Source organism: Streptomyces echinoruber (genome assembly GCF_014651135.1).
GTDB lineage: Bacteria > Actinomycetota > Actinomycetes > Streptomycetales > Streptomycetaceae > Streptomyces > Streptomyces echinoruber.
Genome location: NZ_BMWH01000013.1, coordinates 91,837 through 148,067, shown reverse-complemented (window position 1 = coordinate 148,067; position 56,231 = coordinate 91,837). Strand labels below are relative to the sequence as shown.

At 74.5% G+C, this 56,231-nt stretch carries 53 protein-coding genes (2 of these 53 only partly in view); 12 read left to right on the top strand and 41 right to left on the bottom strand.

The window, feature by feature from the left end; genetic code table 11:
* Nucleotides 1-328, bottom strand: partial view of a GNAT family N-acetyltransferase gene (locus IE225_RS17080; protein ID WP_190058387.1) — the 5' portion only. Its footprint begins 134 nt before the window's first position; 328 of the gene's 462 nt are visible here — the first part of the coding sequence; its start codon is at nt 326-328; its stop codon lies off the left edge, out of view.
* 18 nt (nt 329-346) lie between these two features.
* Nucleotides 347-1,861 (bottom strand): aminotransferase-like domain-containing protein, encoded by a 1,515-nt coding sequence (locus tag IE225_RS17075; protein ID WP_190058386.1) that lies wholly within the window; start codon nt 1,859-1,861, stop codon nt 347-349.
* Between IE225_RS17075 and IE225_RS17070 the strand changes: the two genes are divergently transcribed.
* Both IE225_RS17070 and IE225_RS17065 read left to right on the top strand, forming a co-directional pair.
* The gene (locus tag IE225_RS17070; protein ID WP_190058385.1) at nt 1,860-2,804 is read left to right on the top strand and encodes a DMT family transporter; all 945 of its coding nucleotides are present in this window, start codon (nt 1,860-1,862) and stop codon (nt 2,802-2,804) included. The genes IE225_RS17075 and IE225_RS17070 overlap by 2 nt on opposite strands.
* Before the next feature lie 109 nt (nt 2,805-2,913).
* On the top strand, nt 2,914-3,117 hold the full coding sequence (locus tag IE225_RS17065; RefSeq protein ID WP_190058384.1) for a DUF1918 domain-containing protein: 204 nt from the start codon (nt 2,914-2,916) through the stop codon (nt 3,115-3,117).
* A 13-nt stretch (nt 3,118-3,130) separates the two neighbouring features.
* Here IE225_RS17065 and IE225_RS17060 read toward each other — a convergent pair whose 3' ends face one another.
* Nucleotides 3,131-4,423 (bottom strand): glycoside hydrolase family 10-like protein, encoded by a 1,293-nt coding sequence (locus IE225_RS17060; protein WP_190058383.1) that lies wholly within the window; start codon nt 4,421-4,423, stop codon nt 3,131-3,133.
* A 255-nt stretch (nt 4,424-4,678) separates the two neighbouring features.
* Here IE225_RS17060 and IE225_RS17055 point away from each other — a divergent pair, with 255 nt between their 5' ends.
* Together IE225_RS17055 and IE225_RS17050 are read left to right on the top strand one after the other, a co-directional pair.
* Nucleotides 4,679-5,551 carry a 3-hydroxybutyryl-CoA dehydrogenase gene (locus tag IE225_RS17055; RefSeq protein ID WP_190058382.1) on the top strand — a complete coding sequence of 291 codons (873 nt, stop codon included), beginning with the start codon at nt 4,679-4,681 and terminating at the stop codon, nt 5,549-5,551.
* Nucleotides 5,552-5,808: 257 nt separating this feature from the next.
* Complete coding sequence (locus IE225_RS17050) at nt 5,809-6,066, top strand: hypothetical protein (protein WP_190058381.1); 258 nt, start codon at nt 5,809-5,811, stop codon at nt 6,064-6,066.
* 134 nt (nt 6,067-6,200) lie between these two features.
* On the opposite strand, the gene IE225_RS17045 is transcribed toward IE225_RS17050, so the two are convergent.
* The 10 genes from IE225_RS17045 to infC form a co-directional block, all read right to left on the bottom strand.
* The gene (locus IE225_RS17045; protein WP_190058380.1) at nt 6,201-6,746 is read right to left on the bottom strand and encodes an NUDIX hydrolase; all 546 of its coding nucleotides are present in this window, start codon (nt 6,744-6,746) and stop codon (nt 6,201-6,203) included.
* A gap of 283 nt (nt 6,747-7,029) precedes the next feature.
* The gene (locus IE225_RS17040; RefSeq protein WP_190058379.1) at nt 7,030-8,370 is read right to left on the bottom strand and encodes an NsdA family TPR-like regulatory protein; all 1,341 of its coding nucleotides are present in this window, start codon (nt 8,368-8,370) and stop codon (nt 7,030-7,032) included.
* A gap of 271 nt (nt 8,371-8,641) precedes the next feature.
* Nucleotides 8,642-9,802: a PP2C family protein-serine/threonine phosphatase gene (locus IE225_RS17035; protein ID WP_190058378.1), complete on the bottom strand. Its 1,161-nt coding sequence runs from the start codon at nt 9,800-9,802 to the stop codon at nt 8,642-8,644.
* 184 nt (nt 9,803-9,986) lie between these two features.
* The gene (gene pheT, locus IE225_RS17030; protein ID WP_190058377.1) at nt 9,987-12,494 is read right to left on the bottom strand and encodes a phenylalanine--tRNA ligase subunit beta; all 2,508 of its coding nucleotides are present in this window, start codon (nt 12,492-12,494) and stop codon (nt 9,987-9,989) included.
* Nucleotides 12,494-13,615, bottom strand: a complete 1,122-nt coding sequence (gene pheS / locus IE225_RS17025; RefSeq protein ID WP_190058376.1) for a phenylalanine--tRNA ligase subunit alpha — start codon at nt 13,613-13,615, stop codon at nt 12,494-12,496. The genes pheT and pheS overlap by 1 nt, the downstream gene beginning before the upstream one ends.
* A gap of 162 nt (nt 13,616-13,777) precedes the next feature.
* Nucleotides 13,778-14,974: a sensor histidine kinase gene (locus IE225_RS17020; protein ID WP_190058375.1), complete on the bottom strand. Its 1,197-nt coding sequence runs from the start codon at nt 14,972-14,974 to the stop codon at nt 13,778-13,780.
* A gap of 54 nt (nt 14,975-15,028) precedes the next feature.
* Complete coding sequence (locus IE225_RS17015; protein WP_190058374.1) at nt 15,029-15,892, bottom strand: TrmH family RNA methyltransferase; 864 nt, start codon at nt 15,890-15,892, stop codon at nt 15,029-15,031.
* Between the two features lie 142 nt (nt 15,893-16,034).
* Nucleotides 16,035-16,418, bottom strand: coding sequence for a 50S ribosomal protein L20 (rplT, locus tag IE225_RS17010; RefSeq protein WP_190058373.1), 384 nt, complete (start codon nt 16,416-16,418; stop codon nt 16,035-16,037).
* A gap of 101 nt (nt 16,419-16,519) precedes the next feature.
* Nucleotides 16,520-16,714: a 50S ribosomal protein L35 gene (gene rpmI / locus IE225_RS17005; RefSeq protein ID WP_190058372.1), complete on the bottom strand. Its 195-nt coding sequence runs from the start codon at nt 16,712-16,714 to the stop codon at nt 16,520-16,522.
* Nucleotides 16,715-16,844: 130 nt separating this feature from the next.
* A complete protein-coding gene (gene infC, locus IE225_RS17000) occupies nt 16,845-17,471 on the bottom strand; it encodes a translation initiation factor IF-3 (RefSeq protein WP_229879630.1) in 627 nt (208 codons plus the stop codon).
* Between the two features lie 525 nt (nt 17,472-17,996).
* On the opposite strand from infC, the gene IE225_RS16995 reads away from it, so the two are divergent.
* The gene (locus tag IE225_RS16995; protein WP_190058370.1) at nt 17,997-18,365 is read left to right on the top strand and encodes a DUF1844 domain-containing protein; all 369 of its coding nucleotides are present in this window, start codon (nt 17,997-17,999) and stop codon (nt 18,363-18,365) included.
* 76 nt (nt 18,366-18,441) lie between these two features.
* Here the strand turns inward: IE225_RS16995 and IE225_RS16990 are convergent, their stop codons facing one another.
* The 3 genes from IE225_RS16990 to IE225_RS16980 form a co-directional block, all read right to left on the bottom strand.
* Nucleotides 18,442-19,221 carry an SseB family protein gene (locus IE225_RS16990; protein ID WP_190058369.1) on the bottom strand — a complete coding sequence of 260 codons (780 nt, stop codon included), beginning with the start codon at nt 19,219-19,221 and terminating at the stop codon, nt 18,442-18,444.
* A gap of 455 nt (nt 19,222-19,676) precedes the next feature.
* The gene (mycP, locus tag IE225_RS16985) at nt 19,677-20,957 is read right to left on the bottom strand and encodes a type VII secretion-associated serine protease mycosin (RefSeq protein WP_373303208.1); all 1,281 of its coding nucleotides are present in this window, start codon (nt 20,955-20,957) and stop codon (nt 19,677-19,679) included.
* Complete coding sequence (locus tag IE225_RS16980) at nt 20,954-21,769, bottom strand: hypothetical protein (protein WP_229879625.1); 816 nt, start codon at nt 21,767-21,769, stop codon at nt 20,954-20,956. Before IE225_RS16980 ends, mycP begins: the two co-directional genes overlap by 4 nt.
* Nucleotides 21,770-22,922: 1,153 nt before the next feature.
* Between IE225_RS16980 and IE225_RS16975 the strand changes: the two genes are divergently transcribed.
* Complete coding sequence (locus tag IE225_RS16975) at nt 22,923-24,125, top strand: amino acid deaminase/aldolase (protein WP_190058368.1); 1,203 nt, start codon at nt 22,923-22,925, stop codon at nt 24,123-24,125.
* Nucleotides 24,126-24,200: 75 nt separating this feature from the next.
* Here IE225_RS16975 and IE225_RS16970 read toward each other — a convergent pair whose 3' ends face one another.
* The 4 genes from IE225_RS16970 to IE225_RS16955 form a co-directional block, all read right to left on the bottom strand.
* The gene (locus IE225_RS16970; protein WP_190058418.1) at nt 24,201-25,124 is read right to left on the bottom strand and encodes a DUF2510 domain-containing protein; all 924 of its coding nucleotides are present in this window, start codon (nt 25,122-25,124) and stop codon (nt 24,201-24,203) included.
* Nucleotides 25,125-25,196: 72 nt separating this feature from the next.
* Complete coding sequence (locus tag IE225_RS16965; RefSeq protein WP_229879624.1) at nt 25,197-26,039, bottom strand: 3-oxoacyl-ACP reductase; 843 nt, start codon at nt 26,037-26,039, stop codon at nt 25,197-25,199.
* A 7-nt stretch (nt 26,040-26,046) separates the two neighbouring features.
* Nucleotides 26,047-27,399 (bottom strand): aldehyde dehydrogenase family protein, encoded by a 1,353-nt coding sequence (locus IE225_RS16960; RefSeq protein WP_190058416.1) that lies wholly within the window; start codon nt 27,397-27,399, stop codon nt 26,047-26,049.
* A gap of 112 nt (nt 27,400-27,511) precedes the next feature.
* Nucleotides 27,512-28,876 (bottom strand): glutamine synthetase family protein, encoded by a 1,365-nt coding sequence (locus tag IE225_RS16955; RefSeq protein ID WP_190058367.1) that lies wholly within the window; start codon nt 28,874-28,876, stop codon nt 27,512-27,514.
* A gap of 85 nt (nt 28,877-28,961) precedes the next feature.
* Between IE225_RS16955 and IE225_RS16950 the strand changes: the two genes are divergently transcribed.
* Nucleotides 28,962-29,699: a FadR/GntR family transcriptional regulator gene (locus tag IE225_RS16950; RefSeq protein ID WP_190058366.1), complete on the top strand. Its 738-nt coding sequence runs from the start codon at nt 28,962-28,964 to the stop codon at nt 29,697-29,699.
* 130 nt (nt 29,700-29,829) lie between these two features.
* Nucleotides 29,830-30,576, top strand: a complete 747-nt coding sequence (locus IE225_RS16945; RefSeq protein ID WP_190058365.1) for a gamma-glutamyl-gamma-aminobutyrate hydrolase family protein — start codon at nt 29,830-29,832, stop codon at nt 30,574-30,576.
* Between the two features lie 155 nt (nt 30,577-30,731).
* On the opposite strand, the gene IE225_RS16940 is transcribed toward IE225_RS16945, so the two are convergent.
* From IE225_RS16940 to IE225_RS16930, 3 genes are read right to left on the bottom strand one after another with little or no spacing between them, the layout of a single operon-like run.
* A complete protein-coding gene (locus IE225_RS16940) occupies nt 30,732-31,709 on the bottom strand; it encodes a LysR family transcriptional regulator (protein ID WP_190058364.1) in 978 nt (325 codons plus the stop codon).
* Between the two features lie 9 nt (nt 31,710-31,718).
* Nucleotides 31,719-32,468 (bottom strand): helical backbone metal receptor, encoded by a 750-nt coding sequence (locus tag IE225_RS16935; RefSeq protein WP_190058363.1) that lies wholly within the window; start codon nt 32,466-32,468, stop codon nt 31,719-31,721.
* On the bottom strand, nt 32,468-33,034 hold the full coding sequence (locus IE225_RS16930; RefSeq protein WP_190058362.1) for a helix-turn-helix domain-containing protein: 567 nt from the start codon (nt 33,032-33,034) through the stop codon (nt 32,468-32,470). Before IE225_RS16930 ends, IE225_RS16935 begins: the two co-directional genes overlap by 1 nt.
* A 381-nt stretch (nt 33,035-33,415) precedes the next feature.
* Between IE225_RS16930 and IE225_RS16925 the strand changes: the two genes are divergently transcribed.
* From IE225_RS16925 to IE225_RS16915, 3 genes are all read left to right on the top strand, one after another.
* Entirely contained in the window at nt 33,416-34,348 is a 933-nt protein-coding gene (locus IE225_RS16925; protein ID WP_190058415.1) for a 5'-3' exonuclease, read from the top strand.
* Between the two features lie 208 nt (nt 34,349-34,556).
* Nucleotides 34,557-35,399, top strand: a complete 843-nt coding sequence (locus IE225_RS16920) for a siderophore-interacting protein (RefSeq protein WP_190058361.1) — start codon at nt 34,557-34,559, stop codon at nt 35,397-35,399.
* 411 nt (nt 35,400-35,810) lie between these two features.
* Nucleotides 35,811-36,758, top strand: coding sequence for an RluA family pseudouridine synthase (locus IE225_RS16915; protein ID WP_190058360.1), 948 nt, complete (start codon nt 35,811-35,813; stop codon nt 36,756-36,758).
* A 272-nt stretch (nt 36,759-37,030) separates the two neighbouring features.
* Here the strand turns inward: IE225_RS16915 and IE225_RS16910 are convergent, their stop codons facing one another.
* From IE225_RS16910 to IE225_RS16835, 16 genes are all read right to left on the bottom strand, one after another.
* A complete protein-coding gene (locus IE225_RS16910; protein WP_190058359.1) occupies nt 37,031-38,584 on the bottom strand; it encodes a cytochrome P450 in 1,554 nt (517 codons plus the stop codon).
* Nucleotides 38,585-38,662: 78 nt separating this feature from the next.
* Nucleotides 38,663-39,283, bottom strand: coding sequence for a GTP-binding protein (locus IE225_RS16905; RefSeq protein ID WP_190058358.1), 621 nt, complete (start codon nt 39,281-39,283; stop codon nt 38,663-38,665).
* Nucleotides 39,264-39,689, bottom strand: a complete 426-nt coding sequence (locus tag IE225_RS16900) for a DUF742 domain-containing protein (protein WP_190058357.1) — start codon at nt 39,687-39,689, stop codon at nt 39,264-39,266. Before IE225_RS16900 ends, IE225_RS16905 begins: the two co-directional genes overlap by 20 nt.
* Complete coding sequence (locus IE225_RS16895; protein WP_190058356.1) at nt 39,686-40,093, bottom strand: roadblock/LC7 domain-containing protein; 408 nt, start codon at nt 40,091-40,093, stop codon at nt 39,686-39,688. The genes IE225_RS16900 and IE225_RS16895 overlap by 4 nt, the downstream gene beginning before the upstream one ends.
* Nucleotides 40,090-41,718 carry a sensor histidine kinase gene (locus tag IE225_RS16890; protein ID WP_190058355.1) on the bottom strand — a complete coding sequence of 543 codons (1,629 nt, stop codon included), beginning with the start codon at nt 41,716-41,718 and terminating at the stop codon, nt 40,090-40,092. The genes IE225_RS16895 and IE225_RS16890 overlap by 4 nt, the downstream gene beginning before the upstream one ends.
* 415 nt (nt 41,719-42,133) lie before the next feature.
* Entirely contained in the window at nt 42,134-44,986 is a 2,853-nt protein-coding gene (locus IE225_RS16885) for a DEAD/DEAH box helicase (protein WP_190058354.1), read from the bottom strand.
* Nucleotides 44,987-45,056: 70 nt separating this feature from the next.
* Nucleotides 45,057-46,001, bottom strand: a complete 945-nt coding sequence (tatC, locus tag IE225_RS16880; protein ID WP_190058353.1) for a twin-arginine translocase subunit TatC — start codon at nt 45,999-46,001, stop codon at nt 45,057-45,059.
* A 58-nt stretch (nt 46,002-46,059) separates the two neighbouring features.
* Nucleotides 46,060-46,338 (bottom strand): Sec-independent protein translocase subunit TatA, encoded by a 279-nt coding sequence (gene tatA, locus IE225_RS16875; RefSeq protein ID WP_190058352.1) that lies wholly within the window; start codon nt 46,336-46,338, stop codon nt 46,060-46,062.
* 278 nt (nt 46,339-46,616) lie between these two features.
* Nucleotides 46,617-46,811 carry a hypothetical protein gene (locus IE225_RS16870; protein WP_190058351.1) on the bottom strand — a complete coding sequence of 65 codons (195 nt, stop codon included), beginning with the start codon at nt 46,809-46,811 and terminating at the stop codon, nt 46,617-46,619.
* Nucleotides 46,812-46,934: 123 nt separating this feature from the next.
* Nucleotides 46,935-47,228 (bottom strand): hypothetical protein, encoded by a 294-nt coding sequence (locus IE225_RS16865; RefSeq protein WP_190058350.1) that lies wholly within the window; start codon nt 47,226-47,228, stop codon nt 46,935-46,937.
* Complete coding sequence (locus IE225_RS16860) at nt 47,225-48,331, bottom strand: helix-turn-helix transcriptional regulator (protein WP_190058349.1); 1,107 nt, start codon at nt 48,329-48,331, stop codon at nt 47,225-47,227. Before IE225_RS16860 ends, IE225_RS16865 begins: the two co-directional genes overlap by 4 nt.
* A 19-nt stretch (nt 48,332-48,350) precedes the next feature.
* Nucleotides 48,351-49,349, bottom strand: a complete 999-nt coding sequence (locus tag IE225_RS16855) for a helix-turn-helix transcriptional regulator (protein WP_190058348.1) — start codon at nt 49,347-49,349, stop codon at nt 48,351-48,353.
* Between the two features lie 150 nt (nt 49,350-49,499).
* Entirely contained in the window at nt 49,500-49,871 is a 372-nt protein-coding gene (locus tag IE225_RS16850; protein ID WP_190058347.1) for an FKBP-type peptidyl-prolyl cis-trans isomerase, read from the bottom strand.
* Between the two features lie 111 nt (nt 49,872-49,982).
* Nucleotides 49,983-50,993 carry an FKBP-type peptidyl-prolyl cis-trans isomerase gene (locus tag IE225_RS16845; RefSeq protein WP_190058414.1) on the bottom strand — a complete coding sequence of 337 codons (1,011 nt, stop codon included), beginning with the start codon at nt 50,991-50,993 and terminating at the stop codon, nt 49,983-49,985.
* A gap of 160 nt (nt 50,994-51,153) precedes the next feature.
* Nucleotides 51,154-52,515, bottom strand: a complete 1,362-nt coding sequence (gene pafA / locus IE225_RS16840) for a Pup--protein ligase (RefSeq protein WP_190058346.1) — start codon at nt 52,513-52,515, stop codon at nt 51,154-51,156.
* Between the two features lie 9 nt (nt 52,516-52,524).
* Nucleotides 52,525-53,784, bottom strand: coding sequence for an MFS transporter (locus IE225_RS16835; RefSeq protein WP_190058345.1), 1,260 nt, complete (start codon nt 53,782-53,784; stop codon nt 52,525-52,527).
* Nucleotides 53,785-53,895: 111 nt separating this feature from the next.
* Between IE225_RS16835 and IE225_RS16830 the strand changes: the two genes are divergently transcribed.
* Nucleotides 53,896-54,924 (top strand): LacI family DNA-binding transcriptional regulator, encoded by a 1,029-nt coding sequence (locus tag IE225_RS16830; RefSeq protein ID WP_190058344.1) that lies wholly within the window; start codon nt 53,896-53,898, stop codon nt 54,922-54,924.
* A 103-nt stretch (nt 54,925-55,027) separates the two neighbouring features.
* Here the strand turns inward: IE225_RS16830 and prcA are convergent, their stop codons facing one another.
* Entirely contained in the window at nt 55,028-55,774 is a 747-nt protein-coding gene (gene prcA / locus IE225_RS16825; protein ID WP_190058343.1) for a proteasome subunit alpha, read from the bottom strand.
* Between the two features lie 77 nt (nt 55,775-55,851).
* On the bottom strand, nt 55,852-56,231 hold the 3' end of the coding sequence (gene prcB / locus IE225_RS16820; protein WP_190058342.1) for a proteasome subunit beta. The gene runs 466 nt beyond the window's last position; 380 of the gene's 846 nt are visible here — the last part of the coding sequence; its start codon lies beyond the right edge, outside the window; the stop codon is at nt 55,852-55,854.

Sequence of the window (56,231 nt, the reverse complement as noted above, 5' to 3'; positions counted from 1 at the left end):
CGTACGGCCGCAGGTGCTCGCGCACGGCCGCGACGAGGGCGGTGCCGAGGCCCTTGCCGCGCACCGACGGATCGACGTACACGTCGCACAGCCAGGCGAAGGTCGCCCGGTCGGTGACCACCCGCGCGTAGGCCACCTGCTCCCCCGTCACCGCCTCGTACACCCCGTAGTTGAGCGACCCGGCGATCGCCCGGTCCTGCTTCTCCCGCGGCCGCCCCAGCGCCCAGTAGGCGTCGGTGGACAGCCACCGGTGCACGCGGGCGGCGTCGATCCGGTCGGCGTCGGCGGAGAACTCGTAGCCGTCGGGGAGCGGCGGGGTGTCGGTCATGACGCGCATCCTCACAGCTCAACGGCGGGCTGTCGAACGGGTTTCGGCGATCGCGGCGGCCGGGCGCACCTCCTGCCACGCCGCCCGCAGCCGCCGTACCCCCTCCTCGATCTCCCCCTCCCCCGCGACCGCCGCGAAGCTCAGCCGGATGTGGGGGGCGGGGGGTTCGGCGCTGAAGTAGGGGCGGCCGGGGGTGACGGCGACGCCCGCGCGCAGGGCGGCGGCGGTCAGGGCGGATTCTCCCCCAGGGCCGAAAGCCTGGGAGGTGCCCCCAGTACCGTCGGGCAGGCGCAGCCAGAGGTGGTAGCCGCCGCGGGGGACGAACGGCAGCCCGGCCTCGGGCAGTTCCCGGCGCAGGGCGGCCGTCGTCACCTCCCGGCGCGCCGTCAGCGCGGCCGAGACGGCCCGCAGGTGGCGGGGCCAGGCGGGGGAGCCGACGAGTTCCAGCGTGGCCTCCTGCAGCGGGCGCGGCACGAAGAAGGTGTCGACGACCTGGATGGCGCGCAGCCGCTCCAGGACGGGGCCGCGGGCGGCCAGGGCGCCGACCCGGAAGCTCGGGGAGGTGGCCTTGGTGAGGGAGCAGACGTGCACGACGACGCCGTCGGGGTCCTCGGCGGCCAGCGGCGGCGGCAGCGGGCCCGCGTCCGCGTGCGCGAGCCGCCGCACGAAGTCGTCCTCGACGACGAAGGCGCCGGCCCCGCGGGCGATCCGCAGCACCTCGCCGCGCCGGTCGGGCGCGAGGACGGCGCCGGTCGGGTTCTGGAACAGCGGCTGGCAGACGAAGACGCGGGCCCCGGTGGCGCGGAAGGCGTCGGCGAGCAGTTCCGGCCGCACCCCGTCGGCGTCGACCGGCACCGGCACCGGCCTCAGGCCCGCGGCCCGCGCGATCGCCAGCATGCCCGGGTAGGTGGGCGACTCCACCAGCACCGGGGCGCCGGGCGGGGCCAGCGCGCGCAGGGCGGTGGTCAGCGCCGCCTGCCCGCCCGCGGTGATCAGCACCTCGGCGGCGGTGACCGTGCCGCCGGGGCCGCCGATGCCGCGCGCGAACCACTCCCGCAGCTCCGGCAGGCCCTCCATGGGCGGCCGCCCCCAGGCGCCGGGCCGGCGGCCCGCGCGGGCCAGCGCCGCGGACATCGCCCGCTCGGGCTGGAGCGAGGGGTGCAGGTAGCCGCCGTTGAACTCGATGACGCCCGGCGGCGGGGCGGCGAGCGAGACCAGGACGCCGGAGGCGTCCACCGTGCGCGGCACGAGGTCGGCGCCGCCGTCCGCGCTGAGCGCGACCGCCTGCCAGGAGGTGTCCCCCGCGGCGGCGGTGGCGGCGCGCGGGCGGGCCCGGAAGGCGCCGGCGCCGGGCCGGGTGACCACCAGGCCCTCCGCGGCCAGTTGCGCCAGTGCGCGCGAGACGGTCACCGGGCTCACCCGGAACCGCTCCACGAGCGCCCGGCTCGACGGCAGCTTCTCACCAGGAGAGTAGCGGTCGAGGTCCCGTCGCAGCCGTTCCGTCAACTCGCCCACGCTGTTACGCTGGTGCATGACAGCACAGAGTAGCGCTACTGCCGATGCCCGGATAGCGGTCGCTCCGGCCGGCCCCGCCCGGCCCCCGCACCCCCCGCGTGCCGCGGCCGCCCTCGGCACCCTCCAGGCCGCCCTCGGCGTCGTCGCCTTCTCCCTCACCTTCCCGGCCACCGCGTGGGGCCTGGAGAGCTTCGGCCCCTGGTCGCTGGTGGCCGTGCGCAGCGTGCTGGCCGCCCTGGTCGCGGGCGGCTGCCTGTTGGCGCTGCGCGTCCCGGTGCCCGAGCGCCGGCACTGGCCGGGCCTGGCCGTGGTGGCCGCCGGTGTCGTCGTCGGCTTCCCGCTGCTCACCACGCTCGCGCTGGAGACGTCGACCACCGCGCACGCCGCGGTCGTCGTCGGCCTGCTGCCCCTGACCACGGCCGCCTGCTCCGCCCTGCGCACCGGCAGCCGCCCCTCGCGCACCTTCTGGGCGGCCGCCCTGGCCGGGGCCGCGGCGGTGGGCGCCTTCACGGTGCGGCAGAGCGGCGGCACCCTGAACACCGCCGACGGCTTCCTCGTCGCCGCGCTGCTGGTGTGCGCCGCCGGGTACACGGAGGGCGGCCGGCTGGCCCGGGTCCTGCCGGGCTGGCAGGTCATCGGCTGGGCGCTGGTGCTGTGCCTGCCGCTGACGGTGCCCGCCGCGGCCGTCGCGCTGTCGTACGAACCCGTGCACCTCGGCGCGCACGGCGTCGCCGGGCTGCTGTGGGTCGCGCTCGGCTCGCAGTTCCTCGGGCTGGTGGTGTGGTACCGGGGCATGGCGGCCGTGGGCATCCCGCGGGCCAGTCAGTTGCAGCTCGCCCAGCCCCTGCTCACACTGGTGTGGTCGGTACTGCTGCTGCACGAGCACCTGACGGCGGCCGCCCCCCTGACGGCCGTGGCCGTGCTCGTCTGCATCGCCGTCACCCAGCGGGCGCGCGGCTGACCGAGACGGCCGCGGGACACGCACACCCGGTCCCCCCTCCGCCCCGACCGCCGTAGGCTTGGGGCGAGGGAAGACCGCAGACCTGCTTGCGCACGTAAGGAGGCCGATCATGCGGGCCACCGTGGGCGACCAGCTTGTCCAGCACGGCAGGGTGGTCGGACAGCACGACCGGGTCGGTCGGATCGTCGAAGTGATGGGCGAGGAGGGCAACCCGCCGTTCCGCGTCCGGTTCGAGGACGGGCACGAGGCCGTGTGCTCGCCCGGCCCCGACACCGAGATCCGGCACCGCGAGAGCACCTCGCCGCCGCAGTGACCGGACGGGTGCGTCAGCGCGGGGCCGGCGCCGGCTGCCGGTAGTGGTCGGCGACCACCCGCGCCATCGCCCCGATCCGGTCCGCCGCCACGTCCCGGGCGGCGAAGAAGACGTGCCCGCGCACCTGCGGGTAGTCCTCGGCGAGGGTGAGGTGCCGGGACAGCTCGGCCGGGTCCTGCCAGGCCGCGCCCTGCGCCGGGTCACCCGCCTTGTACAGCGCCTCACCCGCGTACAGCTGCGTCCGGCTGCCCCGCGCCACCTCCGCCCACCAGGCCAGCAGCGTGGCGTAGTCCGCCGGGGCATAGCCGATGTTCCAGTACAGCTGCGGCACGACGTAGTCGATCCAGCCTTCCCGCACCCAGGTGCGGGTGTCGGCGTACAGGTCGTCGTAGGTCTGCACGCCCGCCCGCGTGTCCGAGCCGCGCGCGTCGGTGGCGGCGTTGCGCCACACCCCGAAGGGGCTGATGCCGAACCGGGTGGTGGGCCGGATCTTCCCGATCCCGGCCGCGGTCTCCCGCACCAGCCGGTCGATGTTGTCGCGCCGCCACGCCGCCCTGCTCGGAAAGCCGCCGCCGTGGCGGGCGTAGGCGGCGTCGTCGTCGAAGGACCGGCCCGCCACCGGGTACGGGTAGAAGTAGTCGTCGAAGTGGACCGCGTCGACCGGGTAGCGGCGCACCGCGTCGAGCATCGCCTCCTCGACGAAGGCGCGCACCTCCGGCAGCCCCGGGTTGTAGTAGAGCTTCCCGCCGTACGCCACCACCCAGTCCGGGTGCCTGCGGGCCGGGTGGGAGGGGGCGAGCCGGGAGGGGTCGGTGTGCGTGGCGACGCGGTAGGGGTTGAACCAGGCGTGCAGCCGCAGGCCGCGCGCGTGCGCCTCGGCGACCGCGGTGCCCAGCGGGTCCCAGCCGGGGTCCTTGCCCTGGGTCCCGGTGAGGTACTGCGACCACGGCTCGTACGGCGAGGGCCACAGCGCGTCGGCCGTGGGCCGCACCTGGAAGATCACCGTGTTGAGGCGCCGGTCCACCGCCGTGTCCAGGTGGGCGAGCAGTTCGGCGCGCTGCTCGGCCGCGCTCAGGCCCGGCCGGGAGGGCCAGTCCCGGTTGGCCACCGTCGCCAGCCACACCCCGCGCATCCGCGTGGCCGCGCGCCGGCGGCCCGCCACGGCGCCCGGTGCGCCGGTCCGCGTCCCGCCGTCCGGTGCGCCGGTGCGCGTTCCGCCGCCCGGTGCGGCGGCCGCCGCTCCGTCGCCCGTCGCCAGCGCCGCCAGTGCCGCGACCGCGAACGCCCGCCGTGACAACCGCCCCACACCGCACCTCCGTACGCCCTTGCGCCCGTGCGCCCTTGTGCCCGTGCGCCCTTGTGCCCGTGCGCCCTCGCCCCGCACATCCGCGCACTCACCGAATCCTTACCATTACGGACCGTCATCCGCATCGGCATGATGCCAGACCCGCTCGATCGATCATCGATATCCGGGAGTAACGTGCACGATCGGAGCAGGCACCAACCACGGCAGCCCTGCGACGGCAGGATCAACCAGGATCAGCGCAGCGAAGGGGACGAAGTGACCGGCTTCTCTGGAGACATCGCACGGGTCGGAGTCGTGGGCTGCGGCCAGATGGGTTCGGGCATCGCCGAGGTGTGCGCCCGCGCCGGCCTGGACGTACGGGTGGCCGAGACCACCGGCGAGGCCCTGGAGATCGGCCGCACCCGGCTGTTCAACTCCCTCGGCAAGGCGGTCGAACGCGGCAAGATCTCCGAGCAGGAACGGGAGGCGACGCAGGACCGGCTGAGCTTCACCACCGACCTCGGCGAGTTCGCCGACCGGGACCTGGTGATCGAGGCCGTCGTGGAGAACGAGCAGGTCAAGACGGAGATCTTCCAGGTCCTCGACCAGGTCGTGACCCGTCCCGACGCGATCCTGGCGTCCAACACCTCCTCCATTCCGCTGGTCCGTCTGGCGGTGGCCACCTCCCGCCCGGACCAGGTCATCGGCATCCACTTCTTCAACCCGGCCCCGGTACAGAAGCTGGTCGAGCTGATTCCGGCCCTGACCACTTCCGAGGACACGATCGGCCGGGCCCAGCTCTTCGCGGAGAAGACCCTCGGCAAGCATGCGATCCGCGCCCAGGACCGCTCGGGCTTCGTCGTCAACGCCCTCCTCATCCCCTACCTGCTCTCCGCCATCCGGATGTTCGAGACCGGCATCGCCAGCCGGGAGGACATCGACAACGGCATGGAGCTGGGCTGCGCCCACCCGATGGGCCCGCTGAAGCTGGCCGACCTGATCGGCCTGGACACGGTCGCCTCGGTCGCCCAGTCGATGTACCAGGAGTACAAGGAGCCGCTGTACGCCGCTCCGCCGCTGCTGCAGCGGATGGTCGACGCCGGCCGGCTGGGCCGCAAGACCGGCTCGGGCTTCTACACCTACTCCTGAACGCCTACTCCTGAACACCTGCTCCTGAGCGCGACCGGCGGTCGCTCCCGAACGGGACCGGCGGCCGGTCACGTGCGGCGAGGCTCCGGCGTACGCGGACCCGGCCCCCACAAGGGCGCCGGGTCCGCGCCGTTCACACGCCGTGTGCGCGCCGGACCCGCATATGCCGCCCGCACACTCTCCCGCCGCGCCCGCCGGACGGGTTCACTCGTCATGCGCATGTAAGGGATGCGCATGACCCGGAAAGGAGCGAACCGGTGCCCACCGATGCCGAGCACCCCGTCGTCCATGGAGAACTCGCGGAGTTACGCCGCCGCCTCGACGTGGCGCACGCACGCGTCGAGGGCGGACTCGCCCTGCTCAACCACCGCACCGAGGAGACCGCCAAGGAGGTCGAGGAGCTGAGCAGCCGGGTGGTGACCCTGGAGCACGCCCGCTGGCCCCTGCCCTCGGTCGCGGCCCTCACCGCGGTGGGGGCGCTGGTGGTGGCGGTCTGGCAGGCCCTGGGCCGCTGAGGGCCGCTCTCCTGCCCGCCCCGGGCGACGCGGGGCCCGCGCGGACGGCCACGGCATCGCCGTCCCTTCCGAGTCTTCCGCCTCGCAGCCGCGCGCACCGGACCCCGCCCGGCGGGGACGCCGCCACGGGGGGTTCAGAGCACGGCGTCCATACCGAGCCTGAGGTGGTGCAGGAGGAGTAACGCGGCCGCCATGCCGGCGGCCGGGACCTCGCCGCGGGCGACCAGGTCGGGCACCAGCTTGAGCGGGACCCACTCCCGGCGGTCCGACTCGAAGTCGTCCACGGGGTGCCCGACGTACTCGCCCTCGTCCGACCAGTAGATGTGGTGCCGGGCGTCGGTGAGCCCATTGGAGGGCTCCACGCTCATCAGGTGGTGCAGCGGTCCCGGCCGCCAGCCGGTCTCCTCCTCCAGCTCCCGCGCGGCCGCGCGGGCGACATCCTCGCCGTCCTCGACGACGCCCGCCGCGAGCTCCCAGCCCCAGCTGTCGGTGATGAAGCGGTGCCGCCACAGCAGCAGGACCTCGTTGGCCTCGTTGACGACCGTGGCCGCCGCGACCGGCCGCAGCCGGATCAGGAAGTGGTCGAGATGCCTGCCGTCCGGCAGTTCGACATCCGCCAGGTTGACGTGGAACCAGCGGTTTGCATACACGGTTTGCTCGTTCTGTTTCGTCCACTGCACGGTTCTGCCACCTTTCGCCGGGTAAGTGGTGGCAATATCGCAGCCCGAACGGCTCGGCAGCAGGTCGCACGACGCCCCGCCCGGGGCACGGCGACAGGCGCCGGTCCGGTGACCTGTGCCTGCGGCACGGTGGACGGGCCCGGTGCGGTGCGAAAAACGGCCCCCGGTACGGCTCTTGGTGCGGCGTACGTAGGAGGCGGTCCCGGCGCGGACGACGGAGGGGGTCGAGGTACCGGGCCCACGGCGACGACGGACGGAGTCCGGGTACCGGGCCTGTGGCCCGTCACAAGGGGACGCGCAGCGCCCTGTCGATCAGTTCGGCGGCCTCGGCGGTGCCCGAACCGCCGCTGCGCACCAGGTGTTCGCGCACCTCGCGCAGCCGGTCGCGCAGCCGCCGGGACTCCATGCCGCGGACCTGCTCGGCCATCTGCACGGCCGCCGCGACCGCCTTGTCGGCGTTGCCCTGGCGCAGTTCGATCGTGCTGAGCATGGCCAGCCGGTGCACCCGGCCCCGGTCGTGGGCCGGGCTGTCCACGGCCGCCGCCGCGTGCTCCCCGGCCGCCTGCAGGTCGCCGAGGCTGAGCAGCGCCTCGGCCACCTGCACGTTGACCAGGCCCGGTTGGACATAGCCGGTCTCGTCGGGCTCGTAGCCGCGTCGGATGCGCCCGGCGGCCGTCTCGGCCCGCCGGATGCAGGACAGGGCGCTCGTGCCGTCGCCGAGGTGGGCGTACGCCTTGGCCTGCATCGCGTACAGGTCGGAGGCGAGCGCGGGGGTGATGTGCCGGCCCGCGGTGCGCAGCGCGGCCTCGGCGAAGGCCACGGCCTGCCGGTACTCCTTCATGAACAGCGACTGGTTGACCAGCAGCGCTATCACGTACGCCCCCAGGCCCCGGTCGCCGCTGGCCTTCGCCAGCCGCAGCGCCTGGTGGAAGTAGCGCTGGGCGAGTCCGTGCGCGTCGGAGTCGTAGGCGCAGATCCCGGCGATCGCCACCAGTCCGCCGGTGGCGCGGTGGAGTTGGCGGCCGGTGGCGTCGGTGTAGCTGCCGCGCAGCAGCGGCGCGGCCTCGGCGTTGAGGAAGCCGACGATGCGGGCGCGGGTCGCCACCCCGCCGGCCTTGCGGTACATCTGCTCGTAGTGGCCGCGGGCGGCGCGCAGCATCTCGATGTCGTTCTGGGTGACCCGCACCCGGCCGCCGCGGGAGACGTCCACGTCCTCCGGCGGGTTCTCCCACTCCCACACCGGCATCACGGCGGGCGTGCCGGTCAGCGCGGGCGCGCCGAGGAGATGGGGCCGCTGCTGCTCGTCGGAGCGCCACAGGGCGGTGGCGCGCTCCACGAACCCGGACAGGGTCGTGCCCTGCGGGGCGGCCGGCTCGCCGGGGACGCCGAGGCCGATGTCGTCGAGGGTGACGGGCCGGCGCAGCCGGGCGGAGAGCACCTCGCAGATCAGGTCGGGTACCTGGCCGCGGGGCCGCTGCCCCTTCAGCCACCGCGCCACCGCGGTGTGTTCGTACCGGAGCGCCAGACCGCGCGCCCGGCCCGCCTGGTTGACGTGCGCGGCCAGGCCCGCGTGCGAGATCCCGGCCTCGTCGAGGATCGCGTCGAGCAGAGTGTTGGGCTGCATCCCATGCCCCCCGAAGGCTCCGTGCGGACAGCGTAGTGGGTCTCGCTGCACACGGGGTGTGAACGGAGTGCGCGAATCCGGGCCGTGCGCGCGCTGTCGCGGAGCGTCTCCGCCCGGTTGACTGAAACACCTCGCAAGAGGCCGGTCGGGCCGCCGGCTCCCCCTCGTACAGTGCGGCGGCCCTGCCGGGCTGTTGGTGTGTTTACGGGCCGTTCCGGGGCCACTGCGGGCTTCCGGAGCCGCTGCGGGCCGTTCCGGGGCCGCTGCGGGCCTACGGCTGGGAACTCGGGACCACGGGCGGCCGGCCGGAGGCGGGCCGCCCGTGACCGGGCGCGCGGTCCTGTGCGCCCCCGGTGGGCGTGGAGCACCCGGCACGGGCCGTGTGGTGCAGGACCAGGAGCGCGACGTCGTCCTGCGGGCTTCCCCCGATGTGGCGCAGCAGACCGGCCAGCACCGTGTCCCGCACCGTCCGCGCGGTCGCCGGGCCGTCGTGGGCCACCGCCGCCAGGGTCGCCGCGAGCGGGAAGAACCGGCCACGGGGGTCCCGGGCGTCCTCCACCCCGTCCGTGTACAGCACCAGCGTCTCGCCCGGCGGCATCCGACCGCACCCGACCGCCGGGAGGTCCGCCGGCAGGGGGAAGGGGCCGAGGGGCGGGAGCGGGTCGGCCCGGGCGAGGGGCTCCACCCGGTGGCCGGTGACGCGGTACGGCCACGGATGGCCGCAGTTGAGGGCCCGCACCTCGCCCGCGTCGATCTCCAGCAGCAGGACGGTGACGAACTCCTCGGCGACCGGGTGGCCGAACTCGCCGCCGCCGGAGGGGTGTTCAGCACGGGCTCGGTCGCGCAGGTGGCGGGCGAGGGCGCGGTCCAGGCGGCGCAGGAGGCCGCCGAGGTCCGGTTCGTCGTGGGCGGCCTCCCGGAAGCTGCCGAGGAGGGCGGCGGCCGTGCCGAGGGCGGCGACGCCGTGCCCGCGGGCGTCGCCCATGACGACGCGCACGCCGTGCTCGGTGGCGACCACCTCGTACAGGTCGCCGCCGACGGTGGCGCCGCGGTCGGCGGACAGCCGGGCGGCCGCGGTGGCCAGGCCGGCGACGCACGGGGGCGGCGGACGCAGCAGGACGTCCTGCGCGGCGCCGGCGACCTTCCGGGCCTGCCGCAGCTCGCGCAGCGGGGACCGGCGGACGTGGACGACCAGGCCGGTGCCGACGGCGAAGAAGACGACGCCGGTGAGCAGGCGGGTGCCGACGCCGCCGTCCTGGGCGTGCGGGCAGGCCAGTTTGTACGCGAGCGCCGCGGCGCCCCACAGCGTGGGCAGCCCGAACGCGAGCGAGGGGCGCGGCGGCCGGCGGCGGGCGCCGCGGCGGCCGGCGCGTGCCGGGAGGGGCGGGCGCGGCCACGTCCGGCGGGGAGCCCCAGCCCTGGTGCGGATCATGCCGATGGCCCCCCATTCAGGCCGTCACAGCGCCGACGGAGCGGCCCCGAAAGGCCGCTCCGATTCTTTCGGCCGCGCGCCGGGAACGGGCCGGATCGCGCCGCGGCACCACCCGAACGAGTGAGAAGAGCCCCGCGTCCCGAGGGGGACGCGGGGCTGCTCCGGGTGCCTTCGGCGCCTTGTCTCACGCCCCCCGCAGGACGGCCCCGGTGCGCTCGGCGGCCAGCGCGACGGCCGCGTCGCGGGCCGCGGAGGCCTCCTCGACGGTCAGCGTGCGGTCGGCGGCGCGGAAGCGCAGCGCGTACGCCAGCGACTTCTTGCCGTCGCCGAGCTGCTCGGCGTTCTCGTAGACGTCGAACAGCCGGATGTCCTCCAGCAGTTCACCGGCGCCCTCGCGCAGCGCGGCCTCGACCTCGGCCTGCGGGACGGGCTTGTCGACGACGAGGGCGACGTCCTGCGTGGCGACCGGGAAGGTCGAGATCCGCGGCGCCGGGACGATGCCGCCGCCGGCCCGCTCCAGCAGGTCGAGCTCCATCTCCATGGCGCAGGTCCGCTCCGGCAGCCCCATCGCCTTGACCACCCGCGGGTGGAGTTCACCGGCGTGGCCGACGAGCGTCTCGGTGCCGTCGACCACCGCGTACAGCGCGGCGCAGCGGCCGGGGTGCCACGGCGCGTGCTGGCCGGCGCGGACGGTGAGGCGGACGCCGGCCTCGCGGGCGACGGTGCGGGCGGCCTCGACGGCGTCCGCCCAGTCGCCGGGGCGGCCCTTGCCCCACCAGCCGGACCGCTCGCGGGCGCCGGCGAGGACGACGGCGACGTGGCGCGGCTGGTGGGGCAGCGCGGCGTTGAGCGCGGCGAGGTCCTCCTCGCTGGGCCGGCGGTCGACGGGCAGCCGGGCCGGGACGCGCTCGGCGCCGGTGGGCCGGAAGACCAGGCCGGTCTCGAACAGGGCGAGGTCGTGGCTGCCGCGCCCGTCGTTGCGGCGCAGCGCGCCGAGCAGCCCCGGCAGCAGCGTCGTACGGAGCGCGGGCTCCTCGTCGGAGAGCGGGTTGAGCAGGGTGACGACCTGGCGGCGCGCGTCGTCGGCCTCGATGCCGAGCTGGTCGAGGACGGCCTGGCCGATGAACGGGTAGTTCGGCGCCTCGACGTAGCCGGCGCCGGCCAGGGCGCGGCCGACGCGGCGGTGCAGCCGCTGCCGGTCGGTCAGGCCGCGGCCCGCGGGGGGCCTGGGCAGCGTGGAGGGCAGGTTCTCGTAGCCCTCCAGGCGGATGACCTCCTCGGCGAGGTCGTTGGCCTCGCGCAGGTCGGGCCGCCAGGACGGGACGGTGACGATGAGCTCGTCCTGCCCGTAGACGTCGCAGCCGATCTCCTGCAGGCGGCGCACCACGGTCTCGCGGCCGTAGGCGACGCCCGCCACCTTGTCGGGGTGGTCGGCGGGGAGGGTGAGGGTGTGCGGCGCGGACGGCGCGATCACCTCGGTGACGCCCGCGTCGGCGGTGCCGCCGGCGAGCAGCACGAGCAGGTCGACTGTGCGCTGGGCCGCGGCGGACGCGGCCTGCGGGTCGACGCCCCGCTCGAAGCGGCGGGAGGCCTCCGAGGACAGCTTGTGGCGGCGGGCGGTGCGGGCGATGGAGACCGGGTCGAAGTGCGCGGCCTCGATGACGACCTCGGTGGTGGTGCCCCGGGTGTCGTCGATCTCCGTGTCGGCGCCGCCCATGACGCCCGCCAGGCCGATCGGGCCCCGGTCGTCGGTGATGACCAGGTCCTCCGGGTCCAGGGTGCGGGTCACGCCGTCGAGGGTGGTGAGCTTCTCCCCCGGCTGCGCCCGGCGCACGCCGATCGCGCCCTGGACGCGGCCGCGGTCGTAGGCGTGCAGGGGCTGGCCGAGCTCCAGCATCACGTAGTTGGTGACGTCGACGGCGAGCGAGATCGGGCGCATGCCCGCCTTCTGCAGCCGGCGCTGCAGCCAGATCGGGGAGCGCGCCTCGGGGTCGAGGCCGGAGACGGTGCGGGCGGTGAAGCGGTCGCAGCCGAGCGGCTCGGAGATCTTCACCGGGTAGCCGAAGGCGTTCGGCGCCGGTACGTCGAGCAGGGCCGGGTCGCGCAGCGGCAGGCCGTAGGCGATGGCGGCCTCGCGGGCGACGCCGCGCATCGACAGGCAGTAGCCGCGGTCCGGGGTGACGGCGATGTCGAGCACCTCGTCGACCAGCTCCAGCAGCTCGATCGCGTCGGCGCCGACCTCGGACTCCGGCGGCAGCACGACGATGCCCTTGGTGCCGTCGTCGCCCATGCCCAGCTCCTCGCTGGAGCAGATCATGCCGTGCGAGACCTTGCCGTAGGTCTTGCGCGCGGAGATCTCGAAGCCGCCGGGCAGCACACCGCCCGGCAGGACGACGACGACCTTGTCGCCGACCTCGAAGTTGCGGGCGCCGCAGACGATCTCCTGGGGCTCGCCGGTGCCGTTGGCCTGCCCGACGTCGACGGTGCAGAACCGGATCGGCTTCTTGAAGCCCTCCAGCTCCTCGATGGTGAGCACCTGGCCGACGACGATCGGCCCCTTGAGGTCGGCGCCGAGGCGCTCGACGGTCTCCACCTCGAGACCGACCGAAATCAGCTTCTCCTGGACGTCGCGCCCGGTTTCAGTCGCCGGCAGGTCGACGTACTCCCGCAGCCAAGAAAGCGGGACCCGCATCAGATCTCCATCCCGAACGGCCGGGTGAACCGGACGTCACCCTCGACCATGTCTCGCATGTCCTCGACGTGGTGGCGGAACATCAGCATCCGCTCGATGCCGAACCCGAAGGCGAAGCCGCTGTACTTCTCCGGGTCGACGCCGCAGGCGGTCAGCACCCGCGGGTTGACCATGCCGCAGCCGCCCAGCTCGATCCAGCCCTCGGACGAGCAGGTGCGGCAGGGCCGGTCGGGGTTGCCGACGGACTCGCCGCGGCAGACGTAGCAGACCATGTCCATCTCGGCGCTCGGCTCGGTGAACGGGAAGAAGTTCGGCCGCAGCCGGGTCTTCATGCCCTCGCCGAACAGCGACTGGACCATGTGGTCCAGGGTGCCCTTGAGGTCGGCCATGGTCAGGCCCTCGTCGACGGCCAGCAGCTCGACCTGGTGGAAGACGGGGGTGTGGGTGGCGTCCAGCTCGTCGGTGCGGTAGACGCGGCCGGGGCAGATCACGTAGACCGGCAGCTCCCGCTGGAGCAGGGAGCGGATCTGCACGGGCGAGGTGTGGGTGCGCAGCACGACGCCCGACTGCGCGCCGCCGTCGGCGCCCTGCACGAAGAAGGTGTCGTGCTCGGTGCGCGCGGGGTGGTCGGGGCCGATGTTGAGGGCGTCGAAGTTGAACCACTCGGCCTCGGCCTCGGGGCCCTCGGCGACCTCGTAGCCCATGGCGACGAAGACGTCCTCGATGCGCTCCGAGAGCGTGGTCAGCGGGTGCCGGGCGCCGGCCGGGACGCGGTCGTAGGGCAGCGTGACGTCCACGGCCTCCTCGACCAGCACGCGCGCGTCGCGCTCGGCCTCCAGCTCGGCCTGGCGGGCGGCGAGCGCCTTGTTCACGGCGCCGCGGGCCTGGCCGACGCGCTTGCCGGCCTCGGCCTTGGCGTGCGGGGGCAGGGCGCCGATCTCGCGGTTGGCGAGGGCCAGCGGGGAGGTGGGGCCGGTGTGGGCGACCTTGGCCTCGTGGAGCGCGTCGAGGGAATCCGCGGCGGCGAAGGCGGCGAGCGCCTCGTTTCGCATGCGCTCGATCTCTTCCGGTTTCAGCGCCTCGACCTCGACAGGGTCGTACGACTTGTTGGGTGCCGACATCTCTTCCCGTGCTTCCGATTTGGCTGGCTGACGGTCCCCGTCACCGACTCGCGGACGCGTTCGTCTCGAATCGCCCGGCGTTTTTGGGACGCAAGGGTGCCAAGGGCCGAGTCTAACGGTGCGGGGGGAGCGAAAGGCGCCCGCGGGTCCCTCGGCGGATGTCTACAGCAGGTGCGCCGGGGTGCCCACGGGCAGGGTAAATCGGAACTCCGCGCCGCCGCCGGGGGCGCGGCCGACGGTGATCGTGCCGCCGTGGGCCTCGACGATGCCCTTGACGATGTACAGCCCGAGTCCGGTGCCGCCGCGTTTGCTGCCCCGCCAGAAGCGGGTGAAGACGCGGTTCATGGACTCCTCCGGGATGCCGGGCCCCTCGTCGCTGACCGTGACCGACGTGGCGCTGTGGTCGCCGTGCTCGCCCTCCGCGCGCTCGCGCGGCAGGACGGTGGGCGTGATGTCAATGGTGACAGTTCCCCCGCCGTGCCGCACGGCGTTTTCGATGAGGTTGCCGAGCACCTGGTCGATCTTGTCGGGGTCGGCCCACAGGTCGGGCAGCGGCTGCTCGATGCGCAGCAGGAACCGGTCGGCGGGCTGGCCGGCGGCGACGTAGGCCTGGATGTGGCGGCCGACGGCGGCACCGATGTCGATCTTCTGGCGGCGCAGTTCGAGGCGGCCGGAGTCGATGCGGGAGATGTCGAGCAGTTCGGCGATGAGCCGGGTGACGCGGTCGGCGTCCGCGTCCACCGTCTCCAGCATCAGCCGTTTCTGGTCGTCGGTGAACCTCTCCCACTTGACCAGCAGGGTCGCGGTGAAGCCCTTGACGGAGGTGAGCGGGGAGCGCAGTTCGTGGGCGACGGTGGCGATCAGCTCGGCGTGGCTGCGCTCGGTGCGGCGGCGGGCCTCGGTGTCGCGCAGGCAGACCACGACACGGTGGACGGGCCCGGCGGGGCGGGTGCGGACGTAGCGGGCGGAGACGAGGACCTCGCGTCCGCCGGGCAGCAGCAGGTTGCGCTCCGGCTGGCCGCGGCGGATGGCGAGCCCCCCGTAGGGGTCGGTGAGCTGCCACCAGCGGCGGCCCTCCAGGTCCTCTAACGGCAGGGCCTTCTCCAGCCGCTGCCCGAGGGCCTCCTCGGCGGGCAGGGCGGTGATGCGGGCGGCCGCCGCGTTGAAGCAGACGACGCGGCCGTGCTCGTCGGCGACGACGAGGCCGTCGGGCAGGTCGTCGGGGTCGACGCCGAGGCCGGCGGGGTCGACGCCGAGGCCGGCGGGGCCGACGCCGGGGCCGGCGGCGCCGCCGTGCCGGGGCGCGGGCAGGCGGTGGGCGTCCCGGTCACCGGGTGCGCTGCTGGTGCCGACGCTCATCGCCGCAACCCCACCTCTCTCGCGGTGCAGTGGGCCCCTGAGCTGGTCACCCTACTAGTTTCCGGGGACGCGGCGGCACCCTCCGGGGGCGCGCTGCGCACGGGCCGACGCGTAGAGACATACGGCCGCGGCGGTCGCGAGGTTCAGGCTCTCCGCCCGGCCGTGCAGGGGCACCCGGACCACGGCGTCGGCCAGCGCCCGGGTCTCCTCCGGCAGGCCCCACGCCTCGTTGCCGAACACCCAGGCGGTGGGGCCGCCCATGGTGCCCTTGTCGAGCTCCTCGTCGAGGTCGTGCGGCCCGGCGCCGTCGGCGGCCAGGACGCGCACGCCGCTCTCCCGCAGCCCGGTCACGGCCCGCTCGACGGGGACGCCGACGGCGACGGGCAGGTGGAAGTGGGAGCCGACGGAGGCACGGACCGCCTTGGGGTTGTACAGGTCGACGGAGGCGTCGGTGAGGACGACGGCGTCGGCGCCGGCCGCGTCGGCGCAGCGCAGCACCGTGCCGGCGTTGCCGGGGTCGCGGACGTGGGCGAGGACGGCGACGAGGCGGGGGCGGGCGGCGAGGATCGCGTCGAACGGCGTGTCCACGAACCGGCAGATGCCGACCAGGCCCTGCGGGGTGACCGTGGTGGAGATCGCGGCGATGACGTCGTCGCAGGCCAGGTGGAGGCGCGCGCCGGCGGCCCGGGCCGCGGCCAGGATGTCGGTGTGACGCTCGGCGGCCTCCGGGGTCGCGAACAGCTCCACCAGCGTGCCCCGGCCGTCCGCCGCGCGGTGTCCCGCCGCCTCCCGCACCGCCTGCGGCCCCTCCGCGAGGAACAGCCGCTCCTTGCTCCGGAAGTTCCGCTTGGCCAGCCGCCGGGCGGCGGTGACGCGGGGGGAGCGGGGGGAGATCGGCTCGGGGGCGGCGGGGGGCATGGGGTTACTTTCCGCTAGGTCTTTTCCGGCAGGTCTTTTCCGGGCTGTGGCGACGGCGGGGTACGGCACCCGGACACGACCGGACCCGCAGGCCGTAACGGCCTGCGGGTCCGGTGCGTCACGTCGGCTCGGCCGGCGCGGCTCAGGCCGCCTTCGGCGCGTTCACGTCGCTCGGCAGGGCCTTCTGCGCGACCTCGACGAGCGCGGCGAACGCCGGGGCGTCGTTGACGGCGAGCTCGGCGAGGATCTTGCGGTCCACCTCGACGTTGGCGGCCTTCAGACCCTGGATGAAGCGGTTGTAGGTGAGGCCGTTGGCGCGGGCCGCGGCGTTGATGCGCTGGATCCACAGCTGACGGAAGTCGCCCTTGCGCTTCTTGCGGTGGTCGTAGTTGTAGACCAGCGAGTGGGTGACCTGCTCCTTGGCCTTGCGGTAGAGGCGAGAACGCTGACCGCGGTAGCCGGAGGCCTGCTCGAGGATCGCCCGGCGCTTCTTGTGGGCGTTGACTGCCCGCTTGACGCGTGCCACTTCTTAACTCCTTGTAGCGGGGCCGTGGGGTCCTCACACGGCCCGGAAACGACTAGGTCCCGGTGTCTGACGTACGGCTGCGGCGCGGGGGCGCCGAGGCGTCACTTGCCCAGAAGCTTCTTGATCTTCTTGGTGTCGCCCGGGGCCATCTCGGCGTTGCCGGTGAGGCGACGCGTCACGCGGGACGACTTGTGCTCGAGCAGGTGGCGCTTGCCGGAGCGCTCACGGAGCACCTTGCCGGAGCCGGTGATCTTGAAGCGCTTACTGGCACCGCTGTGCGTCTTGTTCTTCGGCATAGCGCCGTTCTCTCCTCGTCGGTGGCGCTCCCGTGCCCGGTCCTGGAACCGGGCACGAGGAAGCGTCGCTCTTACTTCTTCGGTTACGGACCCGGGGCGCTGCCGGTGCGGCGTCCCGGGCGGGTGAGGATCACGCCTCGGCGGATCCGGAGGACGTCTCCTGCTCCTGCTTGGCGCCCCCGCGGCCCTGGCGGCCGGCCTTGCGGGCCTCCTGGGCCTGCCGGGCCTCGGCCATCGCCTCGGTCTTCTTCTTGTGCGGACCGAGGACCATGATCATGTTGCGGCCGTCCTGCTTCGGGTTCGACTCGACGAACCCGAGGTCCTGGACGTCCTCCGCGAGGCGCTGCAGCAGTCGGTAGCCCAGCTCGGGGCGGGACTGCTCACGACCGCGGAACATGATCGTGATCTTGACCTTGTCGCCCTGCTTGAGGAACCGGACGACGTGACCCTTCTTGGTGTCGTAGTCGTGCGGGTCGATCTTCGGCCGGAGCTTCATCTCCTTGATGACCGTGTGCGCCTGGTTCTTGCGCGCCTCACGGGCCTTCATGGCCGACTCGTACTTGAACTTCCCGTAGTCCATGAGCTTGCACACGGGCGGACGGGCGTTCGCCGCGACCTCGACGAGGTCGAGGTCGTACTCCTGCGCAAGCTCCAGGGCCTTGGCAAGCGGGACGATGCCTACCTGCTCGCCACTGGGACCGACAAGTCGCACCTCGGGAACGCGAATCCGGTCGTTGATGCGGGGCTCGGCGCTGATGGATCCTCCTCGGTTGCACCACGCGACGGTCTGGCGGACAGCCGCGTAACGTCTGTGTTCGTAAGACCAAACCGCGCCGGCGCACAAAATATGCCCCGGACGATCACAGGCGGGGCTCCTCGAACTACCGGAGCACCGCCGCGGTGACCGCGGGGCGCGCTCTCGGGCGGGCCGTCATCCCGGGGATGACGCCGCCTGACCGGTGACCCGCCGTCCCTCGGGACGGCCAGGTGGGAGTTCGGAAGCCTCCACTTGTGGTCGGGCCCGCCTGCCGTTCCCTCTGCGGGGGCACGCGTGTCCGACCGGTCGTCACACAAGGCTAGCACCTCGCCGGGGGCGGTGCGAATCCGCAGGTGCGCGGCATCCGCCCGCCGAGTCCGGGGTGTCCGCCCGCCGAGTCCGGGGTGTCCGCCCGCCGAGTCCGGGGTGTCCGCCCACCGAGTCCGGGGGCATCCGCCTCCCGCGGACGGGGGTATCCGCCTCCCGCGGACGGCCGCGGTCCGCGCGGCGCCTATCGTGTGGGGCATGAGTGACACCTCCCCCTCGGCCACCCCCGAGCAGCCCGACTTCGACGCCATGACCCGTGACATCGCCGAGGTCCCGGCGGTCGAGGTGATCGTGACGGTCGCCGTGAACCTGATGAGCGCGGCCGCCGTGAAGCTCGGCCTGTCCGAGGAGGGCGACAAGTACAAGGACCTGGACGAGGCCCGCAAGCTGGTGCACGCGCTGGCCGGTCTGCTGGACGCGAGCGCCACCGAGATCAGCTCGTTCCACGCGGCGCCGCTGCGCGACGGCCTGAAGTCGCTGCAGCTGGCGTTCCGCGAGGCGTCGCTCGTCCCGGACGAGCCGGGTCAGGGCCCGGGCGAGAAGTACACGGGCCCGGTCTTCGGCTGACCCGCCCGCCGCGCGCCCGTCCGGCCCGTCCCGCCGGGGACGTCCGGCCCGCCCGCCGGAGACGTCCGTACGCCCGCTACGGGCGGACGTACAGGGGCTGTCCCGGCGGCACGGTCCCGGGCGGCAGCAGCGCCAGGTCCAGGCCGCGCACCAGGCGGGCGCGCAGCGTCTCGTCGTCGGCCAGGCGCCGGGCCACCGCCTGCGCGGCCTGCGCGGGGACGGCTTCCGCGTCGAGGACGAGCGCCAGGGTGCCGTCGGCCCGGCCGGGCCCGAGGTGGGCGCGTACGACGGCGGGCTCGGCGGCCACCGCCGCGCGCACCGCCTCGACGACGGCCGGGTCGGCGAGCGGGTCGGTCGCGGTGCGGCCCTCGGCGAGCGCGATCAGCGCCGGGCGGGTCAGCTCGTAGGGCACGGGCCCGGCCACGTCGAGGACGATCGTGTCGGCCCGCTCGTGCGCGGCGGCCTGCAGGGCGCGGTGCAGGGGCACGGCGACGGGGCGGGCGGCCGGGTTCCAGCGGGCCAGCGCGTCGGTGGAGGTGAAGGCGGGCAGCGCGGTGCGGCCGCGGGCCTTCAGCGTGGGAACGGCCATCTCGCTGGTCTTCTCGCGGCGCAACCCGCCCACCCGTCTCCCGCCACCACCCTTGCAAGGAGCTTCGCGCTCCTCCTGATCGTCCTCCTCGACCTCCCCGAGCACCGCCACCACCGGCACCAGCAGGCGGGCGTCCCGCAGCGCCCGCAGGACGGGCTCCTCGGCGGTGCGGTCCTCGGCCCACGCGGCGAGCGCGGCGCTCAGCCGGGGATCGGCGGAGCCGTCGTCATCGGGGAAGTCGGGGTCGGGAATGTTCGTGTTCGCCACGACCCCGACCCTATCGGGGCCGTATCGGGGGGATGCCGCTGGGCCTGCGCGCGGACGGAGACCGGACGGCCACGCCTCTCACGGCTTTCTCAGGGCCCTTTCTCATGTCCGCCGACCCGGCTTTCACCCCGGCCAAGGGCGCGCACAGCCCCGTGCCCGGCATCGCGGGGCACGGAGTCCCGCAGAGCCCGCCGTCGCCGCCACGCCCGCCGCCCCCGGCTGCGGCGCCGTCTGTCTCCGCGCCGGCCGCGGCGACCGGCTCACGCCGCTGCGGCAGGTGTTCGGTGACGACGGCGGCTCGGAGCCGAGCGCGGCCTCCCGCGCCCGGGTCCAGGGGTTGCTGCGGCGGATCGCGGCCGGGAAGCGGCGTCGGGCTCAGCGGTCGGCCGTCGGGCTCAGCGGTCGGCCGTCGGGCTCAGCGGTCGGCCATCGGGCTCAGCGGTCGGCCATCGGGCTCAGCGGTCGGCCGTCGGGAAGGCGGTGTCGGTGTTCCGGCGGCGGGCGCCGCGCCACAGGCCGGCCGCGGCGACCAGGAGAACCCCGCCGGCGCTGCCCGCGAGCGGCCCCGCCCAGCCGGAGGTGCCGCCGGCGGCCGCGGCCTCGTCGGGGCCGGGCCCGAAGTACTTCTCGCCGTACGCGGCCGGGCGCAGGCCCTCCGGTTTCAGGCGGGCGGCCGCCCTCAGGGCGGCGGCGGGGTCGACGAGGCCGAAGCCGCGGGAGTCGTCCCGGCCGCCCGCCGGGGCGTTGCGCGCGGTGTCCTCCAGGAGCTTCTTGATCTGCGCGGGCGTCAGGTCCGGGTGGGCGGCCTTGACCAGGGCGGCCGCGCCGGAGACGAACGCGGAGGCGGCGCTGGTGCCCCAGCCCTCGTAGTAGCGGTGGTCCGGGTCGGCGATGACGACGTCGACGCCGGGGGCGCTGACCGTGGCGTACCAGCGGCGGGTGGAGAAGGAGGCGCGGGTGCCGTAGCGGTCGACGGCGGTCGCGGCGATCACGCCCGGGTAGGCGGCCGGGTAGGAGATGTGGTCGCCCTTCTCGCCGCCGTTGCCGGCCGAGGCGACGACGACGGCGCCCTTCTTCAGGGCGTACTGGACGGCCTCGTCCTCGGCGGGTTCGGGGTGGGCGGAGGCGGAGTCGTCGCCGAGGGAGAGATTGATGACGTCGGCGCCGTGGTCGGCGGCCCAGCGGATGCCCTCGGCGAGGGCGTTGCCACGGGTGGTGCGGGCGCGGGCGCGGGCGGGGTCGCCGTCCTCCAGGATCACGCGCACGGGCAGGATCTTCGCCTCGGGCGCGATGCCCATGACGCCGTCGGCGCCTCCGGGACCGTGGCCGTGGCCGGCGATGATGCCGGCCATCGCGGTGCCGTGCCGGGCCCAGGCCCGCTCGCCCTGCCGGGCGCCGAACCCGATCATGTCCTTGCCGGGCAGGACGTTGCCGGCCAGGTCGGGGTGGTCGGCCTCGACGCCGGTGTCGAGGACGGCGACGGTGACGCCCTTGCCCTTGGTGGTGCGCCAGGCCTCCTGGGTGTGCAGGGCGTCCAGGGCCCACTGCCGGGCGCGTATGCCGTCGGCGTACGCGGCGGGGGCGGGCACGACGGCGAGGCAGGCGGCGAGCAGGGCGCCTAGCAGCCCGGTGCGTATGGTCCTTCCTCTCCTGCCCGGGGTCCCGCCCGGGGTCCTGTCCGAAGACGTGCGCGGGGATGTTCCCGGGGTCCCGCCCGGAGACATGCGCGGGGTCATGAGGGCTGCTCCGTGGCCGGGTCGACGTGCCGGCGCAGGGCGCGTTCGACGCGGTCGGCGAGGCCCTGCGCCTCGTGGCCGAGGCCCGCCTGGGCGACGGCCGAGGTGGCGCCGGCGCGCAGCGCCTCCGCGGCGGGCTGCGGGGTGTCGACGGTGCGACCGTCGGCCCAGCCGGAGACGGCGTAGACGACGACGGGGGCGTCGGTGAGCACGGAGATCGTCCAGGAGGCGCGCTGGTGGTCGCCGAAGCCGGCGGCGACGGTGCCCTTGGGGGCGTAGGTGCGGGGCACGAGGTCGGTGCGCTCGGCCAGGTGCTCGGTGTCGAAACGGGCGCGCAGTGCGGTCATGGTGGCCGCGTCGGCCTTGGTGAACAGCAGGCCGACGGTGGTGACGTAGCTCTCGGTGGCGTCCGTGTAGGTGGCCCGCAGCAGGCGTCGGCAGCCGAGGGGGGCGAGGGTCCGGCCCAGCAGCGGGTCGAAGGCGTGCGCGCAGCCGCCGTCCGGGGCGACGGCGATACGGGTCCAGGTGCGGTCGGCGCCGCCCGGGCCGGCGCCGCGGCCCTCCACCGTGGGCGGGAACAACTGGTCCACGGGCAGGCTGTGCCACAGGCCGCCGGCCGCCGCGAAGCCGCCGTCCGCGCCGCTCCCGCCGGAGTCGCCGGTGAGCCAGCTGCCGGTCGCGGCACCGCCGATGAGTCCGAGCCCGAGGACGAGGCAGGCGGCCGCCGCGGCGGTGCGCGGCCCCACCCGCACGCCGAGCGGGCGCGGCCGGGCGTGCGCGTCGTACCCCTCCGGCTGCCCGAACGACACCACGGGCCGCGTTCCCGGCACCGTTCCCGGCGCGCCGAAGGCGCTCCAGGACCGCGCCGGGTCGAATCCGGCGGGCGGCGGGGAGGCGGGGGCGCCGTGCGCGCCCCGGTCGCCGGTAGTACTCGGATCGGTGATCCCCGGACCGGGTACTACCGGCCCGGTGGTCCCCGGACCGCCGGTTCCCGAACCGCCGGCTCCCCGTCGGGGCCCGTCCGCGGAGGGCGCTCCGGGGGCCGGCGGGATGCGTCCGTCCCACCGGGCGTCCGGCTGTGTGCCGCCGGGCCGGGCGGGGCGGGGACGGGTGGGCGGCAGGCCCGTTCCCGGCCGGCGCGCGGCGTTCCCGGCCGTTCCGGCCGCGGGGCCGGAGCGGCCGTCCGGCTGGAGCGGTACGGCGCCGCCGAGGCGCCCGGTACCGGCCGGCTGCCGCGCCGGCCGCGGCGGCAGGCCGGAGCCGGTCGCGGTCCGGGTGGGCCGTGCGGCGTCCCCGGGGGTGGGCGCGGCGGCGTCGCGGGAGGCGTCCGGGTGCCGCGGCGGGGCCGGCGCGGGCCGGGGCGGTACGTCCGCGGACGTGCGGCGCGGGGCCCGGCCGCCGCCCGGCGGCGTGTCCGGGAAGCGTGCCGAGGCCGGCGGCGGGGGCGGGTACGCGGGTTCGGGGGCCCGGGGCGGGAAGGCGGGGACGCGGGGGCGGGTGCCCGCCGGGCCGGGGAGGGGCGGCTCGGACGCGCGTCCGGTCGTACGGTCCTCGCCGGTCGTGCCGCCTTCGCCCGTCGTGCGGCCCTCACCGGTCGTGCGGTCCTCGCCGCGCGCCTGCCGTGCGGGGCGGTCGTCGGCCGGGGTGGCGGGGCGCGGGGGCCGGGTGGGGCGCGGGGGGATGGAGGCGGGCCGCGCGTCCGTGCTCATGCACCCCCCGTTTCTCGTGCCCGGGCCCTGGGGCGGCACGGGCCGTCCGTTCCTGCGCCGTGCCCGTACGCGGGCACACCTACCCGTACGGAGACGGCGCCATCCCTGTTGGGGAACCGGGCGGGCGTCGTTCCTCCGTCCGTGCGCGTCACTCTACGGGTTGACCCGGCCGATGCGGGAACCGGTCGGCAGGCCCGGGGCTTCTGCCCGGAACATCCCCCTACCCTGCGGTAATCCGGTCTGGCAGGCTGCCCACATGACTTCGCGCGCCGCCGACCGGGCCCGCTACGACCGGGCCACCGCCCACCTGGACGCCCCCGTCGCCATCGTCGACCTGGACGCCTTCGACGCCAACGCCGACGACCTGGTGCGCCGCGCCGGGGGCAAGCCGATCCGCGTGGCCAGCAAGTCCGTCCGCTGCCGGGCCCTGCTCGAACGCGTCCTGGCCCGCGACGGCTTCGCGGGAGTGATGTCGTTCACGCTGCCCGAGTCGCTGTGGCTGGCGCGCTCCGGCTTCGGCGACGTCCTGCTCGCCTACCCGTCGGCCGACCGCGGGGGCTACGCGGAGCTGACCGCCGATCCGAAGCTGGCCGCCGCCGTGACGGTGACGGTGGACGACGTGGCGCAGCTCGACCTCATCGACGCCGCGCGCCAGGGCGGACGCGAAGTGGTGCGGGTGTGCCTGGAGTTGGACACCTCGCTGAAGCTGCTGGGCGGCCGGGTGCGGGTCGGCGCGCGCCGCTCCCCGCTGCACTCCCCCGCCCAACTCGCCGACCTGGCCCGCTCGGTGGCCCGGCGGCCGGGTTTCCGGCTGGTGGGAGTCATGGCGTACGAGGGGCACATCGCGGGGGTCGGCGACGCGGTCGCCGGCCGTCCGCTGCGCTCGCGGGCGGTGCGGCTGATGCAGGCTGCGGCCCGCCGGGAGCTGGCCGAGCGGCGCGCCGCGGCGGTGCGCGCGGTGCGGGCGGTCGCGCCGGAGCTGGAGTTCGTCAACGGCGGCGGCACGGGCAGCGTGCAGTACACGGCCGCCGAGGACGCGGTCACGGAGATCGCGGCCGGCTCGGGGCTGTACGTGCCGCGGCTGTTCGACCACTACTCCTCCTTCCGCGGGCGCCCGGCGGCGCTGTTCGCGCAGCCCGTGGTGCGGCGTCCGGGGGTGGGCGTGGTGACGGTCCTGGGCGGCGGCTACCCGGCCTCCGGCGCGGCCGGGCGGGACCGGCTGCCGGTGCCGTACCTGCCCGAGGGGCTGCGCTACGACCCCCGGGAGGGCGCCGGCGAGGTGCAGACGCCGCTGCTGGGGGCGGCCGCCGACGACCTGCTGATCGGGGACAGGGTGTGGTTCCGGCACGCCAAGGCGGGCGAGCTGTGCGAGCGGTTCGACGTGCTGCACCTGGTGGAGGGCGACCGGGTGACGGCGACGGTGCCGACGTACCGGGGTGAGGGCCGCACCTTCCTGTAGCCCGCAACGAGTTGCTGACCTGCAGCCCGCACAGGGTTGCCGACCTGTAGCCCGCACCGGGTTTCTGACGTACCGTCAGCCAGTGGGGCCGATGCTGCTGCCGACGCCGCCGCCGGTGGCCGCGTCGCCGAGGGGCCGTATGCCCTGGGTGATGCGGTCCATGTCGGACAGCGGCGGCCCGTCCGGTCCGGCGTCGAAGACGAAGCGGACGACGACCGGGGACTCGGTGCCGGTGCTGGAGGGGAAGACGAGGGACTCCACGTAGCCGCCGGGGCCCTTGGCGGTGGTCACGCGCCAGCGCACGAAGTAGCCGGCGCGGCCCGCGACGGCCACCGTGCCGGACTTCACCTCGCGGTGGGCGGTGATGCCGCCGTAGGGGCGCTCGTCGAGGCGGTCGCGGTCGTAGGCCAGGTCCGCGGCGTCCTCGATGTCGTCGCGGGCGATGGCCTCGGGGGTGCCGTCGCCCGCGGAGGCGGTGCGGGTGGAGACCAGGCCGTGGCGGCAGAAGCCGGTGCCGCCGGGGCAGTCGTAGGTGCCGTCGGTGGTCATGACGACGGCGTCGTCGGAGACGTACCGCGGCCGCACCCAGCCGTCGGGCAGGGGCAGGGTGATGCCGTTGAGCTGGTCGACGACGACGGAGGGGTCGTCGGTGGGCGCCGGGGCGGAAGGGGAGGCGGAGGTGGGGTGCGGGGACGCCACCGGGGAGGTGGGGGCCGTCTTCGCCCGCGCGCCGCCGCCGTCGCCGTCCCGCAGGACGACCGCGCCGGTGACGATCGCGGCGACGAGGACGGCGGCGGCGACGGTGAGCGCGACCGCCTTCGCGCGGGCGGAGCCGCCGGGGAGCGGGGACGACGGGGACGACGGGAGCGGCGGCACGGGCGGCACCGGTGCGGCCGGGGGCGCGGGGGCGCGCCGGTGCTCGGTCCAGGCCGTGCCGTCCCACCAGCGTTCCTGGTGCGGGGCGGCGGGGTCGGGGTACCAGCCGGGCGGCGGGGTCATGCTCATTGCGGCACTGTAGGCCGGGCGCCCGGACCGGCGCACGGCCCGGTCCGGGCGCCCGGCCGCGGGCCGCTAGAGCGGGGTGACGTACGCGCCGGCGATGCCGCCGTCGACGAGGAAGTCGGTGGCGTTGACGAAGGAGGAGTCGTCGCTGGCGAGGAAGGCGACGGCGGCGGCGATCTCCTCGGCCTCCGCGAACCGGCCGACCGGAATGTGCACCAGGCGCCGCGCGGCCCGCTCCGGGTCCTTGGCGAACAGCTCCCGCAGCAGCGGGGTGTTGACCGGGCCGGGGCACAGGGCGTTGACGCGGATGCCCTCCCGGGCGAACTGCACGCCGAGTTCCCGGGAGAGGGCGAGCACGCCGCCCTTGGAGGCGGTGTAGGAGATCTGCGAGGTCGCCGCGCCCATGCGGGCCACGAAGGACGCGGTGTTGATGATGGAGCCCTTGCGCTGCCGCAGCATGTGGGGCAGGGCGGCCTTGCAGCACAGGTAGACGGAGGTGAGGTTGACCTCCTGCACCCGCTTCCACGCCTCCAGGCCGGTGTCCAGGATGGAGTCGTCGTCGGGCGGGGAGATGCCGGCGTTGTTGAAGGCGACGTCGACGCTGCCGTAGGTGTCGTACGCGCTCTGGAAGAGGTTCTCGACCTGCTCGGGGTCGGTGACGTCGACCTTGACGAAGAGTCCGCCCACCTCGTCGGCGGCGGCCTTGCCGCGGACCTCGTCGACGTCGCCGCAGACGACGTGCGCGCCCTCGGCGGCGAGTCGGCGGGCGGAGGCGAGGCCGATGCCGCTGCCCGCTCCGGTGACGACGGCGGTACGGCCCACCAGGCGGCGGCAGACGATGCCCCCGGTACTGCCCTCGGTACTGCGCTCGGTGCTGTGCTCGGTGCTGTGCTCGGTGCTGTGCTCGGTCATGTGCGGCTCAGGCCTCCGTGCTGAGGAAGACGTTCTTGGTCTCGGTGAAGGCGGCCAGCGCGTCCGGGCCGAGCTCGCGGCCCAGACCGGACTGCTTGAAGCCGCCGAAGGGGGTCCAGTAGCGGACGGACGCGTGGGAGTTGACGGACAGGTTGCCGGCGCGGACGCCCCGCGCGACGCGCAGGGCGCGGCCCACGTCCCGGGTCCAGACGGAGCCGGAGAGGCCGTACGGCGTGGCGTTGGCGAGGCGGACCGCGTCGGCCTCGTCGTCGAAGGGCAGCACGACGGCGACGGGGCCGAAGACCTCCTCGACGGCCACCCGGGCGTCGGGGGCGACGCCGGTGAGGACGGTGGGCGGGAACCAGAAGCCGGGGCCCTCAGGGGCCTTGCCGCGGATGCCGTCGGCGCCGTCGGGGACGTAGGAGCGCACGCGCTCCAGCTGGGCGCGGGAGATCAGCGGGCCCATCTGCGTGGTCTCCTCGGCCGGGTCGCCGACGGTGACGGACTCGACCGCGGGGGCGAGCAGGCCGAGGAAGCGGTCGAGGACGGTGCGCTGGACGAGGATGCGGGTGCGGGCGCAGCAGTCCTGGCCGGCGTTGTCGAGGAAGGACAGGGGGGCGGCGCGGGCGGCGGCCTCCAGGTCGGCGTCGGCGAAGACGATGTTGGGGCTCTTGCCGCCGAGTTCGAGGGTGACGCGCTTGAGGTGGCCGGCCCCCTTGGCCAGCACCTGCCGGCCCACGGCCGTCGACCCGGTGAAGACGATCTTCGCCACGCCGGGGTGTTCGACGAGGGCCTCGCCGGCGATCCGGCCGTGGCCGGGCAGCACCTGGAACAGGCCCTCGGGCAGCCCGGCCGCCAGGGCGAGTTCGGCCAGGCGCAGCGCGGTCAGCGGGGTGGTCTCGGCGGGTTTGAGGAGCACCGCGTTGCCGGCGGCGAGCGCCGGGGCCGTGCCCCAGGCGGCGATCGGCAGGGGGAAGTTCCAGGGGGCGATCACGCCGACGACGCCTAGCGGTTCCAGGAAGGTGACGTCGACGCCGCCCGCCACCGGGATCTGACGGCCCGTCAGTCGCTCCACTCCCCCGGCCGCGTAGTCCAGCAGGTCGCGCACGTTGCCCGCCTCCCAGCGGGCGTTGCCGATCGTGTGCCCGGCCTCGCGCACCTCCAGCCGGGCCAGTTCCTCGACGTGGTCGTCGACGGCGGCGGCGAACCGGCGCAGCAGCCGGGCCCGTTCGCCGGGCGCCAGGGCCGCCCACCGCTCCTGCGCCCGGGCGGCCCGGGCGACCGCGGCGTCCACGTCGGCGGCGGTGGCGGCCGGGACGGTGGCGATCACCTCCTCGGTGGCCGGGTTCAGGACGGTCAGGACGGCCGGCTCGGGCCGGTCGGCGGAGGGCGGGTCGCCGGAGGGCCGGTCGGCGCGGGACCGGTCGCCGGAGGGCCGGTCGTCGGGGAGTCGGTCGGTCACGGCAGTGGCCTCACATGCGTTCGAAGGAGCGGCGCAGTTCCCAGTCGGTGACCGCGGCGTCGAAGGCGTCCAGCTCGACGCGCGCCATGTTGCGGTAGTGCGCGACGACCTCGTCGCCGAAGGCGGCCCGGGCGATCGGGCTGCGCTCCCACAGCTCGGCGGCCTCGCGCAGGGTGGTGGGGACGTGGGTGTGGCCGGCGGCGTAGGCGTTGCCGGCGCACGGCTCGGGCAGCTCCAGCTCCCGCTCCAGCCCGTACAGGCCGGCCGCGACCATCCCGGCGACGGCGAGGTGCGGGTTGACGTCGCCGCCCGGCACCCGGTTCTCGAAGCGCAGGGAGCGGCCGTGGCCCACGACCCTCAGGGCGCAGGTGCGGTTGTCGTGCCCCCAGGCGACGGCGGTCGGGGCGAAGGAGCCCGGCTGGAACCGCTTGTAGGAGTTGATGTTCGGCGCGTACAGGAGGCTGAAGTCGCGCAGGGCGGCGAGCTGTCCGGCGAGGAAGTGCCGCATGGTGGCGGACATGCCGCCGGGCCCGTCGCCGGGCATGACGCTGCGGCCGTCCTTGCCGGTGAGCGACAGGTGGATGTGGCAGGAGTTGCCCTCCCGCTCGTTGTACTTGGCCATGAAGGTCAGCGACACGCCCTCCTGGGCGGCGATCTCCTTGGCGCCGGTCTTGTAGAGCGCGTGCTGGTCGCAGGTGACCAGGGCCTCGGCGTAGCGGAAGGCGATCTCGTGCTGGCCCGGGTTGCACTCGCCCTTGGCGGACTCCACGGTCAGGCCGGCGCCGGCCATCTCGTTGCGCAGGCGCCGCAGCAGGGGCTCGATGCGGCCGGTGCCGAGGATGGAGTAGTCGACGTTGTACTGGTTGACCGGGGTCAGGCCGCGGTAGCCGGCGTCCCAGGCCTGCTCGTAGGTGTCGCGGAAGACGATGAACTCCAGCTCGGTGCCGACCTGCGCGGTCAGCCCGTGCCCGGCGAGCCGCTGGAGCTGGCGGCGCAGGATCTGCCGGGGGGCTGCGGCCACCGGGGAGCCGTCGTGCCAGGCGAGGTCGGCCAGGACCAGGGCGGTGCCGGGGTGCCAGGGCAGGCGGCGCAGGGTGGCGAGGTCGGGGCGCATCGCGAAGTCGCCGTAGCCGCGGTCCCAGGAGGACATGGCGTAGCCGTCGACGGTGTTCATGTCGGCGTCGACGGCGAGGAGGTAGGTGCAGCCCTCACTGCCGTGGTGGAGGACCTCGTCGAGGAAGAAGCGGGCGGCGAACCGCTTGCCCTGGAGGCGGCCCTGCATGTCGGGGAAGGCCAGGACGACGGTGTCGATCTCGCCGCCCGCGACGAGGGCGTGCAGCTCCTCGACGCCGAGCGGGGGCCTGCGGTCTGCCACGAAAGCGCCTCCTTCGGCTTTCCGGATCAGCCGGAAGCCATAAGGTATGGCCGACGACCATTGCTTGGGAAGGGGGCGCGGCGGGATGGCGCGGGACGCGGGACCGGACCGGGCGGGCGACCGTCTCGCGCCGGTGCTGCGGCCGGTGCGGGCCGGCAACGGCTTCGAGGAGGCGCTGGAGCAGATCCTGCAGGTGGTCCGGCTCGGCCTGGTCCCGGCCGGGGAGCGGCTGCCCGCCGAGCGGGAGCTGGCCCGGCGGCTCGGCATCAGCCGGGTGACGCTGCGCGAGGTGCTCAAGGTGCTGCAGGAGCAGGGGCTGGTGGAGGCGCGGCGGGGGCGCTACGGCGGGACCTTCGTGCTGCCGCGCGCCGACGAGCCCGGCGAGGACGCGCTGCGCAGCCGGGCGGCCGGGGTGGACCTGGAGGACGTGCTGCGCTTCCGGGAGGTGCTGGAGGTGGGCGCGGCCGGCCTGTGCGCGGCGCACGGGCTGTCCGGCGAGCGGGCCGCCCGGCTGCGGGAGGCGCTGGCGGGCACGCACGACGCGCCGCCGGCCGACTACCGCCGGCGCGACACGCTGCTCCACCTCACCCTGGCCGAGCTGTGCGGCTCGCCGTCGCTCACCGCGCAGTACGCGGCGGTCCGGGCCACCGTCAACGACCTGCTCGACTGCATCCCGCTGCTGGTGCGCAACCTGGAGCACTCGCAGCGGCAGCACATCGCGCTGGTCGAGGCGGTCCTGGACGGCGACGCGGAGGCGGCACGGGAGATCATGCGGGAGCACTGCGCGGGGACGGCGGCGCTGCTGCGGGGATTCCTGGCGTAGGCGCGGGCCCGGGCGGCCGGGCGGGTACGAGAGGCACGGGCGGCACGGGCCTCGGCGCCGGGCGGAGCGACGGTGCCGAGGCGGCAGTCAAAGGTAAGCATCCGAACCATTGCAGGCAGGAGGGGTCCATGTGACCGGGCGACCGCTGATCGGGGTCAGCACCTACCTGGAGGCCGAGGCGCGCTGGGGCGTGTGGCGGCTGGAGGCGGCGCTGCTGCCGGCCGGGTATCCGCGGCTCGTGCAGCGGGCGGGCGGACTCGCCGCGATGCTGCCGCCGGACGCGCCCCGGCACGCGGCGGCCGCCGTCGCCCGGCTGGACGGGCTGGTGATCGCGGGCGGCCCGGACGTGGACCCGGCGCGCTACGGCGCCGCGCGCGACCCCCGTACGGGCCCGCCCGCCCCGGCGCGCGACGCCTGGGAACTGGCGCTGATCGAGGCGGCGCTGGCCGCGGGCGTCCCGCTGCTGGGCGTCTGCCGGGGCATGCAGCTGCTGAACGTCGCCCTGGGCGGCACCCTCGTCCAGCACGTCGACGGCCACGCGGAGACGCCCGGCGTCTTCGGCCGCCACCCGGTGCGGCCGGTGCCCGGCACGCGCTACGCCGGGATCGTCCCGGAGGAGGTCCGCGTGCCGACGTACCACCACCAGGCCGTCGACCGCCTCGGCACCGGCCTGATCGCCTCCGCGCACGCCGTGGACGGCACCGTGGAGGCGATCGAGCCGGCGGCGCCCGGCTCGGCCGCCTGGGTGCTGGGGGTGCAGTGGCATCCGGAGATGGGCGAGGACCTGCGGGTGATGCGGGCCCTGGTGGCCGCGGCCGCCCGCCCGGCCCGGCGGGGCGAGGAGGCGCCGGCCGGGCCGCACCGCCATCCCCGGTGAGGCCGGCACCGTCTTCCCCGGTGCGGCCGGCACCGGCGGCACCGCCCGGCCGCGCGCCCTGCCGCCCGGCCGGTGCGGGCGGGGCACCCGGCTGGTACGGGCGGGGCACCCGGCTGGTACGGACGGGCACCGCGGGCGCGTCCCGCGCCGCTCCCCTACCCGGGCACCGGCTCCGTCCCCCGGGCGGCCGGCCTGCGGGTGAGGGAGAGCAGGTCCCGGGCCGGGCCCGTCGGCCGGTGCCCGGTGGGCCAGACCGCGCGCAGGGCGCGGCGCAGGGGCACGCCCTCCACCGGGATGCGGACCAGGCGCCGCAGGGACAGCTCGTCCCGCACGGCGAGTTCGCTCAGCACCGCCGGGCCGGCCCCGCTCACCGCGGAGGCCTTGACCGCGGTGGTGGAGGACAGCTCGATCAGGGGCCGGGCCAGGCCGCCGAGCGCGGTGTCGAGGACCTGGCGGGTGCCGGAGCCCTGCTCGCGCAGGATCAGCGGGGTGGCCGCCGGCTCGTCCGGCGCCAGGGGACGGCGCCGGCGGGCCCAGGCGTGGGCGGGTGCCGTGACGACGATCAGCCGGTCGTGGGCGACGACGGCGGAGTCGAGACCGGGCGGCACCGCCACGCCCTCCACGAAGCCGGGGTCGGCCTCGCCGGCGAGCAGCCGCTGCGCCACCGCCGCCGAGTTCCCGGCGAGCGGGGAGACGGCCGTGTCGGGCCGCCGGGTGCGCAACGCGAGCAGCCGGCCCGGCAGCAGGTACTCCGCGATGGTCATGCTCGCCGCCACCCGCAGCCGCGTCTCCCGCCGGCCGCGCAGCGCCTGCGCCCCGGCGTCGAAGGCCTCCGCCGCCTCGACGACCCGCCGGGCCCAGTCGGTGACCAGCGCGCCGGCGTCGGTGAGCCGCGAGCCGCGCGGCGAGCGGTCGACCAGTGCCAGGCCCAGCTGCCGTTCCATGGACCGCAGGCGGCTGCCGGCCGCCGGCTGGGTGATGCCGAGTTCCCGGGCCGCCCCGCCCAGGCTGCCCAGCCGGGCCACCGCCGGCAGCAGCTCCAGGGCCCCCAGGTCCGGCACCCGGTGCGCCGGCGCCCCCGGCGCGGGGCCGTCGGCCCGTGCGCGCCCGGCCCGGTCGTCGCTTCCGCTCATCGGCCAAGGTTATGCCGGGTGGGGCGGCAGCCCGGCGTCCGCCAGCGCCGCGCCCAGCACGGCCGGCGCCTCCGCCAGCGACGGCCCGTACCACGTCAGGTGCCGTCCGCTCACCAGCGCGCACCGCAATCCCGGAAAGGCCTCCGGTCCGTCGTCCGGGCCGAACCGGTACGGCTCGTCCGGGAGCACCACCAGGTCCGGCGCCGCCGCCCGCAGCTCGGCCGGCGGGACGCGCGGGTAGCGCTCGGCGTGCCCGGCGTACACGTTGTCCACGCCGAGGCGGGCCAGCACGTCCCCGGCGAAGGTGTCCCGGCCCAGCACCATCCACGGCCGCCGCCAGACGGGCACCACCGCGCTCGCGCGCCGCCGCGGCCGCGGCAGGCCGTCCCAGGTCTCCTCGGCCCGGTCGAGCCAGCCGGGCCGGCTCCGGGCCCCGCAGGCCGCCACCACCCGCTCCAGTTCCCGGAAGGCCTGCGGCACGTCGCGCACCTCGGTCACCAGCACCTCCGGGCCGGCCGCGCGCAGGGCGTCCAGGTCCGCGGCGCGGTTTTCCTCCTCGTTGGCGACGACCAGGTCCGGGGCGAGCGCGGCGATCCGCTCGACGTCGGGGTTCTTGGTGCCGCCGACGCGGGTGACGTCCAGGCCGGCCGGGTGGGTGCACCAGTTGGTGGCGCCGACGAGGGCGCCGGGCACGGTGACGGCGATCGCCTCGGTGAGGGAGGGCACCAGGGACACCACCCTCGGCGGCGGGGGCCGCATCAGCGGGTCCGGTCCTGCACCGCCTCGATGTGCTCGGCGACGGCGACGACGATCACGCGGGTCTCCGGCACCGTGGCCCGCCAGCGGTGGCGCACCCCGCCGGTGAGGTACAGGGTGTCGCCGCGGCCGAGCCGGTAGGCGCGGCCCTCCGCCTCGATCTCGACGGCGCCGTCGGCGACGTACATCAGCTCGTCGTTGCGGTGCTGGAACTCGCGGCAGGTGTCGTGGTCGCCGGTGAACTCCGAGGCGTGCAGCTGGTGGTGGCCGCGCACCAGGGAGCGCATGCGGGGCTCGGGGGAGAGCTCGGTGGTCTCGGCGCGTACGACGTCGACGCTGCACGCCGGGTCGGCCGCCGCGAGCAGCTCCACGGCGGTGGTGCGCAGCGCGTCGGCCACCTTCTCCAGGGAGCTGCGGCTGGGGCGGGCCCGGTCGTTCTCGATCTGGCTCAGGAAGGGCACCGACAGGCCGCTGCGCTCGGCCACGGCGGCGAGGGTGAGTTCCAGCGCGCGGCGCCGCCTGCGGACGGCCGCGCCCACGCGAAGGGGCTGTTCCTTGTGGTCGCCCATCGCTCCGGCTCCCTCCGCCGCTCGTGCCGCCGTCCCCGCGCCCCTGCCCGGGCAGACGCCTTCTGATGACTTCTCTGCACCCTACGCATGTTCGGCAAACCGTTTCATGCACCCGTCACATCGGCGCACCCACCGCGGGGACACGACCCCGCGGTTCGCGCCGTCCCGGTGCTCCCTTACTGCTTCAATGCGCGGGCTCTCCGGCATGTTCCCACGGTGTCGCCGCGTGTCGGGCGGGGCGGGGAGAGTGAGCGGTGACGCCGAGTGGTTGGCCGGTTTCTTGTGGCGCGCGAGGGGCGTGCGGGCGGCGTGTCCGCCCCGGGCCGCACCCGCCGGCGGCCCGGGGCGCAGCGCCTCCGGTCGCTGTCGGTGGCGTACGGCATGATGCGGGACGTGACCGGACCACTGATGCTCCTCGACACCCCCTCGCTCTACTTCCGCGCCCACTTCGGCGTCCCGGAGTCCGTGAAGGCCCCGGACGGCACGCCGGTGAACGCCGTGCGCGGGCTGCTCGACTTCATCGACCGGCTCGTCAAGGACCACGCCCCGACGCATCTGGTGGCGTGCATGGACGCCGACTGGCGGCCGCGGTGGCGCGTCGAGCTGATCCCGTCCTACAAGGCGCACCGGGTCGCCGAGGAGCGCGGGGCGGCGCCCGACACCGAGGTGGTGCCCGACACCCTCGCCCCGCAGATCCCGGTCATCGAGGAGGTCCTGGACGCGGTCGGCATCGCGCGCGTGGGCGTCGCGGGCTACGAGGCCGACGACGTGATCGGCACGTTCACCGCGCGGGCGGCGGGCCCGGTGGACATCGTCACCGGCGACCGCGACCTGTTCCAGCTCGTGGACGACGCGCGCCGGGTGCGGGTGCTGTACCCGGTCAAAGGCGTCGGCACGCTGCGGTTCGTCGACGAGGCGGCACTGCGCGAGAAGTATGGGGTGGACGGGCCGGGGTACGCGGATCTGGCGCTGCTGCGCGGCGACCCGAGCGACGGGCTGCCGGGCGTGCCGGGCATCGGGGAGAAGACGGCGGCGCGGCTGCTGGCCGAGTTCGGCGACCTGGCCGGCGTCCTGGCGGCCGTCGACGACCCGGGGTCCAAGCTCACCCCGGCGCAGCGCAGGCGGCTGACCGAGGCGCGGCCGTACCTGGCGGTGGCGCCGAAGGTGGTACGGGTCGCCGGGGACGTCCCCCTGCCGGACGTCGACACGGCGCTGCCGCGCGCCCCGCGCGATCCGGCGGCGCTGGAGGCGCTCACGGAGCGCTGGGGACTGGGCGGGTCGCTGCGGCGGCTGCTGGCGACGCTGGGCGGGTGAGCGCGGGCGCGGCGACGCGGCACGGGCGGCACCGCGGTTGCCGTCGGCCCGCGGCCGGTGACTGGTGGCCGACGGCACGTGGCCGGTGGCCGGCGGTGCGTGGCCGAAGGCTTCGCGAACGGGTGCGCGTGGAGCTCCCGTGGCCCGGGTGCCGGACGACGGGAACTGATAACTTAGGCATACCTAAGTCATGAGCAGGGAGGCCGTGATGGCAGAACGCCCGGGACGCAAGCCGCGGAAACTGTACTCCGCCCAGGTCGTCCGCACCGAACGGCTCACCCCGCACATGCAGCGCGTGGTGCTCGGCGGCGCCGGCCTGGCCGGGTTTTCGGCGGGCACCTGCACCGACCACTACGTGAAGCTGCTGTTCCCGGCCGAGGGCGTGACCTACCCGGAACCGTTCGACCTGGAGCGCGTCCGCGCCGAGTTCCCGCGCGAGCAGTGGCCGGTGACCCGGACGTACACCGTGCGCTCCTGGGACCCCGAACACCGGGAGCTGACCGTGGACTTCGTCATCCACGGCGACGAGGGGCTGGCCGGTCCGTGGGCGCTGCGCGCCCGGCCGGGCGACACCGTCCGCTTCTTCGGCCCCGGCGGCGCCTACCGTCCCGACGCGACCGCCGACTGGCACCTGCTGGCCGGTGACGAGAGCGCGCTGCCCGCGATCGCGGCCGCCCTGGAGGCGCTGCCCCGCGGCGCGGTGGCCCACGCGTTCGTCGAGGTGGCCGGGCCCGAGGAGGAGCAGAAGATCGACTCCGACGTGGAGGTCACCTGGCTGCACCGCGGCGACCGGCCCGTCGGGGAGCGGCTCGTCGACGCCGTCCGCGGCCTGGCCTTCCCCGCGGGCCGCGTGCATGCCTTCGTGCACGGCGAGGCCGGCTGGGTGAAGGAGGTGCGCCGCCTGCTGCGGGTCGAGCACCGCGTCCCGCGGGAGGACCTGTCCATCTCCGGTTACTGGCGCGTCGGCCACGACGAGGACGGCTGGCAGGCCTCGAAGCGGGAGTGGAACGCGCGCGTGGAGGCCGAGCAGGAGGGCGCCTCGGCGGCGTAGGCACGGGCGTGGGGCCGCGCGCGGCGCCGTGGGCACGCGCGCGGCGCGGCGGGACGGCCGCCCGCGGGCTGCCGCGCGCACACCGTCGGCCGCCGCCGGGCCGTCCACCGGGTCCGGGCGACGGCGGCGCACCTCGGGCACCTCCCGCGAGCGCGCGGGCGCCGGGGCTCCGCCGCGGCCTCGGCGCGACGGCGGCCCGCGCGGCGGAGGCGGACGCCGTCGCGAAGGGGCGGGCGACGGCCGTGGCGGCGACGACGGCCCGGCGCGTTCCGGCGCGCCCGGCACGGCACGTTCCAGCGCGCCCGGCGGGCCGGGCAGGGCGGCCGCCCCGTCCTCGGCGCGGGCGCGCGGCGGCCGGACGGTCCCGGCCGGCCGGAAGTCCGCTGCCCGCGGTCCGTACCCTGGGCGGTGATGAGACGCAGGACCCCGCCCCCGCCCGCTCCCCTCCCCCAGCGTCGCGGCGTGGACCCGGTGCGGGTGCGGCTGCCGGCCGGCGGGCCGTGGGCCACCGTGCGGGAGCACCTGGTGGAACGGCTCGCGGCGGGGCCGGGCGTGGTGGACGGCATGTTCGAGGCGGGGCTGGTGGTGGGCGCCGACGGGCGGCCGGTGGCGCCGGACGCGGCGTACGTGCCGGGGCTGTACGTGTGGTTCCACCGGGAGCTGCCCGAGGAGGTGGAGGTGCCGTTCCCGGTGGAGGTGGTGTACCGCGACGAGCACATCGTGGTCGCCGACAAGCCGCACTTCCTCGCCACCACCCCGCGCGGCCGTCACGTCGCCGAGACGGCGCTGGCGCGGCTGCGCCGGGAGCTGGGCCTGCCCGCCCTGACCGCCGCCCACCGCCTGGACCGGCTCACCGCCGGCCTGGTGCTGTTCACCGTGCGGCCCGAGGAGCGCGGCGCGTACCAGACGCTCTTCCGCGACCGGAGGGTCCGCAAGGAGTACGAGGCCGTCGCGCCGTACGACCCGGGCCTCGCCCTGCCCGCGACCGTGCGCAGCCGCATCGTGAAGGAGCGCGGGGTGCTCACCGCCCGCGAGGTCCCGGGCGAGCCGAACGCGGTCAGCCGCGTCGAGCTGATCGAGCACCGCGCGGACGGGCTCGCGCGCTACCGCCTGGTTCCCGGCACCGGCCAGACCCACCAGCTCCGGGTCCACATGAACGCCCTGGGCGTGCCCATCCTCGGCGACCCGCTCTATCCGGAGGTGACCGCTCCCGGCCCGCCCGACGACTTCCGGCGCCCGCTCCAACTGCTGGCGCGGGAACTGGAGTTCACCGACCCGGTGACCGGGGCGCGGCACCGCTTCCGCAGCCCGCGGACGCTGGCGGCGTGGACGTCGCCCGAGGAGTGGGGCCGGGGCTGAGCCGGGGGCGCACCGCACCGGCGGGGCCGCCGGCACGGGCCCGGCCGGTCACCCCGCGCCCGACGGCCGCGGTCCGCCCGGCTCGCGGCCGTCACCCGGCCCGGCCGCGCCCGGCGCTCACCTCATGCCCCCGAGAGCCGCAGCCCCTTCGGGCTCGAGGCCTTCGCCCGCTCCCGGCCGCGTGACCCGCGTTCCCCGCGCACCGCCGGATGCCACCGCCTCCACCGTTCCTTCCCGGCGGGGGTTCCAGTGGCCCGGGCCCGCGGCCGCCGTCACTCCCCCTGCCACCACCGCAGGAGCCGCCGCAGCAGGCCCTGCGGACGCGTCCGCGGCGCCGGCGCCGGTGCCGGGGCCGGAGCCGGGCCCGGGACTGACGCCGGTGCCGGAGCCGGAGTTGGCGCCGGAGCCGATGCGGACTCGGCGGCCGCGGGTTTCGGCGCCGACGCGGTGACCGGTGCTGACGCGGTGACCGGTGCCGACGCGGTGACCGGTGCCGGCACGGGCGGGCGGGGCATGGGGACGGCCGGCGGGCCGGGGAGGGCGGAGACCTCCTGCTGGGCGGTCGGGCTGAACACCACCGGCAGCTCCACCAGGTGGCGCGAGGCGATGGACGCCGTCCAGCGCAACTCGTCCTCCCCGCAGGCGAGTTGCACGTCCGGCAGCCGCATGAGCAGCGCGTCGACGCCGATGTCGGCGATGGCGCGGCCGATGTCCTGGCCCGGGCACTCGTGGGGGCCGCCGCCGAAGGCGAGGTGGGAGCGGTTGCCCATCATGCCGGCGGACAGGTCGGGCCGGATGCGCGGGTCGACGTTGCCGGCGGCCGGCGCGAACAGCAGCCCGTCGCCCTTGCGGATGCGCCGCCCGCCCAACTCGGTCTCCTGCTTGGCGAAGTAGCCGAGGATGGTACTGAACGGCGGTTCGTTCCACAGCGACTGCTCCACCGCCTCCGGCACCGTCATCTGCCCGCCGCTGAGCTGCGCCATGAAGCCGGGCTCGGTGAGCACCATCCGCAGCACGTTGGCGAGGAGGTTGGCGGTGGCCTCGTAGGCGGCGAACAGCACCAGCCGCAGGTGCTCGCGCACCTCGTCGTCGGTCAGCCGCGCCGGGTGGTTGACGAGGTGGCTGGCGAAGTCGTCGGCGGGCCGGGCCCGGCGGCGGGCGGTGAGCCGGCCGAGGGCGTCCATGATGTGGGCGTGGCTGGCGATCGCCGTCTCGGTGCCCTTGAGGCTGTCGCGGGCGGCCCGCACGAACCGGTCGTCGTACTCCTCGGGCATGCCGAGGATCTCGCAGATCACCGCCATCGGCAGGTGGTCGGAGAACTGGCCGACGAGGTCGGCCTCCCCCTCCTCGCAGAACGCGTTGACGAGCCGGTGGGTGTGCCGGTTGACGTGCCGGCGCAGCGTGCGGAACTCGATGGTGGAGATGGCGGCGGTGACGGCGCCGCGCAGCCGCTTGTGCTCGTCGCCCTCGGCGTGCGAGCAGATGGGCTGCCAGGCGATGTGCGGCAGGAGGGGGTGGTCGGGTCTGACCAGGCCCTCGCGCAGCGGGGTCCAGACCCGGCTGTCCCGGGTGAACTGCGAGGGCGTGCGCACCATGTGCATGTTCTCGGCGTGACCCAGGACCACCCACAGCGGCAGGTCGTCGTGGATCAGCACGGGCGCGACGGGTCCGTGCTCGGCGCGCAGCCGCTCGTACAGCGCGGCCAGGTCCTCCGCCTCGTGCAGCCGGTACCGCCCCCCGGGGCCGAGGCCGTGCGCGGGGCAGCCGGGCGGCGGAGCGAGGACGGGGTCGTCGGTGCCCGTCGGGGAGTGGTATTCAGGCGTCACAGTGGTCGCTCCGAAACATGGGGTCCATCCGGGTGGGGCGTGCGCCGGGACACGGGGTCCCGGGCCGGGGCCGGGTGATCAGGTGAGCGCCCCGGTCAGGTGCAGCGCGTGCAGGAAGCGCACCAGGGTCAGCAGGACGTCGCGGCTGGAGGCGCGGCGGCGCGCGTCGCACTCCAGGATGGGGATGTCGGGGGTCAGGTCGAGGGCCTGCCGCAGCTCGGCCATGGGGTAGCGGGGTGCGTCCGGGAAGGTGTTGACGGCGACCACGAACGGCACTCCGCGTTCCTCCAGCCGCCCCATCACGTCGTAACTGACCTCGATACGGCGGGTGTCGAGCAGCACCACCGCGCCGAGGGCGCCCTCGAACAGGCGGTTCCACAGGAACCAGAAACGCTCCTGGCCGGGCGTGCCGAACAGGTACAGCACCAGTTCGTCGCTGATCCGGATGCGGCCGAAGTCCATGGCCACGGTGGTGGCCGTCTTGGAGGGCGAGCCGAAGTCGTCGTCGACGCCGATGCCCGCCTGGGTCATGGTCTCCTCGGTGGTGAGCGGCTTGATCTCGCTCACCGAGCCGACCATCGTCGTCTTCCCGACCCCGAACCCGCCCACGATCACGATCTTCGCCGCGGCCTGGGCCGTGTGCGGGAGATGGTCCTCGGCCCGTGGGCCGGGGACGGTGTCAGAGCCGTTGTAGTCCATGCATCACCGCTTCGAGGAGGGAACGGTCGGGGAGCGCCTGGCGGACGATGGGGGCGCGCGCCTGCACCAGCCCGGCCGCCAGCATGTCGGTGAGCAGCACCGTCACCACGCCGAAGGGCAGGCCGAGGTAGGCCGACAGTTCGGCCACCGACAGGGGGCTCCTGCACATCCGGAGCACGGCCGTCTGCTCCGGCGTCGACGAGGGCGGCGGCTCGGCGCACGCCACGATCAACGTCACCAGGTCCAGTACGGCGCGGTCGCCGCCGTCGGAGTCGGCGACCACGTACAGCCGTTCGGGGATCTTGCCGTCGCCCTCCGCCTCTCCCTGCGCCGGCGCGAGGGGGGACGGCGGCTGATGACGGGTCGCAGGGCGCCGCCGTCGCTGGGGCGGGACCGGAGGGTTCATACGGCCTGCCCGTTCCGCCGGGGCGGACTCGTCAGGTGGGAGCCGAGCCGGCGGACCAGGTCGGCCATCTGGTGGCTCATCCGGCCGGGTTCGCAGCGGATGTCGGAGAGCACCGCGAGGTAGGCGTTGGGGCCGGCCGACATGAGGTAGAAGTAGCCGTTCTTGACCTCGATGAGGGTCATCTTCATCTCGCCGTCGCTGTGGGGGATCTCCTCGGCGACGGCGGTGGCCAGGCTCTGCAGCCCGGCGCAGGCGGCGGCGACCCGGTCGGCGGCGTCGGGGTCGTCGCCCCACTGGGCGATGCGCAGTCCGTCGGCGGACAGCACGACGATCATGTGGATGCCCGGTACCTCGTCGGGGAGGTGCCGCAGCATCCAGTCGATGTTGCCTCGCTGCTTGATCACGTGGGGTCCCTCTCGTCGTCGGCGCCGTCGCGGACCGGCTCGGTCGGCTCGGCAGTGGGGGTGGGGGTGGCTGCCTGGGTGATGTCGGGGTAGTCCTTCAGTCCCTCGAAGAACGCGCCGACCCACGCCCCGGGCGGGGTGTCGTCCTTCTTCTCGGACTCCTCGGGCTCCTCGGGCTCCGGCTTGGGCGTGGACCAGACGGAGTAGCCCTTCTCGCGCTCCTCCCGCTCGATGGCGGCCTGCTGGGCGAGCCGCTGGCTCAGCGGCGTCCTGACCCGGCTGCGGCGCTGCGGCAGGCCGCCCGCGGTCCACTCGGTGATCTCGGGGACGTCGGAGGTTCCGTCCGCGAGCGGCGGCGGGGAGTCGGGGATGCGCGGGCTGGTGGGCCGGCGCCGCTTGGGGCGGCGCTTGGGGCCCTCGACCCCGTCGGTGTCGACCTCGGGGACGGCGGTGACGCCGACACCGTGGGCGAGTCCGACGCCGGGCTCGGAGGTGATCATCTCGCTGGGGATGACGAGGACGGCGCGCACGCCGCCGTAGGCGGAGTCCCGCAGCGCGACCTGCATGTTGTGCGCCGCGCACAGGCGGCCGACGACGGCCAGGCCCAGGCGCGGGTTGGAGCCGAGCTCCTGCAGGTCGGCGCCGGCCCGGGCGCGGACCAGCATCGTGTCGACGAGGACGCGGTCCTCCTGGCTCAGGCCGGTGCCGGCGTCCTCGATCTCGATGGCGATGCCGGTCTGCACCTCCACCGCGGTCACGTGCACCTTGCTGGTGGGCGGCGAGTAGCGGGTGGCGTTGTCGAGGAGTTCGGCGCAGGCCTGGATGACCGGTTCGACGGAGATGCCGCGGATGTTGACCTTGGCGATGGAGTCCAGCTTGATCCGCGGGTACTCCAGGATGCGGGACATGGCGCCGCGCAGCACGCTGTAGAGCGGTACCGGCAGCGGCCACTGGCGGCCGGGGCGGCCGCCGCCGAGCACGGCGACGGTGTCGACGAGACGGCCGATCAGCGCGTTGCCGTGGTCGATGCGCAGCAGGTCGTCGAAGACCTCGGGGTTGCGGCCGTGGTCCTCCTCCATCTCCCTGAGTTCCTTGGCCTGCTGGTGCACGATCGCCTGGATGCGCCGGGCGACGTTGACGAAGGAGCGCTGCGCGGAGTCGCGCAGGGCACTCTCGTCCTCCACGAGCCGGAGCACCGCGCGCAGGAACTCGCGCTGGGCCTCGGAGAGTTGACGCCAGTACGGGTCGGGGTCGACGACGCGGCGGATCACCTCGTCGGGGGACTCGCCGCCGCGGACGCGGAGCACGCCGACGGGCAGGAGTTCGGCCCCGAGGCGGACGATCACCTCGTCGTGGGAGGCGAGCCGCTGCTCGAGGGAGGCGGTCCGCCGGGCGTGCTCGGCACGCAGGTCGCGCAGGAGGCGGCCGCGGCGCGCCGCCTCGGCGGCCACGGCGACCACCAGGGCGGTCGCGACGGCACCGCACCAGCCGACGGCGGCCCGGGCCGGCTGCGGCACGGCGGCGACGGCGGCCCCGGTCACCGCGGCCATGACCACGGCCAGCAGCAACAGCACGCGCAGATAGGGAAGTTCGCGGCCACGGGGCGGCGACTGGACACTCACCATGAAAGCCCTCTGAGACAAATCGGCTGCGGGTCGGGGGAGCTTGCTGGGGGGAAACGTGATGGCACTGTAGAGAACCGCCAGGACTTTCCGCACATGGGGGAACAAGCGCACGAATTCGCCTCAACTCGGTGCGCTGCGGGCGAGCTTAGTCCGAGCGGATCAACGCCGTGTCATATTCGGCAAGCACCTGAAAACGCCCCGGGGAGCGGAGTACGCTCGCTCTCTTTGCACGGTGGGCATCCGTTCGAACACACACCGTGACGACGTACGGGCGTGCGAGAGCATCTCACCGGAAAGAGTGACGGCCGGGGTGGTGGGCCGGTGCCGTGGAGCACCGGCCCACCACCCCGGCCGTCTTCGTCCGGTCCGATTCCGGGACGAGGCGTGGCGGGGCGTGACGGGATGTGACGGAGCGTCAGCCCACCGACGAGTAGGCCACCACGCCCCTCAGCAGCGCGTCGACCGCCTTGCGGGCGGCCTTCGGCACGGTGGAGCCCTCCGCGGGCGCCGCCGCCGCGATCTGCCCCAGCACGTCGATGACCTGCTTGCACCAGCGCACGAAGTCGCCGGCCGGCATCTCCGCCTCGCGCAGCACCTCGTCGAGCCCCTTGCCGGAGGCCCACATGTACGCGGTCCAGGCGAAGCCGAGGTCCGGCTCGCGCTGGCCGACGCCCTCGGACTGGTGGATCCGGAACTCCTCCTCCAGACCGTCCAGCCGGCCCCAGATGCGAACCATCTCATCCAGCGCGACCCGCGCCTTGCCGGAGGGCAGCTTTGGCATCGCGGCGTCGTCGCCGAGCCGCGCCTCGTAGACCAACGCCGAGGCGCAGGCGGCCAGTTCGGCCGGTCCCAGCCCCTCCCACACGCGTTCCCGCAGGCACTCGCTGGCGAGCAGGTCGAGTTCGCCGTAGAGCCGGGCGAGCCGCTTGCCGTGCTCGGTGACCTCGTCACCGCGCAGGTAGTCCAGCTCGGTCAGCAGCGCCACGATGCGGTCGAAGGTGCGGGCGATGGTGTTGGTGCGGCCCTCGATGCGGCGCTCCAGCTGCGTGGTGTCGCGCAGCAGCCGGTGGTAGCGCTCGGCCCAGCGGGCGTGGTCCTCGCGGTCGCTGCACCCGTGGCAGGGATGGGCCCGGAGCGCCTTGCGCAGCCGGGCGATCTCCCGGTCGTCGGCGGCCTGCGAACGGCGCTTGCGGTGCCGCTCGGGAGGGATGTGCCCGGCCTTGGTACGCAGCGCGGAGGCGAGGTCGCGGCGGGACTGCGGGGAGCGCGGATTGAACGACTTCGGGATCCGCATCCGCTCCAGCGGCTCCACCGGCACCGGGAAGTCGATCGACGCCAGCCGCTTGACCTGCCGCTCGGCGGTCAGGACCAGGGGGCGCGGGCCGTCGTGGTGCTCGAAGCCGCGGTGGCCGTTGGTGCGTCCGGCGGGCAGGCCGGGGTCGAGGACCAGCGCCAGGCCCGCGTACTTGCCCGTCGGCACGTGGATGACGTCGCCGGGCCGGAGCTTCTCCAGCGCGACGGCGGCCTCGGCGCGCCGCTGCGCCGCGCCCTGCCGGGCCAGCTCGGTCTCGCGGTCCTTCAGCTCCCGGCGCAGCCGCGCGTACTCCTCGAAGTCGCCGAGGTGGCAGGTCATGGCCTCCTTGCAGCCGGCCAGTCCCTCCTCGTTGCGCTGCACCTGCCGGGAGATCCCGACGACCGACCTGTCGGCCTGGAACTGCGCGAACGAGGTCTCCAGCAGCTCGCGCGAGCGGTGCCGGCCGAACTGCTCGACCAGGTTGACCGCCATGTTGTACGACGGCTTGAAGCTGGAGCGCAGCGGGTAGGTGCGGGTGCCGGCCAGGCCCGCGAGGTGCTCGGGGTTCATGCCGCGCTGCCACAGCACCACGGCGTGCCCCTCGACATCGATGCCACGGCGGCCGGCCCGGCCGGTGAGCTGCGTGTACTCGCCGGGCGTGATGTCCACGTGCTGCTCGCCGTTCCACTTGACGAGCTTCTCCAGGACGACGGAGCGCGCCGGCATGTTGATGCCCAGGGCGAGGGTCTCGGTGGCGAAGACGGCCTTGACCAGCCCGCGCACGAACAGCTCCTCGACGACCTCCTTGAAGGTCGGGAGCATGCCCGCGTGGTGGGCGGCGATGCCGCGCTCCAGGCCCTCCAGCCACTCGTAGTAGCCCAGGACGTGCAGGTCCTCCGGCGGGATGGCGGCGGTGCGCTCCTCCACCAGGGCGCGGACCTGCTCGCGGGCCTCCTCGTCGTTGAGCCGCAGGCCCGCGTACAGGCACTGCTCGACGGCGGCCTCGCAGGCGGCGCGGCTGAAGATGAACGTGATCGCGGGCAGCAGGCCCTCGGCGTCCAGCCGCTCGATGACCTCCGGCCGGCTCGGCGTCCACACCCGGGCGCGCTGCCGACGCTCCCGCTCCCGGTCGGCGTCGCGCATCGCCCGGCCGCGGCGGCGGTCCGGAAACGGAGGGCGGCTGTTCTCCAGGCGGGCCAGCCGCATCAGGTCGGGGTTGACGGCCTTCCGGTGGCCGTCGCCCTCCTCGAACAGGTCGTACATCCGCCGTCCGGCCAGCACGTGCTGGAACAGCGGCACCGGGCGGTGCTCGGAGACGATCACCTCGGTGTCGCCGCGGACGGTGTCGAGCCAGTCGCCGAACTCCTCGGCGTTGGACACGGTCGCCGAGAGCGACACCAGCGTCACCGACTCGGGGAGGTGGATGATCACCTCTTCCCAGACGGCGCCGCGGAAGCGGTCGGAGAGGTAGTGCACCTCGTCCATGACCACGTAGCCGAGGCCGAGCAGCGTCTGGGAGCCGGCGTAGAGCATGTTCCGCAGCACCTCGGTGGTCATCACCACCACCGGGGCCTCGGCGTTGAGGCTGTTGTCGCCGGTGAGGAGGCCGACCTTCGCCGCGCCGTAACGGCGGCACAGGTCGGCGTATTTCTGGTTCGACAGCGCCTTGATGGGCGTCGTGTAGAAGCACTTCCTGCCCTGCTTGAGGGCGAGGTGGACGGCGAACTCGCCCACGATCGTCTTGCCGGAGCCGGTGGGGGCGGCCACCAGCACGCCCTTCCCCGCCTCGAGGGCCCGACAGGCCTCGATCTGGAAGGGGTCGAGGCCGAAGTCGTACATCTCGCGGAACTCCGCGAGCGCGGTGGCCTGCTCGGCAGCACGCCTACGCGCTGCCGCGTACCGCTCGGCCGGTGAGAGGTCCTCTGTCATCGTGCTTTCGAGCCTACCGGGCCGCACCGACAACAGGACGATCATTACCCGGATCGCCGGTGAATCCGCAGGTCGGACGCACCGGCGACGCAGAGGAGGGGGCTCGGGCGGTGGCTCAGGTCACGTCGTCGTAGCCGTTGACGCGCTCGGTGCCCGCCTGCTCCGGCAGGGCCCGGCCGGCGGTGACGGGCTCCACCTCGCCGATGTCCTCGGGGGTGAGGTCCAGCTCCGATGCCTCGTCGGGGCTGGGTTCCTGGGCCTCGCGGTGGGCCCGGCGGCGGTCGTTGAGCAGGGCGAAGCCCACGGCCAGGAAGTACAGCAGGACGATGGGCGCGGCCAGCGACAGCATCGAGACCGGGTCGACGGTCGGCGTGGCGAACGCGGCGAAGACGGTGACGCCGAGGATCATGCCGCGCCACCAGCTCAGCATGCGGCGGCCGCCGAGGACACCCGTGAGGTTGAGCATGACCAGCAGCAGCGGCAGCTCGAAGGACAGGCCGAAGACGATCACCATGCGGGTGACCAGGTCGAGCAGGTCGTCCAGCGGCAGAAGGTTGACCGCGCCCTGCGGGGTGAAGTCGATCAGAACGTTCGCGGCCGTGGGCAGCACGTGGTAGGAGAACCAGGCGCCCGCCATGAACAGCGGGAAGCCGGTCGCGACGAAGGCCAGCGCGTACTTCTTCTCATGGCGGTGCAGGCCGGGCGCCACGAAGGCCCAGAGCTGGTAGAGCCAGACGGGGCTGGCGAGGACCACGCCGCCCGTCAAGGACACCTTGATCATCAACGTGAACGGGCCCATGAGACCCGACATCGTGATGTTGCCGCAGGCACCCTTGCTCTGCTTGGCGAGCTCGGTGAACGGTTTGGAGCAGCCCACGGCGTGCTGGATCGGCTCCGTGAGGAAGTTGATGATGTCCTGGTAGTAGATCGCGCTGACGACCGCGCCGATCACAATGGCCAGGACGGACTTCCCGAGCCGGTTGCGCAGCTCACGAAGGTGCTCCACCAGGGGCATCCGTCCCTCGGGATCCTTCTCCTTCTTGCGGGCAGACTTGAGCAACCCACGTCCTCATCTCGTGCGGCAGGCCGGATCGGTCCGGCCCTGCGTCAGCCGTGCGTCAGCGCTGCGTGGTGTCCGTCGGTTCGTTGACCGGGCGGGAGCTGGACACGTCGCCGGGGGCGGCCTGGATGGTGCGCTGGGCCGGGGGCTCCGGCGGGGCGGCGGAGGCGGAGTCGGAGGACTTGCCCTCCTCCTTCATCGCCTTGGCCTCGCTCTTGAGGATGCGCGCGGACTTGCCGAGCGAGCGCGCCATGTCCGGAAGCTTCTTCGCGCCGAACAGCAGAATGATGACGACGAGGATGAGAATGATCTCGGGTGCTCCGAGCCTTCCGAACATAAGTCTTTACCTTCTCACCGAGGCGGCTGGGTGGGGTGCCGTCCGACCGTTCGGACACGTGTCCGATGGCCGCACCAGCAGCGATCGTAACGCTCGGGGGTGAACGCGAGGCAATCCCCGCGCGTCCTCCCGTCCGTGGTCGGGGCATGGCCCGGGCCTCGTTTTCCGGACCACGATCAGCAGCGTACCCGCCCCGCACAACGGGGTGACAGGGCGAAGGGCCCACAGCGCATTCAAATCAAGACGCGCGGCAGAACTCCGGGCGACGCACAGGTCCCTCACAGCGCGTCGGCCGAGCGGGCCACGCCGACGGCCGCCCGCTCCAGGTCCTCCGCCGCCCGGTTGATACGGCGCGCGGAGTCCGCGACCTGCCTGCCGAGGCGCTGCGCCTCCACGAACACCCTGACGGCCAGCACCCCGAGGACGGAGAGTCCCAGGAACCCCACAGCCACCGCGAACATCGGCCAGAACATGCCCCTGAGCCTAGACCGTCCGGCCGGTGCGCCATCGCCCGGCCGGGGTGGGAACCGACCGCCGGCCGAAGAAGCCGACCACCCCGCAGGTGCCGGTGTCCCGCGAGGCCAGAGCGTCGGAGGCTAGAGCGTCGAGTGCAGACGCAGGGTGCGCACCCCGCCCCCGGTCAGCAGTTCCACGATCCGCTCCCCCGCCGGCTTGCGGACCAGGGTGCCGCACTCGGGGCAGGTGAAGGAGTAGAAGGTGGTGCGGCGTGTGGCGCCGATGGCGAGGCGCAGTGCGCTCGCGGTGAGCTCGAACCGTCCCCGGCAGTCCGGGCAGCCCGCCCGGAACACCACCGGAGCCACGTTTTTCATCCCGGCGAACGCGGAGGCCACCGACATTCCCCGCACACCAGACGTCGCCGACTCGCTCAAAGTCCCTGCTCCTGCCTGTCGTACAGCCCGTCGTGAACTGTGTGCGCCCCGTGAGCGGGGGACGCGGCCCGCCGGGCCGCCCCGCCCGCGTCCGCGGCGTCGAGGCCGTCGTACTCCGCCTCCACGCCGTCGTAGGCGGCCAGCGCCTCGCGCGCGGCCCGGCGGGCGCTCTCAGCCAGCTCGGGCGGCGAGACGATCCGGCCGTCGCGGCCGAGCCGCAGCGCCAGGCGCCGCAGCGACGCCGGGTCGGGGGTGCGCAGGGTAATACGCAGCCCGCCGTCGGGAAGCTCATCGGCGCTGTCGTGCGGGTAGTACTCGGCGACCCAGCGGCCGCCCGGCCCGACCTCGACGACGACCTCCGGGTCCTCCGCGGAAGGCTGCACCAGCGCCTGCGACAGGTCGCGCAGTTCGATCTCCGGCGGCTCGGACGGCTCGTCGAGGACGCGGATCTCGGCGACCCGGTCGAGGCGGAAGGTGCGGCGCGCCTCGGAGCGGCGGCACCAGGCCTCCACGTAGGTGTGCCCGACGCTGACCAGGCGGATGGGGTCGATCTCGCGCTCGGTGACCTCGTCGCGGGCCGGCGAGTAGTAGCGGATCCACAGCCGGCGGCGCTCGGCGATCGCGCGGTCGACGTCGGCGAAGACGCCGCCCTCGGACTCGAAGGTCACCGACAGGCGGGAACTGGCGCCGGCCGCCTCGCCGGCCGCCGCCTCCACCTTGGCGGTGGCCCGCAGCAGCGCCTGCCGGTCGCTCTCGCGCAGGCCGGGCAGCGTGGCCACGGCGCGCGCCGCCACCAGCAGGGCCGTCGCCTCGTCGGCGGCCAGCCGCAGCGGCTGGGCGGTCTCCGCGCCGAGCGCGGCCGGGTTGTGCCACCAGATGCGCTCGCCGTCGGTGTCGATGTCGAGCAGGTCGCCGCCGCGGAAGCTGGTGCCGCACATGGGCAGCACGTCGAGGTCGGCGACGAGCTCCTCCTCGGTGATGCCGAAGGCGCGCGCGACATCGGCGATCCGGGCGCCGTTGCGCTCCTTCAGGTACGTCACCAGGGACAGCATGCGCCGGGTCTGGTCGATGGCGTTCACGGTCCTGGCCGGTTTGCCTGCCACGGTCGTCGTCCGCTCCCCCTCAGCCCTTGGCCACGGCACGCAGCCGGTCCACCACGTCGGCCCGCAGCTCGGCGGGCTCCAGGACCACCACGTCCGGTCCGAACTCCACCAGCCAGGCGTCCAGCCCGTGCCCGTACGGAATCTCCAACTCGTCCCAGCCGTCTCCGAGTTCCCGCACCGCCGTGGCTTTCGCCCGAAGGGGGTACCCGGCGCCCGCGCGCAGCCGGATCCGCGCCGTCCGGTCGGTGATCTCCCCAGCCCAGCGGGCCACGGTCTCGCGGACGGTGACGACGTCGGGCACCGGCGCGGTGAACCGGCCGCCGCGGCTGCGCACCCTGCCGGTGATCCGGGACAGCCGGAAGACGCGCTCGGCGCCGCGGTCGCGGTCCCAGCCGGCCAGGTACCAGTGGCCGCGCCAGCACTCCAGCGCCCACGGCTCGACATGCCGGGTCTCGGGATGGGCGGCGGAGGCCTTGCGGTAGTCGAAGACGACCGGGCGGCGGTCGCGGCAGGCGAGCATCAGCGGCTCGAACGCGGCCTCGTGCACCGGGATGCGGGGCTCCAGGGCGCCGTGCGTCTCGTAGGGGTCGACGTCCTCGGGCAGCCCGGCGGCCCGCAGCTTCTGCAGGGCGCCGCTGGCGGCGCCGGCCAGGCGGGCCTGCTGCCACACCTTGGCCACGAGACCGAGGGCGGCAGCCTCCTCGGCGTCGAGGGTGATGGGCGGCAGGCGGTTGCGGTCGCGGCGGGCCAGGTAGCCGACCTCGCCGTCGATGCCCTCGACGGTCTCGATGACCAGGCCGAGCTCGCGCAGGTCCTCCTTGTCCCGCTCGAACATCCGGTTGAAGGAGTCGTCGTGGGAAGCACCGCCGTCCGGCCCGGTGGCCGCTCCCCTGCCCGGCCCCGAGACTTCGACGTAGGCCTCAATCGACTCGCGCAGCTCGCGCTTGCTGAGCGGCCGCCGTGTCCCCAGCAGGCACAGCGCCAGGTTCATCAACCGCTCGGCCTTGGCAATGGCCATCGACGCCCTTCGCCTTCCTCTGGTGCTCCTGATCGACGACCGTACCGCTCCGATGCGCCCCGGCAAAAGCCGAGGGCCCATGCCCGCACAGGCATGGACCCCAGGTGATCGCATCCGGTCGCGACCGGCGGTGCCGTGGAGCCGGAGGGCTCAGGCGGCGACCAGGTCGCAGACGAAGATCAGCGTCTCGCCCGGCTTGATCACACTGCCGGCGCCGCGGTCGCCGTAGGCGAGGTGCGGGGGGATGATCAGCTGGCGGCGGCCGCCGACCCGCATGCCCTGCACGCCCCGGTCCCAGCCGGGGATGACCTGGCCGGTACCCAGCCGGAAGCGCAGCGGCGCGCCGCGGTTCCAGGACGCGTCGAACTCCTCACCGGTGGAGAAGGCCACGCCCACGTAGTGGACGGAGACGGTGCTGCCCGCCTTGGCCTCCGGCCCGTCGCCCTCCCAGATGTCCTTGATCTCGAGGTCCGCGGGGGGCTCGCCGCCCGGGAAGTCGATCTCGGGCTTTTCGATGCTCACGTCTCTCGCTCCTGCTCGTGGTACGACAAGGCAACCCGGACAGTCTCGCACCCTCGCCCGCCCGGCCGCCGTGCCCCTCGGGAGCCGGACCGCCCGCCGCGCGCCCGCGGCTCACATCTTGGCCAGGACATCCACCGAGAACACCATCGTGGAGTCCTTCTTGATGGGGCTGTTCTTCGGCGGGTTGTCGCCGTAGCCCTGGTCGGGGGGGATGACGACGAGGACGCGGCTGCCGACCTTCTTGCCGGTCAGGCCCTCGGCCCAGCCCTTGACGACCTGCTGGAGGGAGAAGGGCTGCAGCGCCTTGCGGCGGTAGGTGGAGTCGAACGGCTTGCCGGTGTCCCACAGCACGCCCTGGTACTGGACGAGGACGGTGTCGCCGGAGCCCACCGCGGGGCCGTCGCCCTCGATGACGTACCGCGACACGAGCTTCTTGGGCGCGGCCTTCCCCGGCGGGATCTTGATCTCGGGTGCCCGGCCGTCGGTGTTGGTGCCGATCGTGGGCAGGTCCGCGTCGTGCTGCGCAACGGGCCTGCCCTCGGCGGAGCTCTTGGCGTTGAAGGTGTTCTGCAGGTCGATGACGAAGACCAGCGTGTCGGTGCCCTTGATGCCCGCCTGCGCGCTGCCCTGCGGGCCGTAGCCCCAGGTGGGCGGGACGGCGAGCTCGACGCGGCTGCCGGTCTTCTTCCCGGCCAGGCCGTAGCGCCAGCCGTCGATGATGCGGCCCTGGGCGAGCTGGATGACCAGCGGGGTCTTGCGGTCGTAGGAGTTGTCGAAGACCTTGCCGGTGTCCCAGATCTGGCCCAGGTAGTTCGCCTGGATGTAGTCGTTCTCCGCGACCGTCCTGCCGCTGCCGGCGATGAGGGTCTTCACGGCGAGCTGGTCGGAGGGCTTGCCGGTGCCCTTGGCGACGGTCGGCTTCTCGTCGAACTCCGTGCCGGCGGTGACGGCGGGCAGCGGGCCGGAGACGATCCGGGGCGGCGGCGCGGCGGACGTGGCCGAGGCGGAGGGCGACGCGCTGTCGCTGGCCTTGCTGCTGGAGTCGGACGAGTCGTCGCCGCAGCCGGCGAGCGTGACCAGCCCGGCGGCGGGAACGGCGATGAGGAGGGAGCGTCGGCGCACGGTGGGGCCTCGTAATCGGTCGTAATCGGTCATCTCGCCGTGACGGCGTGCGCGCAACTCTACGGCGTGAGAAGGGCGCCGTACGGGAAACGTACGGCGCCCGTGTTGCGTTCCGTTGCGTTCCGGCATTCCGCGGAACGCACCTGTCACGTCGGGGTGTTCACATTCCGGCGATCAGCTTCTCCACCCGGTCGTCCACGGAGCGGAACGGGTCCTTGCACAACACGGTGCGCTGCGCCTGGTCGTTGAGCTTCAGGTGGACCCAGTCCACGGTGAAGTCGCGGCGCTGCTCCTGCGCCCGCCGGATGAAGTCGCCGCGCAGCCGGGCCCGGGTGGTCTGCGGGGGCACCGACTTGCCCTCGAAGATCTTCAGGTCGTTGCAGATCCGGGCGGCCTGGCCCTTCTTCTCCAGCAGGTAGTACAGGCCGCGGCGGCGGTGGATGTCGTGGTAGGCGAGGTCTATCTGGGCGACCCGCGGGTGCGACATGGTCATGTTGTGCTTGGCCCGGTACCGCTCGATGAGCTTGTACTTCATCACCCAGTCGATCTCGGTGCCGATGCGGTCGAGGTCCTCGGTCTCGATCGCCTCCAGGGAGCGGCCCCACAGCTCCAGCACCTGCGCGACGGTGCCGGTGCGGATGCCGCGCCGGTCGCAGAAGTCCGCGGCCTTCTCGAAGTACTCGCGCTGCACCTCCAGCGCGGAGGCCTCGCGGCCGCTGGCCAGGCGCACCTTGCGGCGGCCGGTGATGTCGTGGCTGACCTCGCGGATGGCCCGGATGGGGTTCTCCAGGGTCAGGTCGCGCATCACGGTGCCGGCCTCGATCATGCGCAGCACCAGGTCGGTGGCGCCGACCTTGAGCAGCATCGTGGTCTCGGACATGTTCGAGTCGCCGACGATGACGTGCAGCCGGCGGTAGCGCTCGGCGTCGGCGTGCGGCTCGTCGCGCGTGTTGATGATGGGCCGGGAGCGGGTCGTCGCCGAGGAGACGCCCTCCCAGATGTGCTCGGCGCGCTGGCTGACGCAGTACACCGCCCCGCGCGGGGTCTGCAGCACCTTGCCGGCGCCGCACAGCAGCTGCCGGGTGACCAGGAAGGGGATGAGGATGTCCGCGAGCCGGGAGAACTCCCCGTGCCGCGCCACCAGGTAGTTCTCGTGGCAGCCGTAGGAGTTGCCCGCCGAGTCGGTGTTGTTCTTGAAGAGGTAGACGTCGCCCGCGATGCCCTCCTCGTGCAGGCGTCGTTCCGCGTCCACCAGGAGTCCTTCGAGGATGCGCTCGCCGGCCTTGTCGTGGGTGACCAGTTCGGTCACGTTGTCACATTCGGGCGTGGCGTATTCCGGATGCGATCCCACGTCGAGATAGAGCCGGGCGCCGTTTCGCAGAAACACGTTGCTGCTGCGGCCCCATGACACGACACGGCGGAAGAGGTACCGCGCCACCTCGTCAGGTGACAGGCGGCGCTGTCCCCTGAACGTGCACGTGACGCCGTACTCGTTCTCCAGCCCGAAAATGCGGCGGTCCATGAAGGAACATTACGCCCGATCCCGCGGGCTGAAACGGGGTTCGGCCGCACGGTTTGGATCATTTTCCGATGCGGCGGCGACGACCGCCCGTCCGGCGGGCACGGCCAGGACGCGCCGCGCGGCCAGCAGGACCAGCAGGGACACGGCTCCCGCGGCCGGCGGCAGGGCGAAACCGGCGAGGGCGCCACCCGACTGGACGACGGGCCCGGCCACGCCGGTGCCGGCCGACGCGCCCACGGTGAACGTGGTCACCAGCCAGGAGAACGCCTCGGTGACGGTGCCGCGCGGCGCGTGCCGGTCGACGAGGACGAAGGCGCAGGCGATGGCGGGGGCGAGGAAGAACCCGGCGACCACGGTGAGCAGCACCATGGCGACCGCGCCGGGCATCAGCATCAGCGGCAGATAACCCGCCGCGAGCAGCGCCACCAGGACGCGCAGCCGCCGCTCGGGCGGGCCGGTCCAGCGGCGCGCCCCGTAGAGGGTGCCGCCCAGCAGGGCGCCCAGGCCCAGGGCGGCCATGATCCAGCCGTAGACGGTCTCGCCGCCGTGGCCGTCGGCGTAGGGGACGGCGGCGACCGTGATGGAGCCGAGCGCGATGCCGACGAACAGGAGGGCGCCGAGCAGGGCCAGCAGCCCGGGCGAGCGCAGGGCGCCCAGCCAGTGGGCCTCGCGGGGCGCCGAGCGCCAGGCGCACGAGGGCCGCGAGAGGACCACCGACAGCGCCCCCAGGACGCCGACGGCGTTCAGCAGGATCAGGGCGGCCCGGGCGGACCACGCGGACGCGCACAGGGTGACCAGCAGCGGGCCGGCGGTGAACATGACCTCCTGCGCGACGGCGTCCATGGCGTAGGCCGTGTGCACCTGATCCTCCCGGCGCAGGACGGAGGGCCACAGGGCGCGCAGGCCGCCCTCCAGGGGCGGGGCGAGCAGGCCGGCCGCCGCCACGGCCGCGCAGGCCGGCGGCAGCGGGTCGGTGCCGGCGACGGCGAACACGGTGGTCGCCAGGGCGGAGGCCAGTGCGGCGGGCAGTTGCACGCGCGGCTGGCCGTAGAGGTCCACCAGGCGGCCGAGGACCGGCTGGCCGACGGCGTTGGCCACGCCGTAGACGGCCGCGAGGGCGCCGGCGAGGCTGTAGGTGCCGCCCTCGGCGCGCACGAACAGCACCAGGGCGATGGCGGCCGTGGCGTTCGGCAGCCGGCCGACCAGGGTGCCCACGAGCAGGCGGGCGGCGTGCCGCGCCCTGAGGATCTCCAGGTATCCCGTGGCCATGTCCGCCCTCCGCCCGCCGTGTGGAACACGCCTCGCGTGTTACGTATAACGTCTGTCGTCATACGTACCATGTGCGCTGTTCGGCAGTCCATACGAAGGAGAGGGCGGACGGTGGCACGAGGCAGCACCCGCCCCACGAGCCGGGACGTCGCCCGGGCCGCCGGCGTCTCGCAGGCCGCGGTCTCCCTGGTGCTCGGGGACAAGTGGCACGGCCGGGTGTCGGCGGCGACCGCGGAGCGGGTGCGCCGGGCGGCCAAGGAGCTGGACTACCGGCCCAACCTGGCGGCGCGGCACCTGCGGCTGGGCCGCACCCGGACCGTCCTGCTGGTGGTGCCGGCGCTGACGACCGAGTTCTTCGCGGGCGTGTACACGGGCGCGGCCCGCCTCGCCGCCGAGCACGGCTTCGGCGTGGTGCTGTACCCCTCCCCCGAGGGCGTCGGACCCGCCAGGGACCCCTTCGCGTCCGCGCAGGCGGCGCTGGACGGCGTGATCGCCTCCTCGATGGCCGCGGACGCGCTGTCCGCCATCCGCGGCGACCAGCTGCCGCTGGTGATGCTGGACAGCGACCCGGCGGGCAGCCTGGGCGCGGCCACGGTCAACGCCACGGTCAACCTGGACATCGCCGACGGCGTACGGCAGGTCGCCGAGCACCTGCTGGGGCTCGGGCACCGGCGCTTCCTGCACCTGGCGGCGGACGTGCCGTCCTGGACGTTCCGGGTGCGCGCGCGGGAACTGCACGCGCGCGTGGGGGCGCTCGCCGGCACCGAGGTGCGCACCGCGCGCGCACCGATCTCCATCGACGGCGCCCGCGCGGCCGTGGAGGCCGCCCTCGCCGGCCCCGGGCCCCGCCCCACCGCCCTGGTCTGCGACGACGACAAGCTCGCCGCCGGCGCGTACAAGGCCCTGCGGCGCCTGGGACTGCGCGTGCCGGACGACGTCTCCGTCACCGGCGTCGACGACCTGGCCCTGGCCACCGCCATCGACCCGGAGCTGACGACCGTACGGCTGGACGCGGAGCTGTTCGGGGAGCGGGGCATGCGCGCGCTGCTGGCGGTCCTGGAGGGCCGTACGCCCGAGGGCGGGGACATTCCGGTGGAACTGGTGGTGCGGGGCTCCACGGCGCCGCCAGGGCGGCCGTGAGGGCCTTCCCGCTCATGCCCGTGCCCCTGCTCATGCCCGTGCCCCGGCCGTGCGCTGCTCGGCCGGGGCACGTCGGGTGACGGCGCGGGAGCGACCCGCCGGGTCACGTGCCGTCGGTGTCCTTCGCGCTCTCCGCCTCGCTGGCCGTGCTGCCGGCCTCCAGGAGACGGGAGAGCTGGGCGCCGGTGATGCGCTTGAACTTGCGCTTCTGGGGGCGGGTGCGGTCCAGGACGGCGACCTCGAGGCGCTCGGCGGGGATCTCCCGCTGGGTGCCGTTGGTGTCGCGGGAGAGGGCCTGGACGGCCAGCTGGAGGGCCTCGGCCAGGCTCATGCCGTCGCGGTGGCGCTGGTCGAGGTAGCTGCTGATCTGCTCGGCGTTGCCGCCGACCGCGACCGAGCCGTGCTCGTCGACGATGGAGCCGTCGTGCGGGAGGCGGTAGATCTGGTCCTGCTCGGGGGTGTCGCCCACCTCGGCGACGACCAGCTCCACCTCGTACGGCTTCTCGCCGACGCTGGAGAAGATCGTGCCCAGCGTCTGGGCGTAGACGTTGGCCAGGCCCCGGGCGGTGACGTCGCCCCGGTCGTAGGTGTAGCCGCGCAGGTCGGCGTAGCGGACGCCGCCGATGCGGAGGTTCTCGTACTCGTTGTACTTGCCGGCGGCGGCGAAGCCGATCCGGTCGTAGATCTCGCTGAACTTGTGCAGCGCGCGGGACGGGTTCTCGCCGACGAACACGATGCCGTCGGCGTACTGCAGCACGACCAGGCTGCGACCGCGGGCGATGCCCTTGCGGGCGTACTCGGCCCGGTCGGCCATGGCCTGCTGGGGTGAGACATAGAACGGCGTCGACACCGGTTATCCGTCGCTTTCTACTCGTCGAGTCCGAAGCATTCCGTGGGTCATCCGCAACACGAGACGAAGCCCACCGGTCAGAGCAGTGCGGCCCGCGGGCCGTCGGGCTGCTCCAGGCGCCGCTCCAGCACGGAGCGGGCGATCGTGGAGGCCTCGTCCTCGGTGAGCCGACGGAAGCCGTCCTCGGTGATCACGGTGACGATCGGATAGATCCGGCGGGCGACGTCCGGTCCGCCGGTCGCGGAGTCCTCGTCCGCGGCGTCGTAGAGGGCCTGCACCACCAGGGTGGTGGCGTCCTGCTCGGTCAGGTCCTCGCGGTAGAGCTTCTTCATCGAGCCGCGGGCGAAGAGGGAGCCGGACCCCGTGGCCGCGTAGCCGTGCTCCTCGGAGCGGCCGCCGGTGACGTCGTAGGAGAAGATGCGGCCCCGGCCCTGGTCCAGGTCGTATCCGGCGAAGA

Coding starts and splice junctions, on each gene's coding strand:
- IE225_RS17020 (WP_190058375.1), bottom strand. CDS start 14,974: ATGAGCGTCGGCACCAGCAGCGCACCCGGTGACCGGGACGCCCACCGC.
- IE225_RS16950 (WP_190058366.1), top strand. CDS start 28,962: ATGGCGCGGGACGCGGGACCGGACCGGGCGGGCGACCGTCTCGCGCCG.
- IE225_RS16965 (WP_229879624.1), bottom strand. CDS start 26,039: ATGACCGAGCACAGCACCGAGCACAGCACCGAGCACAGCACCGAGCGC.
- IE225_RS16940 (WP_190058364.1), bottom strand. CDS start 31,709: ATGAGCGGAAGCGACGACCGGGCCGGGCGCGCACGGGCCGACGGCCCC.
- IE225_RS16975 (WP_190058368.1), top strand. CDS start 22,923: ATGACTTCGCGCGCCGCCGACCGGGCCCGCTACGACCGGGCCACCGCC.
- pheT (WP_190058377.1), bottom strand. CDS start 12,494: ATGCGGGTCCCGCTTTCTTGGCTGCGGGAGTACGTCGACCTGCCGGCG.
- mycP (WP_373303208.1), bottom strand. CDS start 20,957: ATGACCCCGCGCATGTCTCCGGGCGGGACCCCGGGAACATCCCCGCGC.
- IE225_RS16890 (WP_190058355.1), bottom strand. CDS start 41,718: ATGGTGAGTGTCCAGTCGCCGCCCCGTGGCCGCGAACTTCCCTATCTG.
- IE225_RS17070 (WP_190058385.1), top strand. CDS start 1,860: ATGACAGCACAGAGTAGCGCTACTGCCGATGCCCGGATAGCGGTCGCT.
- IE225_RS16900 (WP_190058357.1), bottom strand. CDS start 39,689: ATGAACCCTCCGGTCCCGCCCCAGCGACGGCGGCGCCCTGCGACCCGT.
- IE225_RS16870 (WP_190058351.1), bottom strand. CDS start 46,811: ATGTTCTGGCCGATGTTCGCGGTGGCTGTGGGGTTCCTGGGACTCTCC.
- IE225_RS16995 (WP_190058370.1), top strand. CDS start 17,997: ATGAGTGACACCTCCCCCTCGGCCACCCCCGAGCAGCCCGACTTCGAC.
- IE225_RS16915 (WP_190058360.1), top strand. CDS start 35,811: ATGAGACGCAGGACCCCGCCCCCGCCCGCTCCCCTCCCCCAGCGTCGC.
- IE225_RS16905 (WP_190058358.1), bottom strand. CDS start 39,283: ATGGACTACAACGGCTCTGACACCGTCCCCGGCCCACGGGCCGAGGAC.
- IE225_RS16920 (WP_190058361.1), top strand. CDS start 34,557: ATGGCAGAACGCCCGGGACGCAAGCCGCGGAAACTGTACTCCGCCCAG.
- rpmI (WP_190058372.1), bottom strand. CDS start 16,714: ATGCCGAAGAACAAGACGCACAGCGGTGCCAGTAAGCGCTTCAAGATC.
- tatA (WP_190058352.1), bottom strand. CDS start 46,338: ATGTTCGGAAGGCTCGGAGCACCCGAGATCATTCTCATCCTCGTCGTC.
- IE225_RS16925 (WP_190058415.1), top strand. CDS start 33,416: ATGATGCGGGACGTGACCGGACCACTGATGCTCCTCGACACCCCCTCG.
- IE225_RS17065 (WP_190058384.1), top strand. CDS start 2,914: ATGCGGGCCACCGTGGGCGACCAGCTTGTCCAGCACGGCAGGGTGGTC.
- pafA (WP_190058346.1), bottom strand. CDS start 52,515: ATGGACCGCCGCATTTTCGGGCTGGAGAACGAGTACGGCGTCACGTGC.
- IE225_RS16970 (WP_190058418.1), bottom strand. CDS start 25,124: ATGACCCCGCCGCCCGGCTGGTACCCCGACCCCGCCGCCCCGCACCAG.
- pheS (WP_190058376.1), bottom strand. CDS start 13,615: ATGTCGGCACCCAACAAGTCGTACGACCCTGTCGAGGTCGAGGCGCTG.
- IE225_RS16930 (WP_190058362.1), bottom strand. CDS start 33,034: ATGGGCGACCACAAGGAACAGCCCCTTCGCGTGGGCGCGGCCGTCCGC.
- IE225_RS17015 (WP_190058374.1), bottom strand. CDS start 15,892: ATGCCCCCCGCCGCCCCCGAGCCGATCTCCCCCCGCTCCCCCCGCGTC.
- IE225_RS16935 (WP_190058363.1), bottom strand. CDS start 32,468: ATGCGGCCCCCGCCGCCGAGGGTGGTGTCCCTGGTGCCCTCCCTCACC.
- IE225_RS16835 (WP_190058345.1), bottom strand. CDS start 53,784: ATGGCCACGGGATACCTGGAGATCCTCAGGGCGCGGCACGCCGCCCGC.
- IE225_RS17035 (WP_190058378.1), bottom strand. CDS start 9,802: ATGATCCGCACCAGGGCTGGGGCTCCCCGCCGGACGTGGCCGCGCCCG.
- IE225_RS17075 (WP_190058386.1), bottom strand. CDS start 1,861: ATGCACCAGCGTAACAGCGTGGGCGAGTTGACGGAACGGCTGCGACGG.
- IE225_RS17040 (WP_190058379.1), bottom strand. CDS start 8,370: ATGCAGCCCAACACTCTGCTCGACGCGATCCTCGACGAGGCCGGGATC.
- IE225_RS16885 (WP_190058354.1), bottom strand. CDS start 44,986: ATGATCGTCCTGTTGTCGGTGCGGCCCGGTAGGCTCGAAAGCACGATG.
- IE225_RS16855 (WP_190058348.1), bottom strand. CDS start 49,349: ATGGCCATTGCCAAGGCCGAGCGGTTGATGAACCTGGCGCTGTGCCTG.